We start from the raw sequence: 57671 nt of genomic DNA on the forward strand, positions 1-57671 counted from the left end.
GGGTATCTGCTACGGTCTGGTGTACTACACCATCTTCCGTGTGCTGATTGCCAAACTGGATCTGAAAACACCAGGCCGTGAAGACTCTTCTACTGAACAAACGACACAGAGCGGCACAGAAATGTCAGCGGCACTGGTTAACGCGTTTGGCGGTAAAGAGAACATCACTAACCTAGATGCATGTATTACCCGTCTGCGTGTTAGCGTGGCGGATATATCTAAGGTTGACCAGGCTGGTCTGAAGAAGCTGGGTGCTGCGGGCGTTGTGGTCGCCGGCTCTGGTGTTCAGGCTATCTTCGGGACAAAATCTGATAACCTGAAAACAGATATGGACGAGTATATTCGTAACCATTAATTCAGGCTAGGGGAGTGCAAAAGGGGGGCTTATGCCTCCCTTTTTTTGTGTTTTACGCGCGTTCTAAAACGGCTTTATAAGCAACTGCTGACCAGGGAAATCAATTACCATGGCGAATTGGTGAAGGAAGTTATTACCGATTACTCCATCGGCATCCATCTGCTTGAATGATCCGTCTAATAATACTGCATTCAGTTTTATCCCCTCGGCACCCATTTCGCTAAGCTGAAACGCCGAAGCTACACAGCCCTCAATGTCTCCTTCAATGCGTACTTCTGCCAGCACGGCGCGGCAGGGAATATCAGTCACAGGGCGACTAAGCCGCTCTTTCCAAAAAACCGAGAAGGTGGCACCAGTATCCAACACCATGTTGTACTGTTTTTTATCTTGCGAGACTTTAATTTTAATCCCTTCTTGGGTGAGTCGCAGCGGTAATGAGAGCCAACCATCAGCTATATTGATGCCCAACTCTTGAGTATTATCAGCAACGGAGATGCGCTGGTTTTTGTAATCTAACATCACTGACTTTTCTTTAAATAAGCCCAAACCAATGACCATTGAGTCGGGGAGGCTGCTGTCAGGGGTGAGAGTTAGCCCCCAAGGGGTAAATGAAACCCCTTTGACATCCTTAAATGTCATGCCATTAATTGAGACTTGGGGGATGTGAAACTTATCATTAAAAGAGACGTTGCCAGCCAGATCGATAGCGCGATGCTTTTCTGAATCAATGACTAATTCGGGGAGTTGAGCCATAACCTCTTCCGTTAAATGCAGGCCAGTGTTGGAGCCTGTATCAATTGAAAATGTCTGGCGCATGCCGTTGATGTCAATTTTGACCAAGGGGTTCGAGGTTTTATCCCACTCAAAGGGCATATGCATGACTTTCTCTGCTGCGGTAGCATTGAGGGCCGCCAGTGAGAGGAGAGAGGTTAAGAGAGTCATTGTGATAGCTATAATATGTTTATTCAATGACATGATGTTTTCTTTCAGTAAAAAGTGCATGAGGAGTTTCCTTTTCCTTTTCAGTGTTGGTGCTGAGGTCAAATACCCGGTCCGCCATCGCTATCATTGACGGACGGTGGGCAACAAAAATGCGGGTGATTTTTAACGCGCGTATCGAATCATTAATTCGGGCTTCATTATCGATATCCAGATCACTGGTCGCTTCGTCGAGAAATAGTATTCGCGGGCGTTTGTACAAGGCGCGGGCCAGAGAGATACGCTGCCGCTGCCCACCGGACAACGCACTGCCCATATCGCCGACCATGGTTTCATATTTCATTGGCATGGCTTCAATCTCAGAATGAATTGAAGCAAGACGAGCACACTCAAACACCCATTCGCTATCTGGATGAATATCAAATGAACTGATGTTATCCAGCAAAGACCCCGCAAAGAGTCGGTCTTCTTGTAAGACGTAGGCGATATGTTTACGGTAGGCCTCGAGGCCCAATCGCCGCACATCTATGCCATCCAATAATATGGTGCCGCTCTCTTGCGGGGCTAACCCCCCCATGGTTTTAAGCAGTGTTGATTTACCACAACCCGATGGCCCGACGATGGCGATACTTTCTCCCGCCTTGATAGACAGAGAGATATTCTCAAATACCGCAGGTTCGCCATCACCATAGCGATAGCTCAGCTCTTTTACGTCAATAGTGCCAGCGAGGGGGGTGGGCATGACTAAATTCATCTCACCCTCATCAGATTCAGGTGGGGTAAGTGCCACTTCAGAGAGGCGCTCACTGTGCATATCAATCAAACGGAGTTTGATTATTGAGTCAACCACGCTAATGGTTCGGGTGATGTACATATCCGAATAAATTAAGAATGCGAATAGCATACCGGTGGTCATGGTGCCTACATCAATCAGCTTCGCGCCCAACCACAGTACCATTGCGGAAGATATCCCGATTAACAGCAGCCCTACCGTCTGTGTCGCCAGATCTATTTTAAAAAGGTAGATTTTTGCATTGGCTTCATCGACAACCAGATTGAGCCAATCGGAACGCCGACGTTCTGCTAAATTAAAAATTTTAACGCCATTGATACCGCGTACTGTTTCAAGGAAGTGCGAATGTTGTTTCGCTTCGTGAGCAATAGCTTCAAGGTTGGCAGAGCGGTAGGCGCGAAAAAGACAGAATTTTATGGTGGCATAGATGCAGGATAGAGACACAACCGCTGCCGTAAGGTAGCCATTGTAGACCGACATTAAAAAGAGCAGCCCAATCACCACCACAATATCCAGCAGTGATGCAACCATCTCCGCAGTAAAAGCATCTTGCACCACCGAGAGCGAGTTAAAGCGCGACGACACATCACCAATATGCCGTTTTTCGAAATAGGAAGCCGGTAGTCGAAGCAAATGGCTAAAAAGCCCTGAGCTCCATTGGAGACCCAACGAGTACTTAACAGACATCAACGTCCAGGAACGAACCAAACTGAGCAACGCTCGGAAGATTAATAGGGCAACAATCCCCCAAACGATGAGTGTGACCAGATTGATATCGCCAGATCGTAAGGCCATATCGACAGTGAATTGAATCGCCATCGGCACTGCCATGGTCAGAAGTTCAATGGCAAATGAGAGGGCTAATACATGTGCTAGTGCCCGCGACAATCCAGACACGTTTTTGAACATGTCCAGCAGTCGAATGACCTGTTTTTCAGTACGCCGCTGAAAGCGCTGATTAGGCCAAATCTCAAGGGCGATGCCGGTAAAGTGTTGAGATAACTCCGTAATAGAGATTCGTCTCTCGCCTTTTGCTGGATCATGAATGATGGCCCCGTGGCGAGAGAATTTCTTTAGCACCACAAAATGGTTAAACGACCAATGCAAAATACAGGGGGTTTTTAGCTGAGGGACGGCGTCTAAATCAGCACGCACCGGGCGTGACCCCAATGATAGCCGATCAGCCAGTACGATGAGATCCCGTAGCGACATGCCCTTTAGCGACACTTGATAGTGTTTGCGCAGTGCCTGGAGATCGATGTTAAGGCCATAATAGCCCGCAACCATCGCCATACAGGCCAGCCCGCACTCCGTGGCTTCTGTTTGCATCACCACCGGCAGGCGTTGGCGCAGCGCTTCAAAGTAGCCCTTCATTGTGCTGGCGATCATACGGCATCTCCCACTTCACTTCTCGTCGTGCTGAGAGTGCTTTTGAGGGGGGAGAGTAGCCATTGGTAAAGAGGACGTTTTCTGATGAAAATATCTGTTTCAACACCAATCCCCGGCCGCAGCGGGTAGGTTTCTCCGGCTAATAATACCCCATCACTCTTGGGGCTGATGCGTATTTGGAAATACTTTAATGGAGATGGAGAGTGATGAGTCTGCACCCCATTTGCGGCTAAAGCCCTTTCGCTGGCGGCGCTGGAAATTGCGGTGGTAGAGATTGAAGTAACAGTACCGTCGTATTGCCCAAACCATTGGTATGGGTAGGCGTCGAAGCGCAGCCTTACTGTCTGGCCCTCACGTAACTCGCCAATGGCGTCGGTGGCAGCAAAAATCTCCACCTCGGCCCGCCCTGATGTTGGCACCACACTGGCTAACTCTTGTGTTGCCCGAATATTGTTGCCAGTTAGCCCGGTGATGCCAGTTAATACACCATCGATTGGCGCAGTGATATACAACTCACGCCGCTCTTCCGTAGAGACTAAATCTTGATCCAACTGGGCAGTTTGTCGATGCAGCCCCTCCAAGGTAGCGGCAAGTTCACTATGGATTGCGGCTAACCGTGCTTGTATGCTGACGACTTCCGCCTGTAGCTTGACCTTTTCCCGCCGGAGGGTTTTGAGTTGAACCGAGGCGCTATAATACTCAGATAGGCGTGCCATATGCTCTGTCTCAAGGGCAATTCCCTGACGAACTAACTTTTTAAAGTGCTCTGCTTTTGCCAATAACCATGAGGTTTGCTGTGCGGATTTGGCAATCAAATCGTCCATTTTTTGCTGCTCGGTCTCTTTGTTTGCCAGCAGTTGACGAAGAAAGTTTTGCTCAGTATCTGCCGCCGCAGATTTCAGCGTGATCTCCCGCTCAATAGTGACTTTCTGCGACTTTAGCGCGGCACTCATTTCATGACTCGTCGCGCCATACTCGGTTTGCGTCTCCCGGTTAACAATAAAAATTACCTCACCGGCACGAACCTTTTTTCCTTCTTCAGCAAAGCTACGGACAATCACGCCATCGTGGGTAGCGGTGATCCGCGCCACCGCAGGTTGGTGAACCACGGTGCCCGTAAGGCGCGCTCTCTGTGTGTAAGTTCCCACCACCATGAAGGTTACCAGGCTAACAATAAACACCAGCGCTATCATTGCCCAAATAGAGGCACCCATCGGTGTCATCACTTGCGGGCTGCCTAACCAATAGTGAGATCGATGCGCTATCGCCTCTTGTCTGAAAATAGGGTGTATATTGACCAATTTGTGGGCGCTCCTTTAGCATTTAGCCAAAATCTGTTGGTGACAAAAAACTATTGGCTAATGGCTGCCATAATGCGCTCTTCTTTGATGCCCATATTGAGCAAGTGAGCAGATGCACGGCTCAGGAAACTTCTCATGGAGTAGCAATAAACAGATTTACGGTTGAAGCGCTCTTCGGGGGAAAAACGATTCATAATGCGGCCACCGGCGCAGACATTTTCCCAAATGCAGCCTGTGCATTCGGTGGGTAAGGATTTCCCAATAGATACATATTCTTGAAATTGCGGACTATTTATTACATCAGAGAGGTTAATTTCAGAAACATGACCAATCGCATTGAAAATTCTGTCTGATGTAGACCGTAAGGTATCATCCACACGAATCAAACCATCTGAACCGACAGTGCAGGCATAGGTCCCAGTGACCTCGGGCGTGTGACCCAAAACACCAACTTTTTTTGCGCCGAGAAGAGTAGCAATATGTGTTTGAAAGAGGCGGACAAAAATCTTGGGGTTATCATCTTTCATCCATTCGTCTAATGCCTCGTTAAGAAAGCGCCCCATGCTGACGGGATCTGCGTAGGTATCGTTGTATGCGTCGTCGGGTATCAGAATGTCAAAACCATAGACACCAAGGTCATCCACGAAGTGCCGATAGATTTCAGCCCCATTCGCCTGAGGATTTGCAACACATAAAATGCCCGGTTCTGCCTGAAGTCGTCCCTGCTTATAGGCATTTTGCAGCATACGCAAACCACGTACCGTGCCCTCGTAGGTACTGCGCCCTTTGGTGTCCAAGCGATGTCTGTCATTAATATGTTTAGGGCCGTCAATTGAGATACTGACGTATACTAAATACTGTTCAAATAACGAGATCCACTCATCATCAATAAGCGTTCCATTAGTTTGTAATGCAAGACTGATATTCGAACTGCCATAGTCAGCTGTCGTGAGTTGATCACACATGCTGGCAAAATTCTCTTTTTTCATCAATAGCGGTTCCCCGCCATGGAAATCAATTTGTAGGGTGGCAATGTCATATTCCAGACAAGCTCGCTGTAAAAAATAGACCAATTGTTCAATGTTTTTATTGGAGATTCTGGCTGGGCTATTATCAGCGATTGAGTTTCCCTTATTGAATACGTAACAATAGTCACAGTTGATATTACAGCGCTCACTTATTTTTAATATAATTTCAAGGTGCTGAATGCTTTTTTTACTTGATATATTGACCATGAGGCTACACTCCTCCCAGCGTTAATAAATATGTCTGGGCTGTAGAGTTAATAAGTAAAAAATAGGGGCCACCAATGGCAGCCCGCATATGATTAAAAATTAGAATGCTCTTCCCCACCGAGCAAAAGCATTTATCCACCCGCCAGCTATCTGCTCAAGGACATCTTCTGCCAAGCGCTGAGGGTGATTCCGTTTAGCTTCGCTAACATTAACGACAGTTTTTGTTGCCATGATCTCTTTTTTCAAACTAGACATAATTAATCCCTCCATTGATGATAAAAACCAAGAGATAATTTCTTGGGCTTTTCAGTTAAGGAAAGTATTATTGCGCGAGTCTTTATTTTTGCTTATGGGAATATATCACATGTATATCTTAATTCTATAATTCAGTGCAATTACACGCTCTCCTACTTCCCTTGAGTTAAAACTATCACTGAATATATCGTCGTGTCAAAGGAGATAACTATTTTTATTATCGCGATATGGCGCGGTAATATTAATTAAGTGAATTCGTTATGTTAGGCTTTCAATTTAAGTAGTTGGCTATTCCTGTATGATAAATATAATTTAATCACTTATCATATTTAAGTGGGATGAAATTGATAATTATCGGTACCAAGATAACTATTTTGCACCATAAGCGCTATCGCCCGGTGATGACTCCGCCTATATTTATCACCAGGACGCAATCTAAGCTGATACTCTTTCAATGAGTAAATGGCGTTAGTGCACCCCTTTACGTGGGTTGCAACTATTCCGGCTCCAGCCAGGTGGTTTGGAAATCAAACCAGCCTAGATTATTTAGGTGCGCGCCCTGCGCCTGTTCGGGGGCTTTTATTTAGGCGCAACCCTTTTGACGATGATATTTGAGGCAATAAGATGACTCGCTACCTAAACAAAGATACCCAAGTCTGTATCTCTCTGGCCGCCAGACCCAGCAACTTCGGCACCCGCTTTCATAACTTTTTGTATGATGCGCTCGATCTCGATTACCTCTATAAGGCCTTCACCACCACGGATTTGGCTGCGGCCATTGGTGGCGTGCGGGCGCTTGGGTTCCGGGGGTGCGCCATTTCGATGCCATTTAAAGAGGCGGTTATCCCGCTGGTGGATGAGATGGCCCCATCAGCCGCAGCAATTAATTCGGTTAATACTTTGGTTAACACTGATGGCTATTTGACGGCGTACAACACTGACTATCTCGCCATCGAGCAATTGCTACAGACCTATCAGGTGCCGAGCGATAAAGTTTTTGCACTACGTGGCAGTGGGGGGATGGCGAAGGCGGTGGCGTTTGCCCTCAAAAATGCCGGTTTTAAGCAGGGCTTTATCATTGCAACCAATGAAAGAACCGGTAAGCAATTAGCTGAGCAGTCGGGCTACCGCTATCGCCCTGATATGCAAGGGGTTCAGGCCGATATGCTCATCAATGCTACGCCAGTGGGCATGGCTGGGGGCAAAGAGGCGGACCACATGGCTTTCACTGAAAATGAAGTTAATCATGCAGATATCATTTTTGATGTGGTGGCGCTGCCGGCGATTACCCCACTGATCCGTTATGCCAAAATGCAAGGAAAAACGGTGATTATCGGTGCTGAAGTATTTGCCATTCAAGCGGTTGAGCAATTTGTGCTGTATACCGGCATTCGTCCTGATCCGGCTTTGTTTGAAAAAGCGGCGGCTTATGCGCGCGGCTGATGATTGAGGTTGAAATCAATAGAATTTGTCGCTCATACTACGCATTCCCCATTTTTATCATGATTAAGGAAATGCGTTATGGCCGAAGAAACGATTTTCAGCAAAATTATCCGCCGTGAAATCCCTGCCGACGTGGTTTATCAGGATGAACTGGTGACCGCGTTTCGTGATATTGCCCCACAGGCACCCACCCATATCTTAATCATTCCCAACATTCTTATTCCTACCGTGAATGATGTCACCGCTGAGCACGAAGCAACATTAGGTCGCATGATCACGGTAGCTGCTAAACTTGCAGAGCAGGAGGGCATTGCTGAAGATGGCTATCGCCTGATTATCAATTGCAACCGCCATGCCGGGCAGGTTGTCTACCATATCCACATGCATTTGGTCGGTGGTCGTGATTTGGGTTCGTTGCTGTCGCATAAGTAATTAACTTTATACCCTAAATAAGAGGTAAGCCTATGCGCCGTGTAAAGGCGTTTTTATTACCGGTGATTGCGTGCGCAAGTATCGCGACCCTGCTGGGGTGCAGCAGTCCGAAGGGGATTGCGGTCAATCAACAGCAAACCGTAGTAATGGATTCATCGGTACTGACGGCGGGCATTTTGGCTTCTCAACCTGCAATATCAACCTCTTCTGGCAACAATGTTGTGCGCTCAGTTATCTCTAATAGCCAGAATAAGCCGGTAAAAATCAACTATCGCTTTTATTGGTATGATGCGCAGGGCCTGGAGGTCGAGCCACTCGAAGCGCCGCGCATTCTGATGATTGCGCCAGGGGATGAGGTGGCGGTTCAATCAGTGAATAATAATTTTAATGCGCAAAATGCGCGCCTCTATTTATTTTTATAACGCGCTTCTAGCTATTTTTATAATAGTTCAGCCGCTATTGGAGTGGGACAATGAAAAGGTATTTATCTGTGGCGCTAGCGGCACTTGTGCTGACGGGGTGTATTACTAAGCCACCTGTTGAGCCAACCACACCGCCAGTCACCATTGAGCCGGTCACACCACCTGTCATCGAGACGCCACCGCCGGTCGACACCGTGCCGCAGCCGCCGAAAGTACAGCAATCTATCGACTGGGCCGCCAGTGTAGAACCTTTAGTCGCGCAAATGGTCAACAGCAAAGATGTGGCGAATGGCAGCATTTTGCTACTCGATAGCGTCAAAAATAACACCAACGGCGCGTTGCAGATGGCGAAAGCCACCACCGCACTGCATCAGGTGCTGACATCAAATAAGAAATTTGTGTTGATCTCGCCGCAGCAATTAGCTGTCGCCAGGCAAACACTGGGCCTATCGGACGAGGATAGCCTGGGGTCGCGCAGCAAAGCGATTGGTTTGGCCCGTTATGTCAGTGCACAGTATGTGTTGTACAGCGATGTTAGCGGCGATGTGAAGTCCCCGACCATTGAAATGCAGTTGATGCAGGCGCAAACCGGCGAAATCATCTGGTCAGGTCATGGCCCAGTCCAGCGCTGATCCCGCCCTACATGCACTGATTGAGAGCATCAATCCGGCGGTGAAAATCGCCGATTATCAGATTAGCCCTGTCTCCGGTCTGACCGGTGAAAGCTGGCGCATTACTGCGGCGAACATTGATTGGCTGGCGCGTGAGCAGTCAATGCAGAAAATGCAACTGGGGGTGAATCGGCGGCGAGAGCGCAAGCTGTTGCGTCATGTCGCTGGCAGCGATTTATCTCCGGTCGCTATTGCCGCAAATCCGCACTGGCTGGTGGTCAATTGGCTCCAAGGTGACGTTGTCACTGATGCGCAATTCATTGAATTATCGAATAATGGTAAGTTGGCGCAGCTGTTGGCTCGTCTCCATTATCTACCCGCCAGTGGTTATCGTCTGGATTTGCGCGGCCAGTTAATCCGCTATGGCAATCTGATTGATCCCGCCCGCCGCACTCCGGGTTGGCTGCGGCTCCAACAAGATTTTCTGCGCAAAGCGCAACCGCAACCAATAAAACTGGCTCCCTTGCATATGGATATTCATCCCGGCAATCTCTTAATCACCACCACTGGGCTGAAACTGATTGATTGGGAGTATGCCGCTGATGGTGATATTGCGCTGGATATTGCGGCCCTGTTTCGTGGCAATAACTGGTCGCAGTCACAGCAGCAGACTTTTTTGCAGCACTATTGTGGCGGTGAACATGGTGGCGGTGGCTACCATGACATTACCGCTCTCGCGCGTCAGATACAGCGCTGGCTGCCGTGGATTGACTACCTGATGCTGATGTGGTTTGAAGTTCGCTGGCAGCAGACGGGGGATAGCGCATTTCTACAATGGGCCGCGCCGCTACGTCAGCGATTTAATCTGTCTTTTTGATTTTTACTTTAAAGTTATGGGGTTATCGTGGGTCCAGTGATGATAGACGTTGCCAGCTATGAGCTGGATGCAGAAGAGCGTGAGATTTTAAAGCACCCGCTGGTGGGTGGCCTGATTTTGTTTAGCCGTAATTATCATGATGCTGAGCAGTTGCGTGAGTTAGTGCGCCAAATCAGGGCCGCCTCCCATGATCGGCTGGTGGTGGCGGTTGATCAGGAGGGGGGGCGGGTGCAGCGTTTTCGTGATGGCTTTACCCGCCTGCCTGCGGCCCAGTCGTTTGCGGCGATCAATGATCCCGTCACGGCGGCGCAGTTGGCGCAAGAAGCGGGCTGGCTAATGGCGGCAGAGATGACCTCAATGGATATCGACATCAGCTTCGCGCCGGTGTTGGATATTGGTCATGTCAGTGCCGCCATTGGTGAGCGCTCGTTCCACAGTGATCCGCAGCAAGCTCTGCATATGGCCGAGTGCTTTATCCGAGGGATGCATAGCGCGGGGATGAAGACCACAGGCAAGCACTTCCCCGGTCACGGCGCGGTCACGGCGGACTCACATAAAGAGACGCCACGTGATAATCGACCACTGGCAGAAATCCGTACTCATGATATGGTTATATTTCGCGAACTGATCGCGCGCGGGTTGCTGGATGCCATCATGCCCGCTCACGTGATTTATACTGAAGCCGATGCCCGCCCGGCAAGTGGCTCGCCTTACTGGCTTCAGCAGATATTGCGCCAAGAGCTAGGTTTCAATGGCATCATTTTCTCCGATGATCTCTCGATGGAGGGGGCGGCGATTATGGGCAGTTACGCCGAGCGCGGACAGGCATCTTTGGATGCAGGGTGCGATATGATTTTGGTGTGCAATAACCGTCAGGGGGCAGTCAGTGTGCTAGATAACCTCTCTCCGGTCAAAGCAGATTCACTGACGCGATTGTACCATTCTGGGCAGTTAAGCCGTCAGGCGTTGATGGCGTCATCACGCTGGCAGCAGGCAAATAGGGCGTTGACGGCACTCAGTGAGCGCTGGGATGCACATAAGAGCTTCTAAGTTAAGTCGCGAGGATAAATATGATCGTCTATCTACATGGTTTTGATTCCAACAGCCCCGGTAATCACGAGAAAGTCCTGCAACTGCAATTCATTGATCCGGATGTGCGTTTTATCAGTTACAGCACTTTGCATCCTCGCCATGACATGCAGCATTTACTGAAAGAGGTGGATAAAGCCATCCAGCAGGGCGGCGATGCTAAATCACTGATTTGCGGCGTCGGCTTGGGGGGTTTTTGGGCTGAGCGTATCGGCTTCCTGTGTGGAGTTCGTCAGGTGGTGTTCAATCCCAATCTCTACCCACAGAATAATATGAGTGGCAAAATTGACCGCCCGGAAGAGTATGTCGATATTGCCAGCAAATGCATCAATAACTTCCGCGAGAAAAACCGCGATCGTTGCCTGGTGGTGCTCTCTCGCCATGATGAAATGCTTGATAGCAAGCTGACGGCCAGTGATCTGCACCCCTATTATGAGATTGTCTGGGATGAGAAACAGAGTCACAAATTTAAGGATCTGTCGCCCCATCTCCAGCGCGTCAAGGCGTTTAAAACGCTGGGGTAGAATGAGAGATGGAGTGACCTAAAACTCCAGGTTAATGCCGCTTAATGTTAATGATGAGTTAATTGTAGAACTAATGACTCACGATTAGCTGGCTTGGAAAGAGTAGCTGACGTGCTTTTTTCAGGCCATTTTTATGGCGAATAACATCAAAATAGCTCTTCCCGTGTTGGCAATTAGCAAAGTTCTAAATTGTGACGAAATGCTAACTATTTGAATCCTATTCCAGAAAAAATCTGCCGCTGCCACTTTAATCAAAAAAAGTTGATATATATCAATTTTGGTATGACCAAATAACCCTGCATGATATTCTGGCTACAGATTATTGATTTAGCATCAGCGAACCCTATGTTATCTAAGGATATTATTCATTTACCCTTAGCTAACAATTGGTTCACATTTAGGGGGTCATTTTGACAACGCCGAAGAAAAAAATCGTTATTATTGGTGGTGGTGCCGGCGGTCTTGAGCTGGCAACAAGTCTGGGTCACAAGCTAGGCCGCAGTAAAAAAGCCGAAATAGTTTTGGTCGATCGTAACCATAGCCATTTGTGGAAACCGCTGTTGCATGAGGTGGCAACCGGCTCTCTGGATGATGGCGTCGATGCGCTGAGCTATCTGGCTCATGCCCGTAACCACTTCTTTAATTTCCAGTTGGGTTCCTTAACTGACATCAACCGTGAAACCAAAACCCTCAGTTTGGCGGAGATTTGCGACGAACACGGCGATGTGCTGGTGACGCAACGTGAATTAACCTATGACATTTTGGTGATGGCGCTGGGTAGCACCTCGAACGATTTCGGCACGCCGGGGGTGAAAGAGAACTGCATCTTCCTGGATAACCCGCATCAGGCGCACCGTTTCCATAATGAGATGCTCAACCTGTTCCTGAAATACTCCGCGCAACCGGGTGAGAAGGGCAAAGTGAACATCGCCATTGTGGGTGGTGGTGCTACCGGTGTGGAGCTATCTGCTGAGCTACATAATGCGGTGAAACAGCTGCACAGCTACGGTTTTGAAGGTTTGGATAACCAGGCGCTGAATGTAACACTGGTTGAAGCGGGTGAGCGTATTCTGCCGGCCCTGCCGCCGCGCATTTCGGCTGCTGCGCATCAAGAGCTGATTAAGTTGGGTGTCCGTGTATTGACCAAAACTATGGTAACCAGCGCTGACGAAAACGGCCTGAATACCAAAGAGGGCGAGTACATTAACGCCGATCTGATGGTCTGGGCCGCAGGGATTAAAGCGCCGGACTTTATGAAAGATATCGCCGGGCTGGAGACCAACCGCATTAACCAGTTGGTGGTTGAACCGACACTGCAAACGACCCGTGATCCGAATATCTTTGCCATCGGCGACTGTGCCTCTTGTCCGCAGCCAAATGGCGGTTTTGTGCCGCCGCGCGCGCAGTCAGCACATCAGATGGCCAGCCGTTGTTACAACAATATTCTGGCACTGCTCAATGACCAGCCGCTGAAGCCGTACATCTACAAAGACCACGGCTCACTGGTTTCACTGTCGAAATTCAGCACTGTTGGCAGCTTGATGGGCAACCTGATGCGTGGCTCCATGATGGTCGAGGGCCGTGTTGCTCGAGTGGTCTACATCTCGCTCTATCGTATGCATCAAGTGGCACTGCATGGTTACACTAAGACAGGCCTTATGATGCTGGTGGGTGGTATTAATCGGGTGATTAGACCGCGCCTTAAGCTCCACTAAACTGCCTTTCCTCCTTGGCATCGCAGCAGGATTAGCTGTAATACCAATGGCTTTTAGGTCTGTTCTGCTCAATAGAAACCGCTGCTATTTTATTATGGTGGCGGTTTTTTTTGATCTTAAGCAACGCACGTAAAGCTAAAAAAATGCGCAGGTAATGTTAAATCATCAGCATAAAATTTCGCATTAACATGGCCTATCAGTCGGATTCCTCCTAAACACATTCATTCACACCTATTATCTGGATGTTTAGTCCATTTGTCTTATTGCTAGGTCTGCGCACATTGTGCAGACTTCATCGGTCTACTGAGTTAAGACGGCGAGTCACGCACGCCGTACTCCGGTGATCAGGGTTCAGCCCTCAAAGCCAGACGCTGCCAGATTTTCTGTTTATTACATGGAATTCTGGGGCAGAAGATGCGTGGTAACACTTTCAGGAGGATTTCCTGTGAACAAATCAATGTTAGCAGGTGTGGGTATCGGTATTGCGGCCGCTCTGGGAATTGCCGCTGTCGCGAGTATGAATGTATTCTCCGGCGCACCGCAATATGCACAAGTTCTTGCCGCAACGCCGATTAAAGAGACTATCAAAACGCCGCGTAAAGAGTGCCGCGATGTGACTGTCACTCACCGTAAACCGGTGCAGGATGAGAACCAAATCGCGGGTTCAGTGTTAGGTGCCGTTGCGGGTGGCGTTCTGGGCCATCAGGTAGGCGGTGGCCGTGGTAAAGATATCGCCACTGTTGCAGGTGCCCTGGCAGGTGGCTATGCCGGTAACCGCGTGCAAAATAACATGCAGGAAAATGATACTTATACGACCACCCAACAACGTTGCCAAACGGTTTACGACAAGTCACAGAAGATGCTGGGATATGACGTAACCTACAAAATTGGCGATCAACAGGGAAAAATTCGTATGGATCGTGATCCAGGCACGCAGATCCCAATCGATAAAAATGGTCAACTGATACTGAACGACCGAGCATAATACAAAATCTGTTGTCCAAGACCTTGTACCAAGAACCCGCGATATAGTGCTAATTCTGATCGCTTAACGTAATTTTTAGCCAATTGATACTCAAAGTTATTGGGGTTGCAGGTAGGCAGCAAATGAATGACAAATCGGTGAAAACCGATTTGAACAGCATTTATGCTAGCCCGTAGGGTGAGCCTCTTTGAGGCTCATTAATCCCGATGAGCTTACTCAAGTAAGTGATTCGGGTGAGTGAGTGTAGCTAACACCCCTGCGGCGCCAGGCACGAAGAGTATAACAGTTTAGCGAGTGGCATTAGCATTAACGCGGGTCTCTCCTTGCTGAGAGCCCGCGCTAATTAGCCAATTAAGCTACGCAATGCTGAGCAAATGCCGCTAACAATTCGCTGATAAATTTCAGTCGTTGCGTCCGGTCAGTTAAATCCTGCATAAACTTCAGCTTGGTTGGCCCTTCCAGTCGATATATTTTCGGCTGACGTTGCAGCAGCCCAATCAGATAGACCGGATCGACCCTGTTCTTCTCGCTAAATTCGACAAAACCACCGCGTTCATTGCCTTCAATTCGCTTAATCCCCAACTTCTGCGCTTGCTGACGCAATTCAGCGGTTTGTAACAGGTAGCGGGCAGCATCTGGCAGCTTGCCAAAGCGATCGATTAGCTCAACTTTTAACTCATCAAGTTCTGTTTCATTACGTGCACTGGCGATACGTTTATAGAATGAAAGCCGGACATTCACATCAGGAATGAAATCATCGGGCAGCAGCACCGGCATACGCATCTCAATTTCAGTCTGATGACTGGTCAAATCCTCCAGTGATGGCTCGCGCCCCTCTTTCAGTGCATCAACGGCGTTCTCCAGCAGCTCCATGTAGAGCGAGAAACCAATGGTGGTCAACTGGCCGCTTTGGTCCTCGCCTAACAATTCACCCGCCCCACGAATCTCCAGATCATGGGTTGCCAGCGCGAAGCCCGCACCGAGATCTTCCAGTGAGGCGATCGCCTCCAGCCGCTTTTTGGCATCGGTGGTCATGGCTTTTGGGTTCGGCGTCAACAGGTAGGCATAAGCTTGATGATGCGAACGCCCGACACGGCCGCGCAATTGGTGTAGCTGTGCCAGACCAAAATGATCGGCGCGTTCAATGATAATGGTATTAGCACTAGGAATGTCGATACCTGTTTCGATAATCGTTGTGCATACCAGTACGTTAAAGCGCTGGTGATGGAAGTCATTCATCACCCGCTCTAGATCCCGTTCACGCATCTGACCATGGCCAATTGCGATCCGTGCCTCTGGCACTAATTCAGCTAGCCGCTGGGTGGCCTTTTCGATGTTCTCCACGTCGTTGTACAGGTAGTAAACCTGCCCACCACGCAGAATCTCACGCAAAATCGCTTCCCGAATCACCAGGCTGTCATATTCGCGGACAAAGGTTTTCACCGCCAACCGACGCGCTGGCGGGGTGGCAATAATCGACAAATCGCGCATACCGCTCATCGCCATATTCAGTGTGCGCGGAATAGGCGTTGCGGTTAGCGTCAGGATATCCACATCCGCGCGCATGGCTTTAATGCGCTCTTTATGGCGCACACCGAAACGGTGCTCTTCATCGACAATTAGCAGGCCGAGATCTTGCCAGCGCAGATCACTTTGCAGCAACTTATGGGTGCCGATAATAATATCGACTTTCCCTTCCGCGGCTTGCTCCAGAATGAGCTGCTGCTCTTTGGCGCTACGAAAGCGAGACATCATCTCAATCCGCACCGGCCAGGTGGCAAAGCGGTCGCGGAAGTTGTCAAAATGCTGCTGGGCGAGCAGGGTGGTCGGCACCAATACCGCGACTTGCTTATTATTAGCCACCGCGAGGAATGCCGCCCGCATCGCCACTTCAGTTTTACCGAAGCCGACATCACCACACACCAGTCGATCCATCGCCAGCGGCTGGCACATATCACTGAGAACTGCGTTGATGGCCTGTTCCTGATCCGGGGTGGTTTCAAACGGGAAGCTTTGGCAGAACAGCTGATATTGTTCGCGATCGAGTTTGAATTTGAAGCCCGATTTGGCTGCGCGCTGGGCGTAGATATCCAGCAGTTCAGCCGCCACATCCCGCACTTTTTCTGCGGCCTTCTGTCGTGCCCGACCCCAAGCTTCGCCGCCCAGTTTATGCAGCGGCGCATTTTCGTCTGCACCACCGGAATAGCGGCTAATCAGATGCAAGGATGAGACCGGCACATACAGCTTATCTTCACCGGCATAGGTCAATATCAGGTATTCAGCTTTGATACCGCCCGCTTCAAGGGTGGTCAGGCCCAGATAGCGGCCAACGCCGTGTTCCAGATGCACCACTGGCTGACCGGGGCGTAGCTCGGCCAGATTGCGGATCAGAGTATCGGTATTGATGGTGCGGCGGTTATCTTGCCGACGGCGGCTAACGCGCTCGCCCAACAAATCGCTTTCACAAATCAGCACGAGCTGTTTATCCGCATCAAGGAAGCCACGCTCGGCCGCACCAATCATCAGATAGTGACCGGGGGCGCGGGCTTGCGATAATTCGGTTATCAGGGTCGGGCTGATTTTTATCCGTGCCAGCAGGTCTTGCAGTGTTTCGCGTCGCCCCTCACTCTCTACGGAGAACACAATGCTGCCGCTGAATGCCTCAATAAAGCGGCGCAGATTATCCAATGGCGCTTTTTGCTGCGCTTGCACCGCTAAATCAGGTAGCGCCTGATAGTGCAAGTTGGTATTGGCCGTTTTGGCGGGCAGTTCATCGGTTTTAAGCTGGAGCCGTGGCCACTCTTTTAGCTCGCTGAATAGCGAGTCTACCCGCAACCAGAGGGTTTCGGGGGCCAGCAATGGGCGCATTGGGTCAATGCGACGACTCTCAAAACGTTGATTCACATCGAGCCAAAAACGCTCAGCTGAGTTCTCCAGTGAACCGGTGTTTATCAATAGGGTGTTTTCAGGTAAATAGCTGAACAGTGAAGGTAATGGCTGGCTGAAGAACAGCGGCTGCCAGTACTCGATCCCAGCGGGCCAGATGCCTTTGCTCACTTGCTGATAGATATGTTCCGCATCACGGCGGACGTCGAACTGCTCACGCCATTGGCTGCGAAATAGCTCAATAGCCGCTTTATCAATGGGGAATTCATGAGCCGGCAGTAAGTTTATCTGCTCAACTTCAGTGAGCGTGCGCTGGGTATCCACATCAAACACCCGCAAACTGTCAATGTCATCGTCAAAGAAATCAATGCGATATGGCTCTTCGCTGCCCATCGGATAGAGATCCAGCAGTGCGCCACGGGTGGCAAACTCACCGTGCTCCATGACCTGATCAACACTGCGGTAGCCTGCTTGCTCTAGTTGGGCGCGCAACTTATCCCGTGACAGGTGCTGGCCCTTTTTCATCACCAGTGCATGACCATGCAGGAACTCATGGGGGCATACCCGTTGCATTAGGGTATTGACTGGGAGAATAATAACGCCGCGTTCCATTGCAGGAAGCTGGTATAGGCAGGAGAGGCGGGCCGAAATAATATCCTGATGCGGTGAAAAACTGTCATACGGCAGTGTTTCCCAGTCGGAGAGGGTGTTCACCGGCCATGATGAGAATTGCTGGATCTCATCTCGTAGGCGCAGCGCCGTCTGCATATCGGGGGTAATTAACATTACCGGGCCATGATGGCGCTCAATGATTTCCGCACATTCGACCGCGCAAGCAGAGCCGGTCAACTGACCTAACTGACGGGTATCGCCACGTCGTTCAGGTAATGAATAACGATATTGTTGGGACATAAGCAGTTAAACAGTCTCTTTATCAGGACAAATTATCTCGGCGGCTATCCTAGCACGTGAACAGCTATAGCCACAGATGGGTGCTCTTTTTTGGAATAAAAGCCGGAGATTTAGGCGGTTAATGGTTCCATAAAGCGGTAGTACCCTTTATTATCCTCGATCACTTTGCTTTAGCAACAGGATCTAAACAGATTTCATGTATCAACCTGTCGCACTATTTATTGGCCTGCGTTATATGCGCGGCCGTGCATCCGACCGTTTCGGTCGGTTCGTTTCGTGGCTTTCGACCATTGGCATCACGCTGGGTGTGATGGCACTGATTACAGTATTATCTGTGATGAATGGTTTTGAGCGCGGTTTGCAAGATAATATTTTGGGGCTGATGCCACAGGCGCTGATAACCACGCCGCAAGGTTCACTCGACCCGAAGCAGATGCCAGCTTCAGCACTGAAATCACTGACCGGTGTGACCGACATTGTGCCGCTGACCACCGCGGACGTGGTGTTGCAAAGCGCGCGCAATCTCTCCGCGGGGGTGATGTTGGGGGTTGATCCCTCTCAGCATGAGCCATTGGCTAGCTATTTGGTTAATGTGCAGCTGAAAGATTTACAGCCCGGTAGCTACAATATGATCCTCGGCGAGAAGCTCGCAGGGCAGTTAGGGGTTAAACGGGGTGAAACGCTGCGTTTGATGGTGCCGAGTGCCAGTCAGTTTACCCCGATGGGGCGCATCCCTAGCCAGCGGCTATTTAATGTGATCGGGACATTCGCGGCGGACAGCGAGGTCGATGGCTATCAAATGCTGGTTAATCAGCAGGATGCATCGCGCCTAATGCGCTATCCGGCGGGCAATATTACCGGCTGGCGCTTATTCCTTTCACAGCCGCTCTCCGTTGATAGCCTGAGTCAGCAGACCTTGCCGGAGGGCATGGTTTGGAAGGATTGGCGTGATCGCAAAGGTGAGTTATTCCAGGCCGTGCGCATGGAAAAAAATATGATGGGGCTGCTGCTGAGCCTGATTATCGCCGTGGCGGCCTTTAATATCATCACCTCGCTGGGCCTGTTGGTGATGGAAAAGCAGGGCGAGGTGGCTATTTTGCAGACGCAAGGCTTGAGCCGCCGCCAAATCATGCTGATATTTATGGTGCAGGGCGCGACCGCTGGCGTGATTGGTGCGCTGCTTGGTGCCGGATTGGGTATTTTACTCGCCAGCCAATTGAACACCATCATCCCTATTCTCGGTTTACTGATCGATGGCGGTTCATTACCGGTGGAAATTAACCCGCTTCAGGTCACGGTCATTGCCCTGGTGGCGATGGCGATTGCTTTGCTATCCACGCTTTATCCTTCCTGGCGCGCTGCCGCCGCACAACCTGCCGAGGCTTTACGCTATGAGTAATCATCCTTTATTACAGTGCTTAAACTTGTGCAAACGCTATCAGGAAGGGCAACTGCATACTGACGTTCTGAGCAATGTGTCGTTCACCATTGAGTCTGGTGAGCTGATGGCAATTGTCGGTAGCTCCGGTTCAGGGAAAAGCACCTTGCTGCATCTGTTGGGGGGTTTAGATACCCCAACCTCCGGTGAGGTGATTTATCAGGGGCGCTCACTGAATCAGCTCTCCTCCAGCGCGAAAGCAGAACTGCGTAACCGTGAGTTAGGTTTCATCTATCAATTCCACCATTTGTTGCCTGATTTTACTGCATTAGAAAATGTCGCGATGCCACTGTTAATCGGCGGCGCTAAACCGGCGCAGGCGCAGGATAAAGCCCGTGCCATGTTAGTGGCCGTCGGGCTGGAGAAGCGCAGTAAGCATCGCCCCTCGGAGTTATCCGGTGGTGAGCGCCAGCGGGTGGCGATTGCCCGCTCGTTGGTCAATAACCCTTCGCTGGTTTTAGCCGATGAGCCGACCGGTAATCTTGACCAACGCAATGCAGATAGCATCTTCAATTTGCTGGGTGAATTGAATGTTCGTCAAGGGACGGCATTTTTAGTGGTCACCCACGATTTACAGTTGGCGAAACGGATGAGTCGCCAGTTAGAAATGCGTGATGGTCAGTTACAACAGCACTTGACGTTGGTGGGGGCGCAGTGATGGGTGCTTTGCCACTTTCGCTCTTAATCGGTTTGCGTTTTAGCCGTGGCCGCCGTCGTGGCGGTATGGTGTCGCTAATTTCGGTGATTTCCACTCTGGGTATTGCCTTGGGTGTTACCGTATTGATCGTCGGCCTAAGTGCGATGAATGGCTTCGAACGTGAGCTGAAAAACCGTATTTTGGCGGTTGTACCTCATGGCGAGATTGCGGCAGTTAATCAGCCATTCGCTGACTGGTCATCAAGCTTACAACGCATTGAAAAAGTGCCGGGTATTCTGGCGGCGGCTCCTTATATCAATTTTACCGGGCTGATTGAAAACGCCACGCAGCTGCGGGCGGTGCAGGTCAAAGGGGTTGATCCCGAGTCTGAGCAGCGCCTTAGCGCATTGCCCAGTTTTGTTGCTGATCACGCCTGGGATAATTTCAAGGCGGGGCAGCAGCAGATTATCTTAGGCAAGGGTCTGGCGGATGCCCTGGGGGTGAAACATGGCTCTTGGCTGACGGTGATGATCCCCAATAGCGATCCTGAGATGAAACTGCTGCAACCTAAGCGCATTCGTCTACAAGTGGCGGGTATCTTTCAGCTAAGTGGTCAGTTGGATCACAGTCTGGCACTGGTGCCATTGGCTGATGCACAGCAATATCTTGATATGGGTGATAGTGTTACCGGTATCGCCATCAAGGTAGATGATGTTTATAACGCCAATAAACTGGTGCGCAGCGCCGGTGAGGTGAGTAACGCCTATGTCTATATCAGCAGCTGGATTGGCACCTATGGCTATATGTACCGAGATATCCAGATGATCCGCACTATCATGTACTTAGCTATGGTGCTGGTGATCGGGGTTGCCAGTTTTAATATTGTGTCTACGTTGGTGATGGCGGTTAAAGATAAGAGTAGTGATATCGCCGTATTGCGCACGTTAGGCGCTAAAGATGGCCTGATCCGGGCCATCTTCATCTGGTATGGCTTGCTGGCCGGGCTTATCGGTAGCATTAGCGGTGTGGTGGCGGGGGTGATTATTTCGCTGCAATTAACCACCATTATCCGCAGCTTGGAACAGCTGATCGGGCATCAATTTTTGTCGGGTGATATCTATTTCATCGATTTCTTGCCGTCAGAGCTGCACTGGTTTGACGTGGCCTGCGTACTGGCAACTGCACTGGTGCTGAGTTTGATAGCCAGCTGGTATCCTGCGCGTCGTGCCAGTCGTATTGATCCTGCGCGGGTATTGAGCGGGCAGTAGTTATTGCCGTGATACTCCCAGCGGCATCTGTGTTGGCCGCCGGCTACAACTCGAATTATCTAGGGCATATAAGGATAAGTTTATGTATTACGGCTTTGATATGGGTGGCACCAAAATTGAGTTGGGCGTTTTTGATGCCAACCTACAACGAATCTGGCATAAACGAGTCCCTACGCCACGTGAAGACTATCAACAGTTGCTGCAAACATTACAGAGTTTAACACTGGAAGCAGATGCGCATTGTGGTGTTAAAGGCCGTGTGGGCATTGGTATTCCCGGTTTGCCTAATGCAGATGATGGCACTGTTTTCACCGCCAATGTCCCGGCGGCGATGGGCCAATCATTGCAAGGCGACCTGTCAAAATTGATTCAGCGCGAAGTTCGCATTGATAACGATGCCAACTGTTTTGCGCTGTCTGAAGCTTGGGACCCTGAATTTCGTGCCTATCCAACCGTTTTGGGGCTGATTCTTGGCACAGGGGTTGGCGGTGGTCTGATTGTCAACGGCAGCATTGTTAGTGGGCGCAACCATATCACGGGTGAATTTGGTCACTTCCGCTTACCGGTGGATGCGCTAGATATCTTGGGCGCAGATATTCCTCGGGTGCCTTGTGGCTGCGGCCATAATGGTTGTATCGAGAACTATATTTCTGGCCGTGGTTTTGAATGGCTGTATCAGCACTTCACTCAACAATCTTTGCCCGCGACCGAAATTATCGCCAACTATAATGCTGGTGAACCTAAGGCCGTGGCTCATATTGAGCGATTTATGGATGTGCTCGCTGTGTGTCTGGGCAACTTACTGACCATGCTGGACCCCCATTTAGTGGTGATTGGCGGCGGATTATCTAATTTCGCGCAGATCTACGAGGAGCTACCCAAACGCTTACCGCAACACTTATTGCGGGTGGCGCGCTTGCCACGCATTGAAAAAGCGCGTTATGGCGATGCGGGTGGTGTTCGTGGGGCTGCATTTCTGAATTTGAATGAGTAATAGTCGTTACTATCAATAATAATACCCAATGTCATTGATGCTACAGGTGGGCGGTATGTTGCCCCTGTCGCCCCAAGTGGCAAGGTTATAGAAGAGGCAAAAAGTTATGCGCATTCGCCATCGGCTATGTCGGTTTCGCAAGAATAAGCATTTGCGGCATCAACGTTTTCGCTCCCGTATTTTTCATCGGGACAGTGCTGCCATCTCAGAAATGAAGAAACCCTTGGTGGTGGTACTGACGGGAGCGGGTATCTCGGCTGAATCTGGTATTCGTACTTTCCGTGCCGCTGATGGCTTATGGGAAGAGCATCAAGTGGAGGATGTCGCCACGCCTGAGGGGTATCGTCGGGATCCTGAATTAGTCCAAGCTTTTTATAATGCGCGCCGTCGTCAGTTGCAGCAGCCAGATATTGCACCCAATGCCGCTCACTTCGCACTGGCCGATTTGGAAGCGGTGCTTGGTGATAACTTTGTTTTGGTGACTCAGAATATTGATAACCTGCATGAAAGAGCGGGCAGTAAACGAGTGATCCATATGCATGGTGAGCTACTGAAAGTCCGTTGCACGCAGTCTGGTCAGGTGCTGGATTGGCCGGGTGATCTCTCTGCTGATGAGCGCTGCCACTGCTGCCAATTCCCTTCACCGCTGCGGCCGCACATTGTGTGGTTTGGCGAAATGCCGATGGGGATGGATGAGATCTATCAAGCACTGGCTGAAGCTGATTTCTTTATCTCAATTGGCACCTCAGGTCATGTCTATCCTGCTGCCGGGTTTGTGCATGAATCAAGCTTACATGGTGCGCATACCGTCGAGTTGAATCTGGAACCTAGTCAGGTGGAAAGCCAGTTTGATGAGAAGCACTATGGTCTGGCGAGTAAAGTAGTACCAGAATATGTGCGCGAATTTTTAACCACGCGTGGCGAGAATCGTCAGGGCGACTAATCATTTCGGCTAATGCTCTCTCTGCTTTTGTGGCACCGCAATAATACTCTGCCGGTTGATGAATAACTCATCCGGCGAGTTTTTTATGTCGTGGCTTTTATTCTGGCTTAAGTTTGTCTAAAACTGACCTGACGCAATATTTGATCACGATCACTTCCCCATAATGATAATCACTATTATGAGGGTGGGAACCATGGACAAATTACTCGACCGCTTTTTCAACTATGTCTCTTTTGATACACAAGCAAAAGCTAATGTAAAATCCGTGCCGAGCACTGAAGGGCAGCGCAAGCTTGCTCAGGCATTGCAACAGGAGTTGCAGGCGCTGGGTCTCTCTCAGGTTAGCTTGAGTGACCATGGCTGTCTCATGGCAACATTGCCGGCAAATGTCTCCTGGCCGGTCCCCACCATTGGTTTTATTGCCCATCTTGATACTTCACCTGATTCCTCAGGTAAAAACGTCAATCCACAGATTTTAGAAAACTACCGTGGTGGCGATATTGCCCTGGGGATGGGTGATGAGGTTTTATCTCCGGTTATGTTCCCGGTATTGCATCAGCTACTTGGGCACACCTTGATAACCACTGATGGTAAAACCCTGTTAGGCGCAGATGATAAAGCCGGCATTGCCGAGATAGTCACCGCCATAGTGCGCTTAAAGCACAGCCAGGTTCCTCACGGGGATATCCGCATTGCATTCACACCAGATGAAGAGGTGGGCAAAGGTGCGCGCTTCTTTAATGTGGAGGAGTTTGCTGCGCAGTGGGCTTACACCGTAGATGGTGGCGGTGTCGGTGAGCTGGAGTTTGAGAACTTTAATGCGGCATCAGTGACCATCAAAATTGTAGGGAATAATGTTCATCCCGGCAGTGCTAAAGGGGTGATGGTCAATGCTTTGTCGCTGGCGACTCGTTTCCATCAGGAACTTCCTGTGGAGGAAACACCTGAGTGTACAGAGGGTTACGAAGGTTTCTACCATCTGCAAAGTATCAAAGGCACTGTTGAGCGGGCTGAAATGCACTATATTGTGCGGGATTTCAATCGCGATGGTTTTGAAGCGCGCAAGAAGAATATGGTAGATATTGCCAAGCGGGTCGGGAAAGGTTTACACCGTGATTGCTATATCGAAATCATTATGGATGACAGCTATTACAACATGCGTGAGCATATTATTAAGCATCCGCATATTATTGAACTGGCGCAGCAGGCCATGCGCGATTGTGATATCACCCCGATTATGAAGCCGATCCGTGGCGGGACCGATGGCGCTCAGCTATCCTTCCGTGGGTTGCCTTGCCCAAATATCTTTACCGGCGGTTATAACTATCACGGTAAGCATGAGTTTATTACGCTGGAAGGGATGGAGAAAGCGGTCTCAGTTATTATGCGAATTGCGGAGTTGACCGCTAAACGAGCTAAAGCCGCATAAAATTACTGGCTATTTTTTAGCAAAACACCCCGTTGTTTGGGGCACCAGACTGCTGACAAACTCCGATGGCGCGATCTGGAACGGAGGGACGGGTAGAAGAGTAAAGCGTCCGCGCCAGGGATGGCGCGGATCGAGCCTCCAGGGAAGGATTTACGGCGTCTTTACGATCTACCTGTTCCCTCCGCAACCGATACTTTGTCAATAACCTCACGCCCCACTATTCGGGGCGTTTTTTTATGTCATAAACCGCAAAATCAGTCGTTAAAATACCAATAGCCGCTGTTCACCATCGCACTTAGCATCGCCAGGAATGATGGATCTTCCAGTGCGTCACCCAGTTTCTCGGCATCAACACTGAAATATTGGCACAATGCGTCGGCAGCCTGCAAATGCGGTGTATCAATCAACTCACCGTTAGCATAACAATGCTCACCAATGCGCAGCACACGTAGGCCGCTTAGGCGTTGCAGCGCTTCGCCTTGCTGGAGCAACTCATAGATATCACCGGCCTGATAAGGCGGCTCCGGTGGTGCAATATCCAACTCATGGCGCGATTGAGAGATAAACTCACCGAACCAATTTTGGAAGTGCTCTGGTTGCTGGACTAAATCCAACATCATGGTCCGGAGCTTATCGACCTCTTGCGGCAACACCTCAGCAGGATGTTCGCGCAATGGCAGGTCGGGATCACTGTAGCGGTAGCTACCTAACTCCCGTGAAAGTATGTAGTCAGCAAAGCCACTGACCAGTTCTCGTGCATTCGGTGCGCGGAAACCGACAGAGTAATTCAATGCATTTTCAAGTGCATAGCCTTCATGAGGGAAACCCGGTGGGATATAGAGAATATCACCTGGCTCCATCTCTTCATCAATGATGGCGTCGAAGGGGGCCACTTGCAGCAAATCTGGATGTGGGCAATGCTGCTTCATTTCAGTTTTTTCGCCGACCCGCCAGCGCCGCCGACCGGTGCCCTGAATGATAAAGACGTCATATTGGTCAAAGTGCGGGCCTACGCCGCCACCGGGTACTGAGAAGGAGATCATTAAATCATCCATGCGCCAGTCAGAAAGCGCACGGAAGGGGCGCATTAATGCCGCCGCGGGTTCGTGCCAGTGGTCAACCGCCTGAACCAGCAGTGACCAGTTGGTTTCACCTAAGTGGTCAAAGCTCTCAAAGGGGCCGTGACCCACTTGCCAGCGACCATCCTCATGACTGACCAGACGGCTATCGACCTCATTCTCCATCGCTAATCCGGCAAGCTCGTCTGGCGAGAGCGGGTCAATAAAATTTTTAAAGCCACGTTTAAGGATAACGGGACGTTTCTGCCAGTAGCGCTGCAGAAAATCGGGCCAATCGAGATCGAGTTGGTAATCCATGTTTATTCCAAATAGGAGGGGGCTTGGCAGTGATTATAACGGATGCCTGTCACCAGTATCAGGGGGATAGGCAAATTTTGTTAATCATCGTGATAATCGTTTTGTTGGCCAAAGGTTACCATCATTTTTGCGCCACCTAAGGGGCTCTCAGTGATGGAAATTTTACCCTGATACTGCTCGATTATTTCGGCGGCGACCGATAACCCCAGCCCTTGCCCTGGGCGTAATGTATCCACCCGCAGACCGCGCTCGAAAATCAACTGCCGCTTGCTTTCAGGGATGCCCGGCCCATCATCCTCGACGACGATAGTGAGCTGTTTTTCAGAGTGTAGGGCGGTAATCTCAACAAATTCCAAACAGTATTTGCAGGCGTTATCCAAAACATTACCCATCACCTCCATAAAGTCATTTTTATCACCGAGGAAAGTAACTTCCGGCGAGATATCGAGAGTCAATACGACCCCTTTACGCTGGTAAACTTTATTTAGCGCACTGCACAGGCTATCTAGCAGGGCAGGAACAGAGTGAATTTCCCGCACCAGCACGCTATGTTCTGAACGCATACTGGCCCGATGCAGGTAATAACCAATTTGTTGGGAGATTCGACTGATCTGCTCAAGCATGATCGGCTCAATTTCCTCGATAGTATCCTGTTTACCGGTACGCAAAGAGCGTAATGCCGTCTGTAATACTGCCAGTGGGGTCTTAAGACTATGGGTGAGATCCGACAGTGTGGTGCGATATTTGGTATAACGCTGGCGTTCATTAGTTAGCAAAATATTGAGATTACGAACCAAACTTTGTAATTCGCGGGGCGGGTTCTCATCCAGTTGTTCGCGCTCACCTTTTTCAAGCTGATTGATCTGGCTGACCAGCGCTTTAATTGGCCGTAGACTCCAATAGGCTGCCAGCCACAGCAGGGGGATCACCAACAGTAAATTTGCCAGTAAGACGTAGCTAAACCAGTCCCAAACCAGATCAGACCGCTGTAGCTCCTGCGGGATAGTATCGACGACCACAATAGTGAGTTGTGGCAAGTGGGAGGTCGGGGGATAAGTATTGACAGAGATTGAGTGAGTTAAGGCGCTGTTGTCGGTATCGTCATATTTTTTAAGCTGATCTTGCGCTTTCTGGTTATCACCGAGCATCATGCTACTGATGTGCGTTCCAGTATCCAGTTCGTAAAAGCCCGGTTTTTGTAACCAGCTTTTTTCGATACGAGATTCCAGTTCAGGGACATGACGCTGGCGCCACAAGATGTTGCCATCTTTATCGTAAATCAAAATCAGCGTAGGGATGTTCAGCTCAAGTTCAGGGGGCATCGAAATACTGAGTTTATTATCGTGCCACTGTGCCAGACTGAAAAATAGGTTACTTTCACCACGGTGAGCTTTGAAGGTGTTCTTATCGAAGCTGACAATATAGCCCACCACCGCCACCATGCCATAAGAGAGTGATAGCGCAAGGATGACACCGGCAGTTGCCATAAGAAAACGGGCCCGCAGGGAGAACGGCTTACTATTTTTCCTGAACATGGTGTCTAGCTGGCGTCAAAACGGTAGCCCTGACCACGGATGGTCGTAATCACTTCACCCTCATGTTCTGCCTGCAGTTTTTTACGCAAGCGGCCCATTAATACATCAATGGTATGGCTCTCACGTAGTTCTGCATCAGGGTACAGTTGCAGCATCAGTGTCTCTTTGCTGACGACCCTACCCGAATTACGAATGAGGGTTTCAATAATGGTGTATTCGAAGGCCGTCAGTTTAATCTGTTGCTGATTGACACACAACTCTCGGCGCGAAAGGTCAATCTGAAATGGGGGGAACTCAATGACCTGAGACGCCAGACCAATATTGCGCCGCATCAAAGCTTGCATTCGAGCAATGACCTCCTCCAGATGGAAGGGTTTGGTCACATAATCATCGGCACCAGCTTCCAGCACCGCAACTTTATCTTGCCAGCTCTCACGTGCTGTCAGCACCAAAATGGGTAAGTTGGTTTGGTGGCTACGCCAACGACGGATAAGGCTCAATCCATCTTCACCGGGGAGACCAAGATCAATAATGGCGATATCTGGGGCGTGCTCTTGTAGGAAATAGTCCGCCTCTTTAGCATCTTCTGCTGCGTCGACCTGATGACCCATTTCACGCATTTGCACCGTAAGATGGTGGCGCAACAAAGCGTTATCTTCCACAACCAAAACCCGCATATCCAATCCCTCGATAGCTCATTGATCGGATAATTAACTATTACCCAGTCAATAATTAAAACTGATTATTTAGAAGTTATAACGCAAACCCACTGCATGTGATAGTCGCGCCTACGTGTATACAGTCCTTTTGATATTGCTAGCATTATCTGCGACAACAACTAAACCGGAACTAAACCGGGACTAAACAGGGAGGAAGTAGGGTAACGAAATAGACCGTGGGGTGATAAAAATGACGCTAACCCTTTGTATATTCGTTGGTATTTTAAGCTATAACTAGTCCACCAGGCTGAGTTGAGGGGCGTTGACGGGTGAATGACCTGCAACGTCAATCACGTTGCAGGTAAGTGATAAAGATTACTTTAATTCATCAACCATGGATGCCGCCCGACCAATATAGTTGGCGGGGGTCATGGCCTTCAGGCGAGTTTTCTCCTCTTCCGGCAAGGCCAGACCATCAATAAACGCCTGCATACCTGCGGCATCAACACGCTTGCCACGGGTAAGTTCTTTCAGTTTTTCATACGGTTTTTCAATGCCATAGCGGCGCATGACGGTCTGGATTGGCTCAGCCAGAACTTCCCAGTTATGGTCTAACTCTTCCAGCAGGTGCGCTTCATTGACTTCCAGCTTGCTGATCCCTTTCATCGTCGCCTGATAGGCGATCAGGGCATAACCCAGGCCGACACCCAGATTTCGCAACACAGTGGAGTCGGTGAGATCACGCTGCCAGCGTGAAACCGGTAACTTACTAGCCAAATGGCCCAGCACTGCATTAGATAGCCCAAGGTTGCCCTCGGAGTTTTCGAAATCAATCGGATTGACTTTATGCGGCATGGTGCTTGAGCCAATTTCGCCGGCGATGGTTTTTTGCTTGAAGTGATTCAGTGCAACATAACCCCAGATATCACGGTCAAAATCGATCAGGATAGTATTGAAGCGGGCAACACAATCAAAAAGCTCAGCAATATAATCGTGAGGTTCGATTTGAGTGGTGTATGGGTTCCAGTTAATCCCCAGTGATGTGACAAAACTTTCGCTGAACTGATGCCAGTCGACTTCAGGATAAGCCACGATGTGCGCATTATAGTTGCCGACAGCACCATTGATTTTGCCCAGAATTTCCACTTGTGACAGCTGGCGGAACTGACGCTCCATACGGTAAGCAACGTTAGCAAACTCTTTGCCGATAGTGGAGGGGGTTGCGGGTTGGCCATGGGTGCGGGACAGCAGCGGCAAGTCACGGTATTGGTGGGCCAGCGCTTTAATTGAATCAATAATCTGACGCCACATCGGCAAGACCACATCCTGGCGGGCGGTTTGCAACATTAAGGCGTGGGATAAGTTATTGATATCTTCAGAGGTACAAGCGAAGTGAATGAATTCTGACACCGCATGTAAGGCTGGAATGCTCTCCACCTTCTCTTTGAGGAAGTACTCAACCGCTTTCACATCATGGTTCGTGGTACGTTCAATGGTTTTGATGCGCTGTGCATCCTGCTCATTGAACTCTTGCACGATCTTATCGAGGTAAGCGTTTGCGTCGGCATCAAAAGCCGGAACTTCTTTGATTTCTGCACAGGCGGCCAGTTTTTGCAGCCAACGTACTTCGACCTGCACACGGAATTTCAGCAAACCGAATTCGCTGAAGATTGAGCGCAGTGCGCTGACTTTATCGCCGTAGCGTCCATCAATAGGTGAAACGGCGGTCAGTGAGGATAATTCCATCGGTGGCGACTCCTGAGATCAGATTTCAATTATGAGCAAGAATACTCTGTGCCTGCTTAAACAGACGATTTCGCGAAAACATTAACTGCAAGCGGCTTCCGCCAACTTGTTGCCAAAGCACGGCTGAGCGGATGCCCGCCAGCAGGGTGGCACGAATTTTTGCCTGCACCAGTGTGCTTTGTAAAATAGCCGGTGAACCTATGACCTGAATACGCGGGCCGAGCGGGCTGATAACATCAGTATAAATAGATGCCAGCGAACTCATCATAGTTTCAGATTCGAGGTCAAAATGTGCCAGTTGGCGATCAAGCTGGCTGATACGTTCACCTAAGGTATTCATGGCTGACTTATTGGCGTTGAGCTTACGTTCCAGCACCATCAAGCTCAGGGTATAGCGGGTCAATTCCGCAGCCGGCCCCTGACGATTGGCATTTAAGACGCTTTGCAAGGTTTCCAACCCCATTTTCAGGGATTGCTCATCACCGCCAAACACCGCCAGTGTTGACGGGGGGTTGGTTTGCAGCAACCCCCCCAGCACGGTACTTAATGCGTCATTATCGCACTGACCTTCATGGGCCAATTGTTGAACCAAGCGAGCTGACTGGCAGACTCCTGCCAATGCCAGTGTAATATCATAATAGTTCTTCGCCACGGTCACTCCTGTAAACATTTCGGCTCAGTGTTGACTGATTTAGTAGGGTGCTGAGTCAGTCAGTGGATAGCGCGCTTCAATAATACCACCACCGAGACACACTTCAGCCTGGTAGAAGACGGCGGACTGACCGGGCGTAACTGCCGCCACCGGATCATCAAACCGAACTTCAACACGGTCATCATCCAGTGGGGTCACGGTGCACGGGATATCCTGCTGACGATAACGGGTTTTCACCACACAGCGGAAAGCGGCAGTGATGGGTTGACGATCAACCCAATGTAGCTGTTGGGCAATCAGGCCCACAGACATTAATCGAGGATGTTCATGGCCTTGTGCTACCAGCAAGATATTGTTGGCCACATCTTTATCCACCACATACCAAGGGTCATCGCCGCCATCTTTGGTGCCACCAATCCCTAACCCCTTACGTTGCCCTAAGGTGTGATACATCAGGCCCTGATGTTCACCCACATGCTGGCCGTCTACGGTCATGATAGGCCCGGGTTGCGCCGGCAGGTAGCGGCCAAGGAAATCGCGGAATTTGCGTTCGCCAATAAAACAGATGCCGGTAGAGTCTTTTTTCTTTGCGGTGACCAGATCAAGCTGCTCGGCGATGCGGCGAACTTCAGGTTTTTCTAACTCACCCACCGGGAACAGGCTCTGAGCAAGCTGTTCGTGACTGAGGGTATAAAGGAAGTAGCTTTGATCCTTATTGCCATCCAAGCCACGTAACAAGCGGCTTTTACCATTAACGTCCTGACGGCGAACATAGTGACCGGTAGCAATATAGTCCGCCCCCAGATCTTCGGCGGCGAACTCAAGGAAAGCTTTAAATTTGATCTCTTTATTACAGAGAATATCGGGATTAGGCGTGCGCCCAGCTTTATACTCGGCCAGGAACAGTTCGAACACGTTGTCCCAATACTCTGCGGCAAAATTGACGGTGTGCAACTCCATGCCCAGCTTGTCGCATACCGCTTGAGCATCGGCCAAATCGGTCGCTGCTGAGCAATACTCTTCGCCATCATCCTCTTCCCAGTTCTTCATGAACAGGCCTGCGACTTGGTAGCCCTGTTGCTGGAGCAGGTAAGCGGAAACGGAAGAGTCGACACCGCCGGACATACCGACGATGACTTTTTTCTGGCTGTTATCTGACATGGGAGTCTCACTAACGTAAATACCTAAGTCTCGGCTGGACTCTCGCGGATCAACCATCCGCACAATTTATCCACGCCGATAAGGCATTATAAAAACAAGCGCCGGATTTTATCACGTTGATCGCGTTGCTGCATTGTTGATTCGCGCTCTGAGTGAAATTACCTGCGTAAATCAAATCCGCCTGTTATAGCGGCCAGTTAAAGGGGCCAACCAAATCAAGGGAGTAGCGCTCTGGCTGTTGGTAACAGCGGATACTTTCTGCGACCAGCGGTGAACGCAAATTGGCTGATTGCACTATTTCATCGGCAGTGAGCCACAGGCAGCAGTCGATATCAGTGTCATGGGGCGAGGTGGGTAGTGGGGCCGGCAGTTCAATCACAAAAGCGAAACGTAAAAATGGCGTTTTGTCCGGTGCTATCCATTGATGCATCCGCAAAAACGATTGCGGTGTTGCACGAATACCGGTCTCCTCCCACAACTCCCTTTCCGCGGCCTGTAGCAGGGTTTCATCTGCTTCCAGGTGACCTGCAGGTTGATTCCACAACTTTTTGCCGTTAATGGTCTCTTCGACAACTAAAAACTTCCCTTGGGCGTGTACGACACAAGCGACGGTAACATGGGGCTTAAACATGGTTTATCTCCTTCCATTCGCCTGGCTGCAGGTCGCCAAGACTTAAATTTCCCATACTAAAACGTATCAGACGTAGAGTTGGGAAGCCAATATGGGCGGTCATTCTGCGGACTTGCCGGTTGCGACCCTCGAAAAGGGTGATCTTTAACCAACTGGTGGGGATCGATTTTCGCTCGCGAATAGGTGGATGACGTGGCCAGAGCCACTCGGGTTCAGCCACTAACTCAGCGCCGGCCGGTAGGGTCGGGCCATCTTTTAAGGTCACCCCCCGCTGAAGCTGAGTAAGCGCTTCCTCTCCGGGTACTCCCTCTACTTGCACAAAATAGACTTTACCTGTTTTCTGGGCCGGTTGCGTCAGTTTGGCTTGTAACTTGCCATCATTGGTTAACACCAGTAAGCCTTCACTGTCACGATCGAGTCGGCCAGCGGCATAAACATCACTAAAAGGAATGAATTCCTTCAAAGTTCGCCGTCCCGACTCATCTGTAAATTGCGGTAACACATCAAAAGGCTTGTTGAATAACAGCACTCGCCGTGGGGTGACTGGCGCTGTCGCTTTGGCCTGTGACTGAGTGCTGAATCGGTTAACTTTGTGATTTTTAACAGAGAATTTATTCATGATTATTGCGATTCCGAATGATTAGCGCATTATACCTCAATCCGTTTCGGATTGGCGTGGAACGAATATTCAAGTAGTATTGACACGAATCTTACAAGGCATTAACAAAATTGCGCTGAAGGAGAGGTTGATGGAAAGCAAAGTAGTGGTTCCGGCAGAAGGTAAGAAAATTACTGTCGATGCTCAGGGTAAACTGGTCGTTCCGCATAATCCGATCATTCCCTTTATTGAAGGTGACGGCATTGGCGTTGATGTGACTCCGGCCATGATCAACGTGGTCGATGCTGCGGTGAAGAGAGCTTATAAAGGTGAGCGTAAAATCGCCTGGATGGAGATTTACACCGGTGAAAAATCAACGCATGTTTATGGTAAAGACGTCTGGTTGCCAGAAGAGACATTGGATCTGATTCGTGACTATCGCGTTGCGATTAAAGGCCCGTTGACCACGCCTGTGGGTGGCGGTATTCGCTCTTTAAACGTTGCTTTACGTCAACAACTCGACCTGTATGTGTGCCTGCGCCCAGTGCGTTATTACGAAGGGACACCAAGCCCGGTAAAACACCCTGAATTAACCAATATGGTGATTTTCCGCGAAAACGCAGAAGACATCTATGCGGGCATTGAATGGAAAGCGGGTTCACCAGAAGCTGAGAAAGTGATCAAGTTCCTGCGTGAAGAGATGGGCGTGAAGAAAATCCGCTTCCCTGAACAGTGCGGTATCGGTGTAAAACCTTGTTCAGAAGAGGGGACCAAGCGCTTGGTACGTGCTGCGATTGAGTATGCAATTACCAACGATCGTGAATCAGTCACTCTGGTTCATAAAGGCAACATTATGAAATTCACCGAAGGCGCATTTAAAGACTGGGGTTACCAGTTAGCGCGCGAAGAGTTTGGTGGTGAGCTGATCGACGGCGGCCCTTGGGTTAAAATCAAAAACCCAAACAACGGCAAAGAGATCATCGTGAAAGATGTGATTGCTGATGCCTTCCTGCAACAAATCCTACTGCGTCCTGCTGAATATGATGTTATCGCCTGTATGAACCTGAACGGCGATTATATTTCTGATGCATTGGCTGCACAGGTTGGCGGTATCGGCATTGCCCCGGGTGCTAACATTGGTGATGAGTGTGCCTTATTCGAAGCCACACACGGGACTGCACCAAAATATGCGGGTCAGGATAAAGTGAACCCAGGTTCTATTATTCTGTCAGCTGAAATGATGTTACGTCATATGGGCTGGTTCGAAGCGGCCGACTTGATTATCAAAGGCACCGAAGGCGCAATTCAGGCCAAGACTGTGACTTATGATTTCGAGCGCTTAATGGATGGCGCTAAACTGTTGAAATGTAGTGAATTTGGCGACGCCATTATTCAACACATGTAATTGCACTATTAGTGCAATATCTCACGGAGGCTTCGGCTTCCGTGATTTTTTAAATCCCGCCTAACTGCTCCTGCAAACTCCTGCAAAACCCCCTGCAAAATAGCCATTCTTCGCTGACTTAATATCCTGTGATTAGCAAAATTCCGAAAATTTTTAAGGTATTAGCGGTATGTCTCATGGTTTGGAACCACTCTCTGCTAGAGTATGCCCACTGATTATTATAGGAATAGTAATTAATGGGACGGATTTTAAGTATTTGTTTGCTGGCTTTAGCATTAAGTGCCTGCGATAGGGGCCATGCGCCTTTTGTCTTCACAGCAAACGTTGCAAGCTATTCGAATATATTCGGGTTTGACCCAATACAGGGGCCGGTGAAATCACTGACTCAAAAAATGCTAGATGCGAAGGGTGATACTTATTCTGACGTTCATGCAGAGATAAATGAGGATGGCTGCTTTACCGCCCTTCGGATACATACTCCCGATCAAGATGTCGATTTGGATTACGTAAAAGAGGGGAGTTATCTAATCGATAATAAAACTAAAGAAAAACAGCTCGTTTTAAATGATAAATGCAACATTACTCAAACCGCGAGTGGAAACGTTAAAGTCATAATTAATGACAAAGGATTCGTAACAGATGTTAAAATGTCCGAGTCTGGAGCGACAAAGAAACATTATGATTATGATGCTAGTGGGTTTCCTGTCGTAGATATTAGCTACGATAATGGCAAGATATTTAAAATAGTGACTGAATTAGATGCTAAAGGACAAAGCCCATTTAATTATAAAACGAAGATTTATGAAAATGATAAGCTGGTACTGTCAACTAAAAGAGCTTGTGAAACTGATTCACATGGGAATCCGACATCTTGCAAAATAGAGAGTATGGAGCCTGAAGGTAAAGTCATCGAGGTCTACACGGCCACATATAGTACAGAGTACTACTGATTGCGGCGTTTTAATTAATAAGTTTTAATTAAAATAGGATAGGCGGGAACTCTTCCCGCCATCTGATGTGAATACTTACGCGAAAGGAGGCTCTTTTCTCAGAATTTTATCTATGATATTTAGCACACCAGAATCATTATTTGAGTCAGTCTGATACTTGGCAATTCGTTTAATATTATCGGGTGCATTTGCCATGGCATAGCCAAAGCCCGCGTATTGCAACATTTCAACATCATTACCACCATCACCAAAGGTGACGACCTCCTCATCTTTTACCCCCCAAATATTTTGGAGTAATTTGATGCCATTGGCTTTGTGGACACCGGGTATTATCAGGTCGACAGAACCATGGCCGCTGGAGACTGGCGTGACAATACCTGCCAGTTCATATTCAATGAACGTCATAAAATCAGGCAACTTTTCATTGGGTAAACTGATCGCGAATTTAAATGCTGGTTCTGTGACTTGATTGAAATCATCAATAATTTTAAGTCGATGATAGTATTTACTCATGGTGGTATAGAACTCTTCATCTGAAGAACTCAGCATATACGCACCATTTTTTCCGCAAAGTATCACATCAAGATAGGGGATCGGCAGTAACGTTTTTAGCACATGATGACAGTCGTCACTGGCTATTTCGCCACAAAAAATCTCAGTATTTTCATTGCTGACATAGGCGCCATTCTCAGCAACAAAAGCGATTTCATTAACGATATCAGGGAAAAATGAAATTAGCTGATAATATTGATTGCCACTGGCAACAACAAATTTTATTCCATTTTCTTTTAATTGTGAATATTGTGCACTAAACCGTTGCCGATCAAAGCTCATTTGATCGTTGAGGAAGGTTCCATCCATATCAACAGCAATAATTTTGATGCTCATTTCATTTTCCTCTTTAGCATATTTTAAAATAGGGCTGATAGAAAATATTCACACGTAACTTATCTAAAAAAAAGCTAGCATAATTTTGCTAGCCGGTAAAATTACCTACTCAGTTACATTCTAATCTTCAAATTTAATATTCAAAACATTGCGTTGGCTAACTCTGCTGCTGCTGATACCTTTAGCCTGAGAGTCCAGAGGGTAGTCGAGGGGATAAGTTGACATTCTATAGTGACCTTTCTCTGGTTAAATGTGTTTGAGTGATTAATTTGAAAACACTTCATAAAAGACTTAAATTAAGTTATAAAATATAATGCTGCGGCAAGAAGTGTCAAGCACAATCTTGACTGGTGAGCAGGTTTATCACCAGAGGTTGAAGGGCGGCGATATTCAGTGGCGAGTGCAAACTTGCAGTGTATTTTTTGAATAGTGATATTTCTGTCTTAGACTGATTTACCCGATGGCAGAAGCCTCTGAGTGTTAAATCTTAAATATGCGGAAGTTATTGTAAGCATCAAGGGTGTATTCTGATATTCCATTATGGTAATCAGATTTTATGCTATCGCGATAAACAAAGTGAGGAATGTGTTTGCTATCAAATGTTTTTAATAACTCAGCAGAGAGATCTTCGATACAATTCTGGCTGATCAGCTCCCCAGATATGGCTATAGTGGCAGGATTAATTATTGCAATCAAAGATGACGTAATATGGGTTAGTCTATCTAACACCAAGGTGTGCTGATATTTTATATTGGTGCTATTTTCAGCGCTATTATAAAATGGCAATTTAGATACTTCACCTGCAAATTGGCTGGCACCTCTAAGCATTTCCCCTGAAATAACAATACCACAACCAGTACAATGCCTTGGTGGCATGTAAATGTAAGCAATAGGTTCATTTATATTACGGCAGTTAATCCGATAGAAGCCAAATGCCGTATAATTCATATCATTACCTACCTGAACAAAAATACCAAAGCGGGCACTTAATTGTTCGGTTATTGCTAATCCCTCTAGGTTAGTTATATCGCAGGAAAGTACGCTTCCACCAACAACAATACCGGGTAACCCAAGCCCTACGGCTCGGATGTTACTATGCTTATCAGCAACATTCTGAATGTGCGTTATCAATGCATCCACAGTGAGATTACTGTAGATCTCATCATATTCTGCAATGGTCTTATTATCAGCAGAGATTAGGCGAGAGGATATAACACCTGAGGTATTGGTTCCCTCGATATAAATGCTTAATAGGCTAAAATAGTTCGAATTATATATATAACGTTTTGCTGGGCGGCCACCGCGTGATTCATCAAGAGACTCCTCAATAATTTCTCCCTTTGAACAGAGTTCATTCAAAATAGTGCCGCATGTCGCCAGACTGAGTCCAGTGTGGTTAGATATATCGCCTTTGGTTGCTGACACCAGTGATTTTAGTGTACTTGTAACCAGCATAATATTTTTTTGTTTCATCTGTCTGGTGGTATTCATCGGAATAGTTGTCATTTTTTCACCAATGGTTCAGCAGAAATGAATATAACATGTTAGTATTTATGAAGAAATCACTATCATTGTATTTGTTGTTAGCCTTCGCGTACTTATTTCACCCGTTTGACTACTGATATTTCTAATTTAGGCTGGACAGATAATACATAAAATTCAATTAAGCCTGTAGGGGTAATGACCCACCTACAGGCTTTCAGTGGCAGAGAGTATTAGCCTGCCGACTCTTGCTTATATAGCTCTTTTGGCGCTGTTTTGGCTATTTCGGGTTCGGTAAATAGAGTATCTTGCGATATGACTTCTATCGGTGCAGCAGTAACCTCGCGGGCGCGTTTGCGTAAACTGAACCAACCGGCAATAAGTAACAGGGTTATCACGGGAATAGTGGCGATAGTCCAGGTGCCATTTGGATAGTCGAAAGCCATCATCACTAAAACACCGAGCAGGAAACAGAGTGTCAACCAAGATGTTACTGGAGCGCCGGGCATTTTAAAGGAGACCGGTTTAGCTGTACCCTGTTTTATTGCCTGGCGTAATTTCATCTGGCAGATAATGATAAATGCCCATGAGCTGATAATACCCAATGAGGCGATGTTCAAAACAATTTCAAATACTTGTGATGGAACAAGATAGTTTAATAATACGCCAAAGACATAAATTCCTACAGTAACGAGTATCCCGGCATAGGGGACAGATTGCGGGCTCATTTTGGACATGAATTTAGGTGCCGAACCGCCCATGGATAGTGAGCGCAAAATACGGCCAGTAGAGTAAAGGCCTGAGTTCAAACTGGAGAGTGCAGCTGTTAACACCACAATATTCATGATGCTACCAATATAGGGGACACCTAAATTACTGAAAAAGGTTACAAAAGGACTTTGCCCCGCCTGGTAGGCATTCCATGGTAGCAAACAGACCAACAGCACTACGGAGCCAACATAAAATAGACCGATGCGCCAAATGACACTATTAATAGCCTTTGGCAGCATTTTTTCCGGGTCCTTGCACTCACCAGCGGCAGTACCGATCAATTCAATCCCCGCGAAAGCGAATATCACTCCTTGGATCAATATCAGCGCTGGTAATAACCCGTGCGGAAAGAGTCCGCCATTATCGGTGATGAGATGCACACCAGTTGGGTGCCCTGCAACACTCTGCCCAGTCCCAAGGAAGACTACCCCCACGACCAAAAATATTGCAATAGCCGCGACTTTGATCAGCGCGAACCAAAACTCCATTTCGGCAAACCACTTCACACCAATCATATTCATGGTCGCGACAATTGATAACGCGGCGAGTGCAAATAACCATTGGGGAACATCAGAGAATGTCCCCCAATAGTGCATATAGAGTGCTACAGCAGTAATATCGACGATCCCGGTCATTGCCCAATTGAGGAAATACATCCACCCCGCGACATAGGACGCCTTTTCGCCTAAAAACTCTCTGGCATAAGAAACAAAGCTACCACTGGAAGGGCGATGTAAGATTAATTCGCCGAGAGCTCTGAGAATTAAAAATGAGAAAACCCCGCACACAAGATAAACCAACGCTAGCGCCGGACCCGCCATTTGCAAGCGGGCACCAGTACCCAAAAACAATCCGGTACCAATAGAACCGCCGATAGCTATCATCTGTATATGACGTCGCCCCATACTTTTGTGGTAGCCAGTATCATGAGAATCTAACCAGCGTTTCTTTGCGGCGTGATGAGTCTCCGCGGAGTATTTTCCTGACATCATAGACTTTCCCTATTTTCTTGTCTGTCGTGCAATCATCGTGAATGTATTACAGCAACTGATTGCTAAAGGTTAATGCATAAATAGCGTCTTAGCGCCTTCCGTTATTATGGTTTTTATTGCTGTCATGGGATTTCTGGAGGGGCATGCTATCGTTTCTATCGTGATGAGGCAAAAAATATTCACTTATAACTTATTTTTGTTGTGCTATTAGCAGAGTCAGTAATTTAAAATTAATGATTAATTTATATACAATAAGAGTGTTTTTCAGGCATTAAATTCACCCCGCCTATTGGTTAAATTCCATACAGTTTGTAGCTCATTGTTTAATATATTAAAATTTAATCATTGCTTACCTTAGGTATAAATTAAGCATACATTGATTAAAAATCAACTATTCTCATGCTTAGTTTGTATTGCGGGATTATTTAACGACACTAAATTGCAATTTATCTTATTGCTATTAATAATGAGCTATCATTGTTTTTTATTTTCCCGCTTTAACTTATAATTTATTTTTATGCAGTGCCGCTAATATTCTCAATTGTATTGAACAGGCTGCTAGATTGTTGTAATTAAATCTGTTTTGCCAATAAGTTTGGGGGCGGATATTTTTATGTGAGTGACCTTGATTACTTACTGAGCATAAACCGGCATGTTTTTAGTCAGTATGGGATCTGGCACACAATTTGTTGAAAATGATATTGCATTCCGTATCCATCAATAGGGATACGCGCAGCGCAGTAGAAGTGATTATTGCCAAAATTTTATGGAGGAGTGTTACTGCTAAAGCAGGCAAAACTAAAATAGAAGTGTACCACTGCAAGCGGGTACATTTTTGAAAATCATACCAGACAAAACCCTCACCCTTCGGATTATTTAATTACAAAACGCCAAGTTAAGTTAATTATAATAAACTTGACGATATCTTCTCAAAAATAGAAATCCTAACCACTGAGGTTGTTTTTTTATTTTTAATCGAGTGGTAGTTTGATTGCATATTTTACATTTCAACAAAATGGTTGGTATGTAATGTCGATAATTTATTTTTTAGTGCCACTCTGGTTGATGTTTTTATAAGAAAAATCAATCGGATGAATATTAACAGCTTTAAGCATTAGATAAGCCATCTTCCGTTCCTTAGGTGCTACCCAACTGTAGGTCTAAAATGAAAAAAACAGATCAGGATACCGCTCTTTCATCCGCCGATAAAATTGATGTGGCGGATAGGTCCGCAACCAAGAAATTTATTTCAACTATCAATGAAATGAATATAAATACCATGCCAATGGCACTGTTTATGACTATTTCGGCCATTGTGTTTATTTCAGCTTACGCCAGCTATTTGCCGAAAAATATGATTGGTGGCCTGGCTGTTATCATGACGATGGGCTTTGTTTTATCACACATTGGCCGCCATATTCCCGTACTGAAAGATATTGGTGGCCCGGCTATTTTATGCTTAATGGTGCCGTCGGTTCTGGTTTACTTTGGTATTTTCCAAACCAATACGTTGGACACTGTCCACTTGCTGATGAAAGAGGCAAATTTACTCTATTTCGTGATAGCCAGCCTGGTGGTCGGTAGTATTCTCGGTATGAACCGCGTGGTACTTATTCAAGGGATGACACGAATGTTTATCCCGTTGGTGGTGGGCACGATAACCGCAGTGGCTACCGGTTTGCTGGTTGGTAAATTATTTGGTTTTACCGCTTACCACACTTTCTTCTTTATTATTGTCCCCATCATCGGTGGCGGTATTGGCGAAGGTATTTTGCCATTATCGTTGGCGTATTCAGCCATCCTTGGGCAGTCTCCCGATATTTATGTGGCTCAACTTGCCCCTGCGGCGGTAGTTGGCAATATTTTTGCGATTATTTGTGCGGGGGTATTAGCACGTATTGGTATGCGCCGCAAAGATCTCAATGGCGAGGGGATGCTAATTCGTTCGGCAAAGGACAATGCCGTATTTACTTCGCAAGAGGGGCCAAAACAAGCAGACTTCCAATTAATGGGCGGAGGGTTGTTGATGACCTGCGCTTTCTTTATTGTTGGCGGTCTGTTTGAGCATATCGTGCATATTCCTGGCCCTGTACTGATGATCTTGATTGCGGTGATGTGTAAATACGCACAGGTTATTCCATCGAAAATGGAGCAGGGTGCGCATAGTTGGTACAAATTTGTCTCTACCACACTGGTGTGGCCGCTGATGATTGGTCTGGGAATGCTATATGTCCCATTGGAAAGTGTTGTCGCGGTATTCTCTGTCGGCTATGTGGTGGTCTGTGGTGCCGTGGTGCTATCAATGGCGGCAATCAGTTTTATTATCGCCCCGTATTTAAATATGTATCCGGTTGAAGCTTCCATCGTCACTAGCTGTCACAGTGGATTAGGGGGGACGGGGGATGTTGCAATTTTGTCCGCCTCTAATCGAATGTCATTGATGCCTTTTGCTCAGATAGCAACCCGTATTGGTGGCGCATCTACCGTGATTGGTGCCACGCTGTTATTAGGCTGGATTATGTAACGCCCCAATTGGCACCGGCGCAACAAGCGGTATCCCTTATCGGGTGCCGCTTGTTTTCGGGGGCTTAGGCGCACTTGGTTGTGGGTAATGCTGCTATTGGCAATACTGTTTTAAGACTTCTTGCTGGCTGGGTAATCGCTTGTAGAGATAGACGGGGCGTCCGGTCGCTCCATAAAGAACCTTAGTGCTGAGGACTTCGGTATCTGAAAGATAAATCAGATATTTGCGGCAAGAAACCCGCGAAATACCAATGGCGTTCGCCATCTGCTCAGTTGAGAACTCCCCCTCCTGCATTTCCTGAATCCATTCACATACCGTGCGCAGTGTCTGTACAGTCAGCCCTTTTGGTAACTTTTTTCGCTCGGTAGGGGTCAGGTTACTGCGCCGCAGTAATGAGTCCACATCTTCTTGAGCGCAATATTCACGTTGATCCAGCAAGCTCTTTTTTTCACGATAAATGGAGAGCGCCTCTTCAAAACGTGAGAACTGGAAGGGCTTAATTAAGTAATCGACAACCCCATATTGCAGTGCTTTTTTTATGGTATTCACATCGGTGGCTGATGAAATCACAATCACATCTGTATGTGCGCTGAATTCACGCAGCACTGGCAATAAATCCAACCCATTGTCTTGGCGCATAAAAACATCCAATAACACGAGATCAATTGGCTGTTCCGCTGCCATTAAGTACTCTCTGGCTTGCTGTAAGCTGGAAACTGAACCGTAGCAGTTGAAACCGGCTACCTGGTTGAGATAACACTTATTCAGTTCAGCCACCATGGCGTCATCATCCACTATTAATACATTAATCATGATTTACCGCGCTGATGTTGTTTGAAGAGATATCGCTAGAAGTCATATTGTTATTAGGTGTCATATTATTAAGGGTAGTGTCGTAGGGGAGGCTGATAAAGAACTGTGTAAAAATGCCCGCTTCAGAGTCAAATTCAATATTGCCGCCAATGCTCTCTAAACTCTGGCGTACCAGGCTCAAACCGATGCCGTGTTCATTTCCTTTGGTGGAGAAGCCATTATCAAAAATACGATCTTGCAGTTCAGCTGATATGCCCGGCCCATCATCGCTGACCACACAATGCACTCGGCCATGTTGATAATGGAAGCTGACATTGATCTCACGTTGGCCCTGGTTGCCAATGGCCTCCATAGCATTCTCAATCAAATTGCCTAATACCGTGATTAAGGTGGTGGTCACTTGTTCATTATCTGTATCCGGTAATAAGCTATCGTCGCTAATAGATAATGTGATGCCTAAATCCCGCGCCCGGTTAATTTTCCCTAACAGAAAACCAGCAATAACCGGTGATTTTACTTTGCGTAGTAGAGAGCCGATTTCCGCCTGATAATTATTCGATGTTTTAACGATATAATCTTCGAGTTGCTGATAATATTTCATATGTAGTAGGCCGAGGATCACATGGAGTTTATTCATAAATTCATGTGACTGCGCGCGTAAAGCATCAGCGTAATGCACCATGCCGGTCAGGCGTTGCATTAGTTGGCTCACTTCAGTTTTATCGCGGAAGGTGGCAATGGCGCCGATAATATTACCCTTCACCATCACCGGGACAGTATTGGTCAGCAGTATGCTGCCATTAAAGTTTATCTCTTCGTCACGGCGGGCGATGCCAGTTTCCAAGACCTGTTGTAAATACAAGCGCACCGGCCAATATTGACTGGCATGGCTCAATAACAAATTCTCCATCGGGCCACTTTGCTTAAATAGGCGTTTGGCTTCATGGTTAACCACGGTAATACGTGAGTCGGCATCAACAGCAATGACCCCCTCCTTAATTGATTGCAGCATGGCGTTACGCTGCTCAAACAAATTAGATATCTCGTATGGCTCAAAGCCCAACATAATTCGCTTTAGTGCTTTAACCAAAAACCAGGTTCCCAGCGAACCAATCAATGCGCCAAATAAAATGGTCCACGGAATCGTCCAGCGAGTTTCACTCACCACCGAATCAATGCTGGTCAGGGAAATACCAATCGCCACCACGCCTATTTGTTCTCCCTGTGGCTTATAAATAGGGATAAAAATACGCAATGCTTGTGCCAGTACACCACGATTTATCGCGCTGTGCTCTTTACCCTGCAATGCGGGAAGCAGATCATTGCCGATAAAGTGTTGACCGATCATTTCAGGATTGGGATGTGAATAACGGATACCTTTCATATCAGTAATAACGATGAATAGCAGATCATTGGCTCTCTGCACTTCGCTGGTATAGGCCTGGATCTGCTGTCCGGCCACCGGGTTTGTTAAGCCGTTAATGATGGTGGGTGAGTAAGAGATGGCCCGTGCAACGGCGACGGCTTTGTTTTGCAAACTCTCTTGAGCCATCTGGCTGAGCTGAATAAAGAACAGTGTGTGAACCACGAATAGCACAGAGATAATTACCGCAGAGACCATCAGGGTAATTGAGGTGCTGAGCCGTAGCGGCACTTTTTGTTTTCCTGCCGATGTTGCGTTGTTCATGTCATGCTCCAGAGACACCGGCCTGCGTGATTCTCAGACGTCCAGATTGATGAAATGGGTGTGTGACCAAAAGCCGTAAGCCCAATCAGCGGGCTGACAAAGTTGCCTTATAGTTTACGCTGTTTAGTTATTAGGATGCTAAGACTTGGGATTACTTTAGCTACATAACGATTTATATAGTTATTCAAATTTCACCCTTTACGACTTGGATATCACAACCGAGGGCTATGTGCGATCTACCCAGCTTCGGTCACGACAACCATGGGGGGCGTTGAATTCGGCAACCCAAATCAGTCTCAGTTGGTGACGTTCAATCGCTAGCACGACCACTGCTTGTTTAGTTAGCCTGCTTGCCGATAATTTGATGGTAATTACTGTGATTATACACGGTGGTAAAAGTGTTTTTGTCACTTTTTAGCGCTAATTGGCTAATTTTGTTGATAAATGAGGTAATGAAAAACATAACATTATAAATGTTAAATCATGTGATTCTGTGGCTTATTCCATGTATCGGGAAGGGCAATCAATTATCTGTATTAATTTGATTCATCTGGCAGCATTAAATATTGCGATAGGTGCTGTTTCATTTTTATTAATATTAGTGATTAACAGCAAACTTGAACCCTTTGTTGCGCTGTTATATCGGATTATTGCTAGCTAACATGGTAATCTGCTGTTTGTAATTAAATACACAGTCGTCAATTTTTTTATTCCTCCTCGTTAATGTCATGATTCTGAAACAGTCTCGATGTTTTTTCCTCGGCTCGGTAACAATCAAATTATTGAAAACAAGTGATATACAGCTTTCTTAAGCTAGGATATCTTACGCTAAGAATTTCATGATTTTTTGATAAAGCTAAGGCTCAAGCAAGCTTCAATTGATTATTACCATCTCCTATTAATTTAAACGAAGGAACTATTTCTGCTGTTTAAAATAAGTTAAAGAGACCAAGAAAGACATAAGAGTAAACAGAAGTTAAACGAGAGATAAATAATATGCCTACAGATGATAGCAAGAAAGGAATTATCGACTATGTATCAACCGGACATCTGCCGGATCCCGATACGGTTGTGAAACTGGTGCAAGAAGCCCATCAACGTTTTGGCACAGATACCGAAGGCGTGGTTTCAACAGTTTACCCTGCATTGGAGCGTATTCCACCGAATCTCTTTGGTGTATGCATGGTCGGCACTAACGGTAAAGTGCATTCGGCCGGTGATGTAGACTATGAATTTACCATTATGAGCGTCTCTAAACCCTTTGTTTTTGCGCTAGTTTGTCAGGCTATTGGGGCAAAAGTTGCGCGCGAAAAATTGGGCGTGAACAGCACGGGGATGGCATTTAACTCGGTCACTGCGATTGAACGCGCAGCGGATGGGCGCACAAACCCAATGGTGAACTCCGGTGCCATTGCCACCACAAGTTTAGTGCCGGGTGCGACCAGTGATGAGCAGTGGAAATTCATTTATGACGGTTTATGCCGCTTTGCTGGGCGCGAACTGACACTGAATGAAGAGGTGTATCAATCGGCCTGTGAAACCAACTTCCGCAATCGTGGTATCGCCAATGTATTACAGGGCTATGGGCGTTTGGGCTGTGATCCGCTGATTGCCACCGACTTATATACCCGCCAATGTTCACTGAATGTCAGCGCCCGTGATCTTGCGGTGATGGGTGCAACACTGGCTGATGGCGGTGTTAACCCACTGACCCGTGAGCGGGTGGTGGATAACGATGTGTGCCATTATGCATTAGCGGTCATGGTAACGGCAGGGCTGTACGAAACCTCCGGTGACTGGTTGTATGACATTGGTCTGCCCGGTAAAAGCGGCATTGGTGGCGGGATTGTGACAGTGTCACCTGGAAAGGGTGGTTTGGGGACCTTCGCCCCATTACTGGATGCTGCGGGGAATAGTGTCAAAGGGCAACTGGCAGCCCGATTCTTATCACGTCGTCTTGGGATGGACATGTTTGTTTCTGAACCTTACACCGAAAAGGGTTGAGTCCAGAGATCTGGGCATTGCGCTGAAAATCGTTTGTTTTAACAACTAAGCGGTTTCAACCGCCGAGTGGTTCTGAAAACAAGAATACATGTCAAAAGGATAGAGAAATTTATGGCGAATCAATCAACTCACCGCGCAGGTGCGGAAGTTAAAGAGTCCTGGGTGCCGATGATAACCATCGCATTAGCTCAGATTTTAATGTCATTCAACGTTGCCTCTCTGCCGGTCGCCTTGGGGGGAATGGTCAAAAGTTTTAATGTGCCACCCACGACAATTGCGACCGCTATCGTGATGTACTCACTGTCAGTTGCCGGTTTCGTTATGTTGGGTGCCAAACTCAATCAGCGTTTTGGGCCATTGGTGGTGTTCCGCAGCACTGTTCTGTTGTTCGGCATCGCACAGGTCATGATGACATTCAGCCCGAATGTTACTGTGATGATCAGTGCGCAGGCACTTAGTGGTCTGGCGGGTGCGGCCTTGGTGCCAGCATTGGTGGCGCTGATTGCTGAAAACTACCGTGGTACGCAACAGGCTACCGCGCTCGGCGCTTTGGGTTCTGCCCGTGCCGGTGCCGGTGTAGCGGCGTTTCTGATTGGCGGTATTCTCGGGACTTATATTGGCTGGCGTCCGGCGTTTGGTATTTTGATTGTGTTGTCGGCAGTCATCTTTGTACTGAGCTTCCGCTTGAAAGCGGATAAGGGCCGTCCAGAAGTGGGCATCGATATCATCGGTGTGGTTCTCGCCGCTTCGGCCATTATTTTGCTGTCATTCGGCTTCAATAACCTGAACCGCTGGGGTTTCGGTTTAGTGCGTGACGGTGCGCCATTTGATCTGCTGGGCTTCTCACCTGCGCCATTTATGATTGTACTGGGTATCGTGTTGGGTCAGGCGTTTGTGGTCTGGACACGTCGTCGCCAGGAGCAAGGTAAGACGCCGTTACTGGCACTGGAAGTGATTACTTCATCCACCGAGAAAGCCGCCGTGTTTGCCATGTTCGCCGTGGTGGCACTGGAAGCGATGTTGAACTTCTCTGTTCCGCTGTACATTCAAATCGTACAGGGCAGTACCCCAATGGCAACGGCGATCGCTATGATGCCGTTTAACTTGTCGGTGTTCTTCTCGGCGATGCTGATTGTCCGCTTCTACAAGAGACTGACGCCACGTAAAATTGGCCGTTATGGTTTTATCACTTGTACCATCGCCCTGTTGTGGCTGGCATTTGTGGTGCGAAATAACTGGAGTGAGTTCGCCGTTCTGATAGGTCTGGTGATCTTCGGCCTTGCTCAGGGGGCGCTGGTTACCTTGCTGTTCAACGTGTTGGTCAGTGCATCACCTAAAGCACTGGCAGGCGATGTGGGTTCACTGCGCGGCACCACCAACAACCTGGCTAACGCCATCGGTACGGCGGTTGCCGGTGCTTTGCTGGTGGGCCTATTAAGTGCCAACGTGATGCGCGGTGTGGCTGAAACGCCAATTCTGACGCCAGAGATTCAGGCTCAGGTCAATATGGATAGCATCAACTTCGTCAGTAATGACCGCCTGCAAGGGGTGTTAGCACAGACCACCGCAACCCCTGAACAGGTTGCAGAAGCGGTGCGCGTCAACGAAGAAGCACGATTACGGGCGCTGAAATTTGGCTTACTGATCATGGCGTTGCTATCGCTGTTGGCTATTTTCCCTGCCGGTCGCTTACCTGACTATCTACCGGGTGAATTGCCTGCGGATAATCTGGACCCCAAAGCCGGTAAGTAAGTGGCGATATTGTTAGAAAAAGTATTCTAAAAAAGAGTGACGGTGGGCGATGAGGATTGCCGCTGTCACTCTCCTTTCTGGTCAGAACTTCATCCCACCGCTAATCACCTGCGTTCTGTAACGTCACCACGGTAATGGACGAGAACTGTAAATGTTATTCGGTTAAACCGTGCGGAACCACCAGATTTCCCCGGAAAACTTGTGGATTGACATGGTTACCCGCCCGGGCATCAATCAGATCGACAACTTTTCTGGCCAGTGTTTCCAACGAATACTCTATGGCGGGTACTGCCGGAACCCCCGGTAATTGCACCGAACCATCCAGGCTGAAAACCATCACTTTATCCGGCACGGTGCGCTTGAAGAGATGCAGCAGCGCAATCGCTTTTTGGGCTTCAATTTCATCCATCACCAGCAGGGCATTAAACTGCACGCCATTGTTCAACAGTGTCTGTAGTGCCTCGGAAGAGGAGAGAACACTCCCCATCACCAGACTGCGATTATAGGGGATCAGATAATTTTCTAGCGCCCGCTGATAACCCAGTAGTGTCTGCTCCGCCACAGTTCCCGAAGCATGGTTTAGCAGCGCGATATGCCGACGGCCCTGACTGACCAGATAGTGGCAGGCGGTCTCTGCCGCGAATGAGTGGTCGAATAAAATGCTGTTAGGGGTCGAGGATTCAAGGCAATCAATCATGATGGTCTTGTCATCGGGTGGCGGCAGCGGAAAGCGCGCGCCGATGATGATAATGGCATCACACAGACCATTGGCAAGCTCAGTGACGGCGTTGGTGACCCCGACACTGTTGTCCGCAAAGCGCAGTAATAGGTGCTTTTGATGCTGACTAAACTGTTTTTCCAGAGCAAACAGATAACTGGTTGTTTGCTGAATGTGTTCAGTGGCACAAATCACCCCAATGCAGCCCGTTGACTGTGCGGTCAGAAATTGCGCGATCACATTCGGTTTATAGTTAAGAATTTCAACTGCTTTCATGACTGCCAGACGGCTCTCTTCCTTGACCCCGCGCGACCCGCTCAACACCCGAGACACAGTGGCTTTAGATACGTTGGCTAACCGCGATACATCATTAATAGTCGACATAACTTCACTCCACTTTATCTGATCAATGGCCAGAGGGCCTTATCAGTTCCTTTTATCCTTGGTTCCAATCCAACGCCACCCATTCTATACCCTGATTGCCTTTGCGGAAACCGTTGTTAGCAGAGAGTATCCAGTAAAACCTTGATTCCTGCTTAGCTTTTTGTGATGTCTTTCACAACTGCATATCTTTCAGTAAGTAAATATTTGAGCGCGCTCTCATATCTCTGTCGTTTGGATGGAAACCGGTTTCCATTTTGTTTCCAATGAGGCTCAATATGACAACATGGCAAGATGACAGTGAGGCTGTAGGTAATGAAAAAAATAATGTTGTGCTGCTCTGCGGGGATGTCCACCAGTATGCTGGTGAAAAAAATGCTGGCTGAGGCGGCAACCCGTGGAGTTGAGGTTCAAATTGATGCTTTTGGTGCCAGCGAGTTCAATGAGCAATTCAGCCGTTATCAGGTTGTGCTGCTAGGGCCGCAGGTGAAATACATGCAACGGGATTTAGCTGCGATAGCTGAGCCGTTGGGGATCCCGGTGATGACCATCGACATGATGGATTACGGCATGCAACGCGGTGATAAGGTCCTCGACTTCGCCTTATCTCTTATTAATGCAGTGAAATAAAAGGTATCTGCAATGAGTTCTCTTTACCAAACAATGGTTGGGATGATAGAGCAAACCATCACGCCGCTGGCCGGGCGATTAGGGCAACAAAAGTACATTATCGCGATCCGCGACGGTTTTACCTCGGCGCTGCCGTTTATGATCATCGGCTCGTTTATGCTGGTCTTTATCTTCCCGCCATTTTCGGCTGATACCAGTTGGGCTTTTGCGCGTGCATGGCTGAATTTCTCCAGTACCTATCGCAATCAGCTGATGTTGCCTTTCAATCTCAGCATGGGGGTGATGACCTTCTTTATCTCTGTTGGGATTGGCGCAAGTCTGGGGCGGCAATATAAGCTCGACCCCATCATGACGGGCCTGCTGGCATTGATGTCATTCTTGCTGGTGGCGGCACCTTACGCCGATGGCCATATTTCAACTCAATACTTCTCCGGCCAGGGGATTTTTACCGCCATCGTGACTGCGGTCTACTCCACTGAACTGTATGCATTTTTAAAGCGCCACAATATCACCATTCGTTTACCAAAAGAGGTGCCGACCGGTGTTGCGCGCTCCTTTGAGATCCTGATCCCCGTGGTGGCCGTGGTCGCGACTCTGCACCCGCTGAACTTATTTATCGAATCATCCACCGGAATGATTATTCCTGAAGCGATCATGCATCTGTTAGCACCTCTGGTTTCAGCTTCAGATTCGTTGCCAGCTATTTTGCTGTCAGTATTGCTCTGCCAAATATTGTGGTTTGCGGGTATTCATGGTGCCCTGATTGTCACTGGTATTATGAACCCGTTCTGGATGACCAATCTGGCACTGAATCAGGCGGCATTAGCCGCGGGCGCACCGCTGCCCCATATCTACCTGCAAGGCTTTTGGGACCACTACTTATTGATTGGTGGTGTTGGCTCTACGCTACCGCTGGCCTTCCTGTTACTGCGCAGCAAAGCTATTCACTTGCGAACTATTGGCAAGATGGGGATTGTGCCGAGCTTCTTTAATATCAACGAGCCGATTCTCTTTGGTGCACCGATCATCATGAACCCGGTGTTCTTCCTGCCCTTTATCTTTGTTCCGATGATCAATGCCACATTGGCTTATATCGCCACCAAGTTGGGCTGGATCGCACAAGTTGTCTCATTAACACCATGGACCACACCTGCACCTATTGGTGCCTCTTGGGCCGCAAATTGGGCCTTTAGCCCGGTGGTGATGTGTTTGTTATGTATGCTGTTCTCTGCGGTGATGTACTACCCATTCCTCAAGGCTTATGAGCGCAGTCTGCTGAAAGCTGACGAAGAAAAAGAGCAACAACAGAGCTTTGCTGAAGCAGCTGAAACTCGCTAGATCCTAATTTGATTCGTGTTACGGAGAGTATAATGAAGTATCAATTTCCACGTGATTTCTGGTGGGGCAGCGCCAGTTCCGCCCCGCAAACTGAAGGCGAAAGTCTGAGTGGTGGCAAAAGTGCGACTGTCTGGGACACCTGGTATGTCAAGCAGCCAGGGCGCTTTCATCAGCAAATTGGCCCGCAGCAGACGTCGACGTTTTATCAGCACTGGCAGCAAGATATCGCCCTGCTGAAACAGCTAAATCACAATAGTTTTCGCACCTCAATTTCCTGGGCGCGCTTGATGCCCAAGGGGCGGGGTGAAGTCAATCCAGAGGCGGTGGATTTCTACAATGGGGTGATTGACCAATTGCTGGCGCAGGGGATAACCCCGTTTATCAATCTGTTCCACTTTGATATGCCGACGGTGATGCAAGAACAGGGGGGGTGGGAAAGTCGCTATGTGGTTGACTCCTATGCAGAATATGCTGACACCTGCTTCCGTCTCTTTGGCGATCGGGTGCAACACTGGTTTACTTTCAATGAGCCTATCGTGCCGGTTGAAGGTGGTTATCTGTACGATTTTCATTACCCCAATGTCGTCGATTTCAAGCGCGCGGCCACTGTGGCCTATCACACCGTACTGGCCCATGCTTTAGCGGTAAAAAAATACCGTCAGCGCGAATTAGGTGGTGAAATCGGTATTATTTTAAATCTGACGCCATCCTACCCTCGCTCCGAGAATCCGGCGGATGTTAAAGCGGCCAACATTGCAGATTTGCTGTTTAACCGCAGTTTTCTCGACCCGGTATTACGTGGCGAATATCCGGCAGAACTTGTCGCTTTACTGAAAGATTACGATCAATTACCTGATTGCCAGCCCGGTGACAGTGCATTAATCGTAGAAGGGAAAGTCGATCTGCTCGGCATTAATTATTATCAGCCGCGTAGAATAAAATGTCGGGATAGCCGGGTTAACCCTGATGCACCATTTATGCCGGAATGGTTATTTGATTACTATCAGATGCCGGGGTGCAAAATGAATCCGCATCGAGGTTGGGAAATTTATGAACCCGGTATTTACGATATTCTGACTAACTTGCGTGAAAATTATGATAATCCACGCTGCTTTATTTCAGAAAATGGCATGGGCGTTGAAAACGAACAGCGCTTTAGCCAGCACGGGCAGATTAATGATGACTATCGTATTGAGTTTGTCTCTGAACATTTAAAATGGGTTCACCGCGCATTAGCCGAAGGGAGTCACTGCCTGGGCTATCATATGTGGACATTTATTGATAACTGGTCATGGTGTAATGCTTACAAAAACCGCTATGGTTTTGTGCAGTTAGATTTGAAAACCCAACAGCGCATAGTGAAGAAGAGTGGTGAATGGTTCGCGGCAACCGCTAATAACCAAGGTTTTGATGAGGTAGAGAAAAATGATTGATCTTGAAGAGGCGGTCATGGAGATCATCGTCAATGCCGGTCAAGCCAGAAGCTTATGCTTTGAAGCCCTGCGCGCCGCGCGGGAAGGGGATTTCACCCAGGCTCATACCCTGTTAGCGGAGTCTGATGGGTTCACCAAAGCGGCGCATCGTATGCAGACCAAGCTGATTGAACAAGATGCAGGTGAAGCCAAAACGCCGATGACACTTATTATGGTCCATGCGCAGGATCACTTAATGACATCACTATTAGCCCGTGCGTTAAGCAATGAAATAGTATTACTGTATCAGCGAGTATAATTAACGCGCCATAATTAGCTGTCTCAAATAAAAATAGATATTAACTATTTCGCAGAGGTCAAATATGAATATTTAACCATGGCGGGTCATTTGCCAATTAATGCTTCTGGGTATAACAATAAATAAATTATTAACTCTTTAAAATCGAGTGGCAGAGTGTTGCCTATAGATTATGAAAGTATCCTTTACTTCACATTATCCTAAATAGAGATGGTCAATATGAATAAGTTTATACTGGTTGGACTTACCAGTCTTTTATCATTGCCTGCGTTAGCTGAAGTGACCTGGGAAACCCCTCAAGGGAATCTTAAGTTATATGGTGATGTTGAAATTAATATGGACGCGGCCAGTAAGAGCGGACAACTCACCTCATTACGTACCAGTGCAAATAAAGACTGGAAAGCAGGTAGCCGGGAGCAATGGGATATTAATGGACGAATTCTGATTGGCCTGGATGGTTATCGCCGCCTGAATAATGGCAACTTTGCGGGCTTTACCGTGCAGCCATTAGCTGACGTTGGCGGCAGCATGAACCTTGATGATGCGGCATTCTTCTTTGGCCATGAAAAAGACTGGAAAGTTAAAGTCGGCCGCTTTGAAGCTTACGATATGTTCCCACTGAATCAGGATACTTTTGTCCAGCACTCAGGGAACACCGCGAATGACTTATATAGTGACGGCTATGGCTACATCTATATGATGAAAGAGGGGCGTGGGCGCAGCAATAATGGCGGCAACTTCTTGGTAAGCAAATATCTGGGTAACTGGTATTTTGAAGTTAACACCATCTTAAAAGATGGTACTTCACTATTTGCCAATAGTACTTACCATGGCAATACGCTGGAAAACGAAAAAAATGTGGCTTATGTTCGCCCGGTTATTTCGTGGAAACAAGAGAGCCTCTCTGCGGCCATCGCCATGGAAAGTAACGTCATTAGCAATGCCTATGGCTACCGGGATGACCAGGGAGAGTGGCAGGATCAGTCTAAACGTAATGGTTATGGTGCCACCTTCACCTTTAATAATCAGGATAAAGACCCCGAAAATGGTATTGTGGCAAACTTGAGTTCGGCTTATATGGATGCAACCAATGAGAAGAACTTCAGTGCCGGTGCTAATATCTTATGGCGAAACTTTGAAATTGGTTATATCTACGCACATAACGACATTGAATATTTCAACAGTGCGAATGCTGGCGTGATAACTTCCGGGATATTAACCTCACCAGACAAATATGATGTGCACACAATTCATACCTCATATAAAATTGCCAATATTATGGATATGAATAACTTTAATTTATACCTTGGTGCCTACTGGTCTAAATTGGAAGTTGCTGAAAATAATAAAGTGGTGAATGGCGAAAACGATGATCGTTATGGCGTTCGTGCCAGATTTAAGTATTTCTTCTGATTTAATACCAGTGACTGGATAATAAATATTATTAATTAACTACTTAACTCGGATTATATATTTACTGAAATAAGCGCCTGTCTGCGGATTTAGGTCACTTTCACCTGTGGTATTTCCGCAGCAGGCGAGTTTTTTCTGCTTATCAATCACAGCTAAAATCGCAGCTAAGCCGCCTGAGATAGGCCAAGAGACTGGCTAGAAAAGCGTGTTTCCCTAGCCCATAATTGCGGGGTGCTCCGCATTTCTAAACAAAACTTCAAGAGACTAAATATTTTTTGATACGGATCAAGACACATTTCCTTTGTTTAGTGTTAATGTTAATAAATCTCATTATCACTCCATGTGCGTTACTCAATTATGCGAATTTGGTACAAAATTATTCTACTTTGCTGCTGCTGGTGGCTTTCAGGTTCATTAGCGTGGGCCGCTGTGGATTACCAGCAACTGGTCAATGATATCCAATCCCGCCTTGATAAAACGTCTCAGCTCTATCAACAACAGAACAGTAATGAAGCCCGCACCACGGTGCAGATGGCGTATTTTGAACTATTTGAAAACCTAGAGGGGCCGATTCGCATCAATATCTCTGCCCAAAAGAGTTATCAGATGGAAGCGGCTTTTGGTGAAATCCGCCGCATGATTGGCGAGGGGCGGCCGCAAGCTGAGGTTGATAATAAAATCAACTGGCTTAAAAGTGAGCTGGCAGGGGTACTGCCCGTCCTGACTGATGGTCATAAGCTTACTGCTGAACAACAACATGCGGCATATGAAAACAGTGACATTGCGGTGTACTGGCAGCAGAGCTTCAAAATTATCGATGATTTATTGGCGCAGGCTATCAGTGAGTATCAGGCCGGCAATTTCGCCGCCGCCAGCCAGAGTGTGCAACAGGCGCACTATCAGGGCTTTAAAAACTCTGAAATGGAGATGTCAGTGCGGGGCAATCGTTCCGCACAAGACGCCGCCGCGATTAACCAACAATTCACTGCATTAATCGATTTAACCAGCAAACCTGACCAAATGACGGAGGTCGCTTATCGCGTCACGGGTTTGTTGCAAACCATTGAAGAGATACTGCCGGGGTTACCCACCACCCGGGAGCAGCAGCAAGTCAGCGCCGATCAACCCATTGTCGGGCAATCCTCTGCGGCAGGTGCTAATACTGATGAACAGGCCAATGCTGATTGGGCTGCGGTTTCCGACAAAATAAATCAGGCCATTACAGCTGCTATCGGCCAGTACCAAAAGGGGCAGACCGCACCTGCCATGCTGGCGGTACAGGACACCTATTTTGATCTGTTTGAAGCCAGTGGTATGGAGAACAAAGTTGGTTCACGTGATGCGGCGTTTAAATCAACACTAGAAGGCCACTTCACCCGCCTGGTTAGCCTGATGAAAGCGGGGCAGCCGGCCGAACAGTTGCAAGCTGAAGCAGTGGCCTTGCAAAACGATCTCTCCAGCGCGGTCGTGATGTTAGGTGGCGGGGATGAAACCAACTGGAGCCTGTTTATCTACAGCCTGCTGATCATTGTCCGCGAGGGTCTGGAAGCCTTGCTGATTGTGGCGGCTATCGTCGCTTATCTGGTCAAAAACAACCATCAGGACAAACTGCCGCTGATTCGCCAATCAGTCGTAGTGGCATTAATTGCCAGTGTACTCACCGCCTTTGTCTTCCAGTGGCTCTTTGCCAATTCAGGGCAAAGCCGCGAGTTGCTGGAGGGCTTCACCATGATGATCGCCGTGGTGATGCTGTTCTCCATGAGCTATTGGCTGCTATCCAAAACAGAAGCACGCCAATGGAAAGCCTATCTCGAAGGGAAGTTCTCCAAATCACTCAGTAGCGGCTCAATGATAGGGTTATGGCTAACCAGCTTCCTGGCGGTGTACCGCGAAGGGGCCGAAACCGTGCTGTTCTATCTGGCCTTGATGGGCGATGCCAGTACCACCAGTGGCCACTTGTCGATTCTGGTGGGTTTTGGTGTCGGCTCCGTTTTCCTGCTGGTAGCTTATTTGGTCATGCGCTTTACCGTGGTCAAATTGCCGCTTAAGCCCTTCTTTATGTTTACCGGTGGCTTTATGTATCTGATGGCGTTTGTCTTCGCCGGTAAGAGTGTCCTTGAGCTGATTGAGGGTAAATTATTTGAGCCGACCCTGCTACCGGGCGTGCCTGAAATTAGTTGGTTGGGGATCTATCCATACCTGGAGACGTTGATTCCCCAAGGGATATTACTGATTGCTGCACTGATTGCCCTTTGGGTAATGCAACGGCGCGGTCATGCTATCCCAGCATAATGGTCCGGCATGATGCCGGTGTGAATTACGACAATGTACTTATCATTTGATACCAGAGGGTGTGCTACATGACCATGAAGAAAACGATTATTGCCAGCAGCATCATTGCCAGCATTTTTGCAGCACCGGCTGCTTTTGCCTTTAAAGAGTATCCAGCTGGCGAACCTATCAAAATTAATGATATGGAAATTGCGGCGGTCTACTTACAGCCGATTGATATGGAACCTCGCGGCATGGGCTTGCCAGCCGCGAAAGCCGACATCCATCTGGAAGCTGATATCCATGCAACTGAAGGCAATAAAAATGGTTTCGGTGCTGGCGAATGGATGCCCTACCTGACTATCGCTTACACCTTGGTGAATACTGACACAGGCGCTAAACAAGAAGGCACCTTTATGCCAATGGTTGCCAGCGATGGCCCACACTACGGCGCTAACATCAAAATGATGGGGGTGGGTAACTATAAAGTGACCTATCACATTAGCGAGCCATCCAAAGCCGGTTTACATCGCCATACAGATAGCGAAACAGGTGTTGGTCGTTGGTGGAAGCCGTTTGATGTGAGCTATGACTTTAAATATACCGGCTTGAATTGATAGTAATGGTCGCGATGACTAATGAGTGATCGCGGCTTTTTTTATTGATATAGAGCGGTCAGGCAATTGTTGCT

At 48.0% G+C, this 57671-nt stretch carries 48 protein-coding genes (1 of these 48 cut by a window edge); 28 read left to right on the forward strand and 20 right to left on the reverse strand.

The window, feature by feature from the left end:
• Positions 1 to 355 carry the end of a PTS glucose transporter subunit IIBC gene (gene ptsG / locus FFE93_RS08645; RefSeq protein WP_005273056.1) on the forward strand. The gene continues 1079 nt to the left of window position 1, outside the view, so 355 of the gene's 1434 nt are visible here — the last part of the coding sequence; its start codon lies off the left edge, out of view; it ends in the stop codon at positions 353 to 355.
• 63 nt (positions 356 to 418) lie between these two features.
• Here the strand turns inward: ptsG and FFE93_RS08650 are convergent, their stop codons facing one another.
• From FFE93_RS08650 to xyeA, 5 genes are all read right to left on the reverse strand, one after another.
• The gene (locus tag FFE93_RS08650) at positions 419 to 1357 is read right to left on the reverse strand and encodes an aspartyl protease family protein (protein ID WP_054871965.1); all 939 of its coding nucleotides are present in this window, start codon (positions 1355 to 1357) and stop codon (positions 419 to 421) included.
• Positions 1317 to 3473, reverse strand: a complete 2157-nt coding sequence (locus FFE93_RS08655; protein ID WP_390898810.1) for a peptidase domain-containing ABC transporter — start codon at positions 3471 to 3473, stop codon at positions 1317 to 1319. Before FFE93_RS08655 ends, FFE93_RS08650 begins: the two co-directional genes overlap by 41 nt.
• A complete protein-coding gene (locus FFE93_RS08660) occupies positions 3473 to 4777 on the reverse strand; it encodes an HlyD family secretion protein (protein WP_138775042.1) in 1305 nt (434 codons plus the stop codon). Before FFE93_RS08660 ends, FFE93_RS08655 begins: the two co-directional genes overlap by 1 nt.
• A 50-nt stretch (positions 4778 to 4827) precedes the next feature.
• Positions 4828 to 6012, reverse strand: a complete 1185-nt coding sequence (xyeB, locus tag FFE93_RS08665; protein WP_054871968.1) for a cyclophane-forming radical SAM/SPASM peptide maturase XyeB — start codon at positions 6010 to 6012, stop codon at positions 4828 to 4830.
• A 99-nt stretch (positions 6013 to 6111) separates the two neighbouring features.
• Positions 6112 to 6267 carry a XyeA family cyclophane-containing RiPP triceptide gene (gene xyeA, locus FFE93_RS08670; protein ID WP_071984901.1) on the reverse strand — a complete coding sequence of 52 codons (156 nt, stop codon included), beginning with the start codon at positions 6265 to 6267 and terminating at the stop codon, positions 6112 to 6114.
• A 624-nt stretch (positions 6268 to 6891) separates the two neighbouring features.
• Here xyeA and FFE93_RS08675 point away from each other — a divergent pair.
• From FFE93_RS08675 to FFE93_RS08715, 9 genes are all read left to right on the forward strand, one after another.
• Positions 6892 to 7710: a shikimate 5-dehydrogenase gene (locus tag FFE93_RS08675; RefSeq protein WP_138775043.1), complete on the forward strand. Its 819-nt coding sequence runs from the start codon at positions 6892 to 6894 to the stop codon at positions 7708 to 7710.
• A gap of 78 nt (positions 7711 to 7788) precedes the next feature.
• Positions 7789 to 8142, forward strand: a complete 354-nt coding sequence (gene hinT, locus FFE93_RS08680; protein ID WP_005273079.1) for a purine nucleoside phosphoramidase — start codon at positions 7789 to 7791, stop codon at positions 8140 to 8142.
• 32 nt (positions 8143 to 8174) lie between these two features.
• Positions 8175 to 8564, forward strand: coding sequence for a YcfL family protein (locus FFE93_RS08685; protein ID WP_005273082.1), 390 nt, complete (start codon positions 8175 to 8177; stop codon positions 8562 to 8564).
• A 50-nt stretch (positions 8565 to 8614) separates the two neighbouring features.
• Positions 8615 to 9196, forward strand: a complete 582-nt coding sequence (lpoB, locus tag FFE93_RS08690; protein WP_032897392.1) for a penicillin-binding protein activator LpoB — start codon at positions 8615 to 8617, stop codon at positions 9194 to 9196.
• Positions 9177 to 10052 (forward strand): thiamine kinase, encoded by an 876-nt coding sequence (gene thiK / locus FFE93_RS08695; RefSeq protein ID WP_099460625.1) that lies wholly within the window; start codon positions 9177 to 9179, stop codon positions 10050 to 10052. Before lpoB ends, thiK begins: the two co-directional genes overlap by 20 nt.
• 27 nt (positions 10053 to 10079) lie before the next feature.
• On the forward strand, positions 10080 to 11102 hold the full coding sequence (gene nagZ / locus FFE93_RS08700; RefSeq protein WP_032897395.1) for a beta-N-acetylhexosaminidase: 1023 nt from the start codon (positions 10080 to 10082) through the stop codon (positions 11100 to 11102).
• 20 nt (positions 11103 to 11122) lie between these two features.
• A complete protein-coding gene (ycfP, locus tag FFE93_RS08705) occupies positions 11123 to 11665 on the forward strand; it encodes an alpha/beta hydrolase YcfP (RefSeq protein ID WP_005273093.1) in 543 nt (180 codons plus the stop codon).
• A gap of 410 nt (positions 11666 to 12075) precedes the next feature.
• Positions 12076 to 13380, forward strand: coding sequence for an NAD(P)/FAD-dependent oxidoreductase (locus FFE93_RS08710; protein ID WP_049602459.1), 1305 nt, complete (start codon positions 12076 to 12078; stop codon positions 13378 to 13380).
• A gap of 445 nt (positions 13381 to 13825) precedes the next feature.
• The gene (locus FFE93_RS08715; RefSeq protein WP_005273099.1) at positions 13826 to 14365 is read left to right on the forward strand and encodes a glycine zipper 2TM domain-containing protein; all 540 of its coding nucleotides are present in this window, start codon (positions 13826 to 13828) and stop codon (positions 14363 to 14365) included.
• 351 nt (positions 14366 to 14716) lie between these two features.
• Here FFE93_RS08715 and mfd read toward each other — a convergent pair whose 3' ends face one another.
• Positions 14717 to 18163, reverse strand: a complete 3447-nt coding sequence (gene mfd, locus FFE93_RS08720) for a transcription-repair coupling factor (RefSeq protein ID WP_138775044.1) — start codon at positions 18161 to 18163, stop codon at positions 14717 to 14719.
• Positions 18164 to 18359: 196 nt separating this feature from the next.
• Between mfd and lolC the strand changes: the two genes are divergently transcribed.
• The 6 genes from lolC to pepT all read left to right on the forward strand — a co-directional run bounded on the left by lolC (position 18360) and on the right by pepT (position 24872).
• On the forward strand, positions 18360 to 19562 hold the full coding sequence (gene lolC, locus FFE93_RS08725; RefSeq protein WP_005273108.1) for a lipoprotein-releasing ABC transporter permease subunit LolC: 1203 nt from the start codon (positions 18360 to 18362) through the stop codon (positions 19560 to 19562).
• Positions 19555 to 20259 (forward strand): lipoprotein-releasing ABC transporter ATP-binding protein LolD, encoded by a 705-nt coding sequence (lolD, locus tag FFE93_RS08730; RefSeq protein ID WP_032897398.1) that lies wholly within the window; start codon positions 19555 to 19557, stop codon positions 20257 to 20259. The genes lolC and lolD overlap by 8 nt, the downstream gene beginning before the upstream one ends.
• Positions 20259 to 21506, forward strand: a complete 1248-nt coding sequence (lolE, locus tag FFE93_RS08735) for a lipoprotein-releasing ABC transporter permease subunit LolE (protein ID WP_057646820.1) — start codon at positions 20259 to 20261, stop codon at positions 21504 to 21506. The genes lolD and lolE overlap by 1 nt, the downstream gene beginning before the upstream one ends.
• Before the next feature lie 82 nt (positions 21507 to 21588).
• A complete protein-coding gene (gene nagK / locus FFE93_RS08740; protein WP_005273114.1) occupies positions 21589 to 22500 on the forward strand; it encodes an N-acetylglucosamine kinase in 912 nt (303 codons plus the stop codon).
• A gap of 106 nt (positions 22501 to 22606) precedes the next feature.
• Positions 22607 to 23443: a Sir2 family NAD+-dependent deacetylase gene (gene cobB, locus FFE93_RS08745; RefSeq protein ID WP_032897401.1), complete on the forward strand. Its 837-nt coding sequence runs from the start codon at positions 22607 to 22609 to the stop codon at positions 23441 to 23443.
• A 193-nt stretch (positions 23444 to 23636) separates the two neighbouring features.
• Complete coding sequence (gene pepT / locus FFE93_RS08750) at positions 23637 to 24872, forward strand: peptidase T (RefSeq protein ID WP_138775045.1); 1236 nt, start codon at positions 23637 to 23639, stop codon at positions 24870 to 24872.
• Positions 24873 to 25126: 254 nt separating this feature from the next.
• On the opposite strand, the gene FFE93_RS08760 is transcribed toward pepT, so the two are convergent.
• The 8 genes from FFE93_RS08760 to rluE all read right to left on the reverse strand — a co-directional run bounded on the left by FFE93_RS08760 (position 25127) and on the right by rluE (position 33251).
• On the reverse strand, positions 25127 to 26248 hold the full coding sequence (locus FFE93_RS08760) for a cupin domain-containing protein (RefSeq protein WP_005273123.1): 1122 nt from the start codon (positions 26246 to 26248) through the stop codon (positions 25127 to 25129).
• Between the two features lie 80 nt (positions 26249 to 26328).
• On the reverse strand, positions 26329 to 27783 hold the full coding sequence (gene phoQ / locus FFE93_RS08765; protein ID WP_054871975.1) for a two-component system sensor histidine kinase PhoQ: 1455 nt from the start codon (positions 27781 to 27783) through the stop codon (positions 26329 to 26331).
• Between the two features lie 5 nt (positions 27784 to 27788).
• A complete protein-coding gene (phoP, locus tag FFE93_RS08770) occupies positions 27789 to 28460 on the reverse strand; it encodes a two-component system response regulator PhoP (protein WP_032897410.1) in 672 nt (223 codons plus the stop codon).
• A 357-nt stretch (positions 28461 to 28817) separates the two neighbouring features.
• Positions 28818 to 30188 carry an adenylosuccinate lyase gene (gene purB / locus FFE93_RS08775; RefSeq protein ID WP_005273133.1) on the reverse strand — a complete coding sequence of 457 codons (1371 nt, stop codon included), beginning with the start codon at positions 30186 to 30188 and terminating at the stop codon, positions 28818 to 28820.
• Between the two features lie 25 nt (positions 30189 to 30213).
• Positions 30214 to 30840, reverse strand: coding sequence for a high frequency lysogenization protein HflD (gene hflD / locus FFE93_RS08780; protein ID WP_032897413.1), 627 nt, complete (start codon positions 30838 to 30840; stop codon positions 30214 to 30216).
• Between the two features lie 39 nt (positions 30841 to 30879).
• Complete coding sequence (gene mnmA, locus FFE93_RS08785) at positions 30880 to 32001, reverse strand: tRNA 2-thiouridine(34) synthase MnmA (protein ID WP_054871977.1); 1122 nt, start codon at positions 31999 to 32001, stop codon at positions 30880 to 30882.
• A 184-nt stretch (positions 32002 to 32185) separates the two neighbouring features.
• Positions 32186 to 32632, reverse strand: coding sequence for an NUDIX hydrolase (locus tag FFE93_RS08790; protein WP_032897417.1), 447 nt, complete (start codon positions 32630 to 32632; stop codon positions 32186 to 32188).
• Positions 32625 to 33251, reverse strand: a complete 627-nt coding sequence (gene rluE, locus FFE93_RS08795) for a 23S rRNA pseudouridine(2457) synthase RluE (RefSeq protein ID WP_005273144.1) — start codon at positions 33249 to 33251, stop codon at positions 32625 to 32627. Before rluE ends, FFE93_RS08790 begins: the two co-directional genes overlap by 8 nt.
• Before the next feature lie 130 nt (positions 33252 to 33381).
• Here rluE and icd point away from each other — a divergent pair, with 130 nt between their 5' ends.
• Positions 33382 to 34635 carry an NADP-dependent isocitrate dehydrogenase gene (gene icd, locus FFE93_RS08800; RefSeq protein WP_005273146.1) on the forward strand — a complete coding sequence of 418 codons (1254 nt, stop codon included), beginning with the start codon at positions 33382 to 33384 and terminating at the stop codon, positions 34633 to 34635.
• Between the two features lie 236 nt (positions 34636 to 34871).
• A complete protein-coding gene (locus tag FFE93_RS08805; RefSeq protein WP_138775046.1) occupies positions 34872 to 35585 on the forward strand; it encodes a YnfC family lipoprotein in 714 nt (237 codons plus the stop codon).
• A gap of 75 nt (positions 35586 to 35660) precedes the next feature.
• Here FFE93_RS08805 and FFE93_RS08810 read toward each other — a convergent pair whose 3' ends face one another.
• The 3 genes from FFE93_RS08810 to ansP all read right to left on the reverse strand — a co-directional run bounded on the left by FFE93_RS08810 (position 35661) and on the right by ansP (position 39718).
• Complete coding sequence (locus tag FFE93_RS08810; RefSeq protein WP_138775047.1) at positions 35661 to 36473, reverse strand: Cof-type HAD-IIB family hydrolase; 813 nt, start codon at positions 36471 to 36473, stop codon at positions 35661 to 35663.
• Between the two features lie 480 nt (positions 36474 to 36953).
• Positions 36954 to 37979 carry an ROK family protein gene (locus tag FFE93_RS08815; protein WP_032897423.1) on the reverse strand — a complete coding sequence of 342 codons (1026 nt, stop codon included), beginning with the start codon at positions 37977 to 37979 and terminating at the stop codon, positions 36954 to 36956.
• Between the two features lie 209 nt (positions 37980 to 38188).
• Positions 38189 to 39718: an L-asparagine permease gene (gene ansP / locus FFE93_RS08820; RefSeq protein WP_186367701.1), complete on the reverse strand. Its 1530-nt coding sequence runs from the start codon at positions 39716 to 39718 to the stop codon at positions 38189 to 38191.
• 1165 nt (positions 39719 to 40883) lie between these two features.
• On the opposite strand from ansP, the gene FFE93_RS08825 reads away from it, so the two are divergent.
• Positions 40884 to 42242, forward strand: coding sequence for a 2-hydroxycarboxylate transporter family protein (locus FFE93_RS08825; RefSeq protein ID WP_138775048.1), 1359 nt, complete (start codon positions 40884 to 40886; stop codon positions 42240 to 42242).
• Between the two features lie 93 nt (positions 42243 to 42335).
• Here the strand turns inward: FFE93_RS08825 and dcuR are convergent, their stop codons facing one another.
• Both dcuR and FFE93_RS08835 read right to left on the reverse strand, forming a co-directional pair.
• Positions 42336 to 43055, reverse strand: a complete 720-nt coding sequence (gene dcuR / locus FFE93_RS08830) for a two-component system response regulator DcuR (RefSeq protein WP_032897428.1) — start codon at positions 43053 to 43055, stop codon at positions 42336 to 42338.
• Positions 43048 to 44742, reverse strand: a complete 1695-nt coding sequence (locus FFE93_RS08835) for a sensor histidine kinase (RefSeq protein ID WP_005273166.1) — start codon at positions 44740 to 44742, stop codon at positions 43048 to 43050. The genes dcuR and FFE93_RS08835 overlap by 8 nt, the downstream gene beginning before the upstream one ends.
• 996 nt (positions 44743 to 45738) lie before the next feature.
• Between FFE93_RS08835 and glsA the strand changes: the two genes are divergently transcribed.
• Positions 45739 to 46746, forward strand: a complete 1008-nt coding sequence (gene glsA / locus FFE93_RS08840; protein WP_005273174.1) for a glutaminase A — start codon at positions 45739 to 45741, stop codon at positions 46744 to 46746.
• Between the two features lie 111 nt (positions 46747 to 46857).
• The gene (locus tag FFE93_RS08845) at positions 46858 to 48498 is read left to right on the forward strand and encodes an MFS transporter (protein WP_049602478.1); all 1641 of its coding nucleotides are present in this window, start codon (positions 46858 to 46860) and stop codon (positions 48496 to 48498) included.
• Positions 48499 to 48652: 154 nt separating this feature from the next.
• Here the strand turns inward: FFE93_RS08845 and FFE93_RS08850 are convergent, their stop codons facing one another.
• Positions 48653 to 49600, reverse strand: a complete 948-nt coding sequence (locus FFE93_RS08850; RefSeq protein ID WP_005271854.1) for a LacI family DNA-binding transcriptional regulator — start codon at positions 49598 to 49600, stop codon at positions 48653 to 48655.
• Positions 49601 to 49912: 312 nt separating this feature from the next.
• Here FFE93_RS08850 and FFE93_RS08855 point away from each other — a divergent pair, with 312 nt between their 5' ends.
• The 7 genes from FFE93_RS08855 (at position 49913) to FFE93_RS08885 (ending at position 57597) form a co-directional block, all read left to right on the forward strand.
• Positions 49913 to 50227 carry a PTS sugar transporter subunit IIB gene (locus tag FFE93_RS08855; protein WP_049602479.1) on the forward strand — a complete coding sequence of 105 codons (315 nt, stop codon included), beginning with the start codon at positions 49913 to 49915 and terminating at the stop codon, positions 50225 to 50227.
• Between the two features lie 12 nt (positions 50228 to 50239).
• Positions 50240 to 51565: a PTS sugar transporter subunit IIC gene (locus tag FFE93_RS08860; protein ID WP_032896833.1), complete on the forward strand. Its 1326-nt coding sequence runs from the start codon at positions 50240 to 50242 to the stop codon at positions 51563 to 51565.
• Positions 51566 to 51597: 32 nt separating this feature from the next.
• Positions 51598 to 52998, forward strand: coding sequence for a glycoside hydrolase family 1 protein (locus tag FFE93_RS08865; protein WP_049602480.1), 1401 nt, complete (start codon positions 51598 to 51600; stop codon positions 52996 to 52998).
• Positions 52991 to 53296, forward strand: a complete 306-nt coding sequence (locus FFE93_RS08870) for a PTS lactose/cellobiose transporter subunit IIA (RefSeq protein WP_032896835.1) — start codon at positions 52991 to 52993, stop codon at positions 53294 to 53296. The genes FFE93_RS08865 and FFE93_RS08870 overlap by 8 nt, the downstream gene beginning before the upstream one ends.
• 210 nt (positions 53297 to 53506) lie before the next feature.
• A complete protein-coding gene (locus tag FFE93_RS08875) occupies positions 53507 to 54709 on the forward strand; it encodes a carbohydrate porin (RefSeq protein WP_005271867.1) in 1203 nt (400 codons plus the stop codon).
• Positions 54710 to 55066: 357 nt separating this feature from the next.
• Positions 55067 to 57001, forward strand: coding sequence for an FTR1 family protein (locus FFE93_RS08880; protein ID WP_138775049.1), 1935 nt, complete (start codon positions 55067 to 55069; stop codon positions 56999 to 57001).
• Positions 57002 to 57069: 68 nt separating this feature from the next.
• The gene (locus FFE93_RS08885) at positions 57070 to 57597 is read left to right on the forward strand and encodes an iron transporter (protein WP_004390794.1); all 528 of its coding nucleotides are present in this window, start codon (positions 57070 to 57072) and stop codon (positions 57595 to 57597) included.
• Positions 57598 to 57671 lie beyond the last annotated feature (74 nt).

Source organism: Yersinia sp. KBS0713 (genome assembly GCF_005937895.2).
GTDB lineage: Bacteria > Pseudomonadota > Gammaproteobacteria > Enterobacterales > Enterobacteriaceae > Yersinia > Yersinia bercovieri.

What these genes read in the sequence shown, in the direction of transcription:
- FFE93_RS08650 (WP_054871965.1), bottom strand. Translation starts at nt 1,357, where the DNA reads ATGCACTTTTTACTGAAAGAAAACATCATGTCATTGAATAAACATATT.
- xyeB (WP_054871968.1), bottom strand. Translation starts at nt 6,012, where the DNA reads ATGGTCAATATATCAAGTAAAAAAAGCATTCAGCACCTTGAAATTATA.
- xyeA (WP_071984901.1), bottom strand. Translation starts at nt 6,267, where the DNA reads ATGTCTAGTTTGAAAAAAGAGATCATGGCAACAAAAACTGTCGTTAAT.
- FFE93_RS08675 (WP_138775043.1), top strand. Translation starts at nt 6,892, where the DNA reads ATGACTCGCTACCTAAACAAAGATACCCAAGTCTGTATCTCTCTGGCC.
- hinT (WP_005273079.1), top strand. Translation starts at nt 7,789, where the DNA reads ATGGCCGAAGAAACGATTTTCAGCAAAATTATCCGCCGTGAAATCCCT.
- FFE93_RS08685 (WP_005273082.1), top strand. Translation starts at nt 8,175, where the DNA reads ATGCGCCGTGTAAAGGCGTTTTTATTACCGGTGATTGCGTGCGCAAGT.
- lpoB (WP_032897392.1), top strand. Translation starts at nt 8,615, where the DNA reads ATGAAAAGGTATTTATCTGTGGCGCTAGCGGCACTTGTGCTGACGGGG.
- thiK (WP_099460625.1), top strand. Translation starts at nt 9,177, where the DNA reads ATGGCCCAGTCCAGCGCTGATCCCGCCCTACATGCACTGATTGAGAGC.
- ycfP (WP_005273093.1), top strand. Translation starts at nt 11,123, where the DNA reads ATGATCGTCTATCTACATGGTTTTGATTCCAACAGCCCCGGTAATCAC.
- mfd (WP_138775044.1), bottom strand. Translation starts at nt 18,163, where the DNA reads ATGTCCCAACAATATCGTTATTCATTACCTGAACGACGTGGCGATACC.
- lolC (WP_005273108.1), top strand. Translation starts at nt 18,360, where the DNA reads ATGTATCAACCTGTCGCACTATTTATTGGCCTGCGTTATATGCGCGGC.
- lolD (WP_032897398.1), top strand. Translation starts at nt 19,555, where the DNA reads ATGAGTAATCATCCTTTATTACAGTGCTTAAACTTGTGCAAACGCTAT.
- lolE (WP_057646820.1), top strand. Translation starts at nt 20,259, where the DNA reads ATGGGTGCTTTGCCACTTTCGCTCTTAATCGGTTTGCGTTTTAGCCGT.
- nagK (WP_005273114.1), top strand. Translation starts at nt 21,589, where the DNA reads ATGTATTACGGCTTTGATATGGGTGGCACCAAAATTGAGTTGGGCGTT.
- cobB (WP_032897401.1), top strand. Translation starts at nt 22,607, where the DNA reads ATGCGCATTCGCCATCGGCTATGTCGGTTTCGCAAGAATAAGCATTTG.
- pepT (WP_138775045.1), top strand. Translation starts at nt 23,637, where the DNA reads ATGGACAAATTACTCGACCGCTTTTTCAACTATGTCTCTTTTGATACA.
- FFE93_RS08760 (WP_005273123.1), bottom strand. Translation starts at nt 26,248, where the DNA reads ATGGATTACCAACTCGATCTCGATTGGCCCGATTTTCTGCAGCGCTAC.
- phoQ (WP_054871975.1), bottom strand. Translation starts at nt 27,783, where the DNA reads ATGTTCAGGAAAAATAGTAAGCCGTTCTCCCTGCGGGCCCGTTTTCTT.
- phoP (WP_032897410.1), bottom strand. Translation starts at nt 28,460, where the DNA reads ATGCGGGTTTTGGTTGTGGAAGATAACGCTTTGTTGCGCCACCATCTT.
- purB (WP_005273133.1), bottom strand. Translation starts at nt 30,188, where the DNA reads ATGGAATTATCCTCACTGACCGCCGTTTCACCTATTGATGGACGCTAC.
- mnmA (WP_054871977.1), bottom strand. Translation starts at nt 32,001, where the DNA reads ATGTCAGATAACAGCCAGAAAAAAGTCATCGTCGGTATGTCCGGCGGT.
- FFE93_RS08790 (WP_032897417.1), bottom strand. Translation starts at nt 32,632, where the DNA reads ATGTTTAAGCCCCATGTTACCGTCGCTTGTGTCGTACACGCCCAAGGG.
- rluE (WP_005273144.1), bottom strand. Translation starts at nt 33,251, where the DNA reads ATGAATAAATTCTCTGTTAAAAATCACAAAGTTAACCGATTCAGCACT.
- icd (WP_005273146.1), top strand. Translation starts at nt 33,382, where the DNA reads ATGGAAAGCAAAGTAGTGGTTCCGGCAGAAGGTAAGAAAATTACTGTC.
- FFE93_RS08805 (WP_138775046.1), top strand. Translation starts at nt 34,872, where the DNA reads ATGGGACGGATTTTAAGTATTTGTTTGCTGGCTTTAGCATTAAGTGCC.
- FFE93_RS08810 (WP_138775047.1), bottom strand. Translation starts at nt 36,473, where the DNA reads ATGAGCATCAAAATTATTGCTGTTGATATGGATGGAACCTTCCTCAAC.
- FFE93_RS08815 (WP_032897423.1), bottom strand. Translation starts at nt 37,979, where the DNA reads ATGACAACTATTCCGATGAATACCACCAGACAGATGAAACAAAAAAAT.
- ansP (WP_186367701.1), bottom strand. Translation starts at nt 39,718, where the DNA reads ATGATGTCAGGAAAATACTCCGCGGAGACTCATCACGCCGCAAAGAAA.
- FFE93_RS08825 (WP_138775048.1), top strand. Translation starts at nt 40,884, where the DNA reads ATGAAAAAAACAGATCAGGATACCGCTCTTTCATCCGCCGATAAAATT.
- dcuR (WP_032897428.1), bottom strand. Translation starts at nt 43,055, where the DNA reads ATGATTAATGTATTAATAGTGGATGATGACGCCATGGTGGCTGAACTG.
- FFE93_RS08835 (WP_005273166.1), bottom strand. Translation starts at nt 44,742, where the DNA reads ATGAACAACGCAACATCGGCAGGAAAACAAAAAGTGCCGCTACGGCTC.
- glsA (WP_005273174.1), top strand. Translation starts at nt 45,739, where the DNA reads ATGCCTACAGATGATAGCAAGAAAGGAATTATCGACTATGTATCAACC.
- FFE93_RS08845 (WP_049602478.1), top strand. Translation starts at nt 46,858, where the DNA reads ATGGCGAATCAATCAACTCACCGCGCAGGTGCGGAAGTTAAAGAGTCC.
- FFE93_RS08850 (WP_005271854.1), bottom strand. Translation starts at nt 49,600, where the DNA reads ATGTCGACTATTAATGATGTATCGCGGTTAGCCAACGTATCTAAAGCC.
- FFE93_RS08855 (WP_049602479.1), top strand. Translation starts at nt 49,913, where the DNA reads ATGAAAAAAATAATGTTGTGCTGCTCTGCGGGGATGTCCACCAGTATG.
- FFE93_RS08860 (WP_032896833.1), top strand. Translation starts at nt 50,240, where the DNA reads ATGAGTTCTCTTTACCAAACAATGGTTGGGATGATAGAGCAAACCATC.
- FFE93_RS08865 (WP_049602480.1), top strand. Translation starts at nt 51,598, where the DNA reads ATGAAGTATCAATTTCCACGTGATTTCTGGTGGGGCAGCGCCAGTTCC.
- FFE93_RS08870 (WP_032896835.1), top strand. Translation starts at nt 52,991, where the DNA reads ATGATTGATCTTGAAGAGGCGGTCATGGAGATCATCGTCAATGCCGGT.
- FFE93_RS08875 (WP_005271867.1), top strand. Translation starts at nt 53,507, where the DNA reads ATGGTCAATATGAATAAGTTTATACTGGTTGGACTTACCAGTCTTTTA.
- FFE93_RS08880 (WP_138775049.1), top strand. Translation starts at nt 55,067, where the DNA reads ATGCGAATTTGGTACAAAATTATTCTACTTTGCTGCTGCTGGTGGCTT.
- FFE93_RS08885 (WP_004390794.1), top strand. Translation starts at nt 57,070, where the DNA reads ATGACCATGAAGAAAACGATTATTGCCAGCAGCATCATTGCCAGCATT.